Below are 57,538 nucleotides of genomic sequence, written 5' to 3'. Positions count from 1 at the left end.
CCGTCGCGCCACTTCGCTCATCTGGCCATTGTAGTGTTCTATGGCGAGCTTGATCATCTCCAGCTCGACCGCCGCCAGGGAACGGACGTTGCCGCGTTCGTCCAGCGCCCGCAGGGTTCCCCGTACGTCAAAGGGCTCCTGCCTTCGCCGGTCTGTCGTCGCTGGTTTGTCCAGGCCGAAAGCCTGATTCTGTTGCGGGTCGGGTGCGGCATCCGCCGCGCCGAGATCGACGATGCCTTCGACCTGCGCGCGGATCTGCGGGAACTCATTTTCGGTCAGTATATCGCCATCGCACAGGACAGACGCCCGGTAGACCGCGTTTTCCAGCTGACGGATGTTGCCGGGCCAGTCATAGGCCTGCAGCATGGCAAGCGCACCGGCCGACATGCCGCGCAGCCGGCGGCGCGGTTCCGCAGCCGCCAACTTTGCCATGAAGTGCCTGACCAGATGCGGTATATCGTCCCGCCGTTCCCGCAGCGGCGGCACGTAGATCGGGTAAACATTCAGGCGGTAGAACAAATCCTCGCGGAACTTGCCGTCCTTCACCTGCTGAAGCAGATCGCGGTGGGTCGCCGAAATCAGGCGTATGTCCACCCGCACGGGAGCGCGCCCGCCGACGGGATCGACCTCGCCGTCCTGAACGGCGCGCAATAGCTTGACCTGGACGTCGAGCGGCAGGTCGCCGATCTCGTCCAGGAAAAGCGTGCCGGTGTGGGCCTCGACGAACTTGCCCGCGTGCTTTTCCGTCGCGCCGGTGAACGAGCCTTTTTCGTGGCCGAACAGGATGGATTCGACCAGATTATCGGGGATCGCGCCACAATTCACCGTCACGAACGGTCTCGACCGGCGATCGCCGCTGCCTTGGATGGACCGCGCAACGATCTCCTTGCCGACGCCGGATTCGCCTTCGATCAGAACCGGTATGTTGGATGCGGCTGCTTTCTGACCAAGCCGGATGACCTTCTCCATGGCCGGGCTGCCGGTGGTCAGATCCTTCAACGTCAACGTGCCGCCGCCGCGCGGCGCCGCGCGCCTGACCTCGTTGCCGATCGCCTCGGTCTTCAGCGCATTGGCGATGGCGGTCTGCAGCCGCTCCGGCGAAGCAGGTTTGACGACGAAATCGAAGGCGCCGTGGCGCATCGCCGACACCACTGTCTCGATGCCGCCTTGCGCGGTCTGGACGATGACGGGAATGTCGATGCCGCGCTCGCGCATCGCCTTGAGCACCCCGATGCCATCGAGGCCCGGCATGGCCAGGTCGAGGATGATGACCGACACGTCGCTCGCCGCCGGACCGTCGATATGCCGAAGGCCGGCCTCACCGCCATCGGCTACGATCGCGTCATAGCCGAATTTGGTTATCGCCGATTCGAGCAGCCGACGCTGCACCGGGTCGTCATCGACTATGAGTATGGAACCTGTCATGAGTGTTTCGAATTTGTTGCCGTAGAATGCCTGCCCTATGGATCATCTTGGCACAGGGTTCTAAATAAGCTTTCAAAAAAGCCGGTGAACGAAATCCTTAGGATTTGATCGGCATCAGGATCAGGCAAGCTTTTCCGGAAGGTGTTTGCATGGACGTGAAGTCTTCCCGGCTGTTCGCCGCGCCGGCCTCTTCCCAGAGCGCTGCCGATTTCGGCGATCCGCCGGAATGGAACCTCGCCGATCTCTATTCCGGCATGGAAGCGCCGGAATTGAAGCGCGATATGGAGAAGGCGGCGGCCGACACCTTGCGCTTCGAAGCCCGCTGGAAGGGCACGCTGGCCGTGGAAGCGGCGCGCGGCGCCGAAGGCCGGCTGGGCGACGCGCTGAAGGAATACGAAGCGCTGGAAGAGCTGATGGGCCGCATCGGCTCCTATGCGGGCCTGGTCTATGCCGAAGACACGTCCGACCCCCAGCGCGCCAAGCTCTATGGCGACGTGCAGGAGAAGATGACCGACGCCAGCGCGCATCTGCTTTTCTTCGCGCTGGAACTGAACCTCGTCGACGATGCGCTGATCGAAAGCGCGCTCGCCGCCGATCCGGCCTTCGGCCACTACCGCCCCTGGGTGCTCGATCTGAGGATGGACAAGCCCTACCAGCTCGAGGACCGCATCGAGCAGCTTTTCCATGAAAAATCGATCACCGGGCGCGGCGCCTTCAACCGCCTGTTCGACGAGACGATGACCGACCTGCGTTTCGAGGTCGATGGCGAGAAGCTGGCCCTCGAGCCGACCTTGAACAAGCTGCAGGACGCCGACGGCGAGGTGCGCCGCGCGGCGGCCGAGGCCCTGGCCGCGACTTTCCGCAAGAATTTGCGGACTTTCACGCTGATCACCAACACCTTGTCCAAGGACAAGGAGATTTCCGATCGCTGGCGCGGCTTCCAGGATATCGCCGACTCCCGACATCTCGCCAACCGGGTCGAACGCAATGTCGTCGATGCGCTGGCCGCCGCCGTGCGTGAAGCCTATCCGCGCCTGTCACACCGCTACTATGCGATGAAGGCGCGCTGGCTCGGCATGGACGCCATGAACCACTGGGACCGCAACGCGCCGCTGCCCGAAACGCCGAAGGCGACGATCCCGTGGGACCAAGCGAAGGACACCGTTCTTTCCGCCTACAACCGCTTCTCGCCGGAGATGGCGGATATCGCACGCTCCTTCTTCGACCGCCGCTGGATCGACGCGCCGGTGCGTCCGGGCAAGTCGCCGGGCGCCTTCGCCCACCCGACCGTGCCGTCCGTTCATCCCTATGTGCTGCTGAACTATATGGGCAAGCCGCGCGACGTCATGACGCTCGCGCACGAACTCGGCCACGGCGTCCACCAGGTGCTGGCCGGCGGCCAGGGCGCGCTGATGGCCTCGACGCCGCTCACCCTTGCCGAGACTGCCTCGGTGTTCGGCGAGATGCTGACCTTCCGCTCGCTGCTCGACAACACCAAGGACCGCCGCGAGCGCAAGGCCATGCTGGCGCAGAAGGTCGAGGACATGATCAACACGGTCGTGCGCCAGATCGCCTTCTACGAATTCGAGCGCCGGGTGCATTCGGAACGCCGCAACGGCGAACTGACCTCGGACAGGCTCGGCGAATTCTGGTTGCAGGTGCAGGCGGAAAGTCTAGGCCCGGCGATCAGGCTGCGCGACGGCTACGAGACCTTCTGGACCTACATCCCGCATTTCATCCACTCGCCCTTCTACGTCTACGCTTACGCGTTTGGGGATTGCCTGGTGAACTCGCTCTACGCCGTCTACCAGAACGCGGAACGCGGCTTTCAGGAGAAATATTTCGACATGCTGCGCGCCGGCGGCACCAAGCATCATTCGGAACTGCTGAAGCCATTCGGGCTGGATGCCTCCGACCCCGCCTTCTGGCAGATCGGCCTCGGCGTCATCAGCGGGCTGATCGACGAGCTGGAAGCGCTGGATTGAGGCGCCTTACCCTCCCCCTTGTGGGGAGGGTCGATCCGTTGTGCGGATCGGGGTGGGGGTACTAAGAACGTGGCACCAACTTCTTCACCCCCACCCCGTCTCGTGGACGTTGCCGAGCAACGCCCACTCGCCGATCCTCCCCACAAGGGGGAGGGTAAAACCGCCGCCTCCTCCTTCGCCCTCTTCCGCGACGATCTTGCCGGACGCGAGGTCCTGTTCGAACGGCCTTCCGAAATCATCGCGCCGACGATCGCCGACGATTTCGAAACCGCGTTCGCGCATATCCAGGCAGCCCACGACGCCGGCAAATGGCTGGCCGGCTATTTCTCCTACGAGGCTGGGTATCTGCTCGAGCCGAAGCTTGCGCCGCTGTTGCCGCCCAGGCGCCGCGTGCCACTGTTTTGCCTCGGCGTGTTCGACCGACCCTCGGAACATGGGCTGGCCGCAGCGCCGGCGCCGACCAACGGACCCATTTTCGATGCCCGCGCAGGATGGTCCTTCCAGGAATACGAGAAACGCTTCGACCGGCTGCATGGCCATATCCGCAAGGGCGATTGCTATCAGGGCAACCTCACCTTCCCGGTCGATGCGCAATGGTCCGGCGATCCGCTCGCCGCCTTCAATGCGCTGACCGCGCGCCAGCCGGTGAAATACGGCGCGCTGATTTCACTTGGCGGCCCGACGATCCTGTCGCGCTCGCCGGAACTGTTTTTCAAAATCGATGCCCAAGGCTGGATCGAGACCCATCCGATGAAGGGCACCGCGCCACGCGGCGCTACGCCCGCCGAAGACCGGCGGCTCAAAACATTTCTGCGCAACGACGAGAAGAACCAGGCCGAAAACCGCATGATCGTCGACCTGCTGCGCAACGACATTTCCCTCATCAGCGAGGTCGGAACGCTCGACGTGCCGGAGCTTTTCCGCATCGAGACCTATCCGACCGTCCACCAGATGGTGAGCACGGTGCGGGCGAACCTTCTGCCCGGCCTGTCGATACGGCAGATTTTCGCGGCGCTCTTCCCCTGCGGCTCGATCACCGGCGCGCCGAAGATCCGCGCCATGGAAATCCTGCGCGAACTGGAGGACACTGCGCGCGGCGTCTATTGCGGCGCCATCGGCTGGATCGCTCCCAATGGCACGATGCGGTTCTCGGTGGCGATCCGAACGATCTCGCTCTTTGCAGACGGCGAGGCGGTCTACAATGTCGGCGGCGGCGTCGTGTTCGATTCCAGCGCGCGGGAGGAGTACGACGAGTGTCTGTTGAAAACACGCTTCGCGATGACGACACCGGCTTCGACCTGATCGAGACCCTGCGCTGGGAGCCCGGCGCGGGCTTTATCCGTCTCGAACGGCATCTGGCGCGTCTCTATGGCTCGGCGGCGGAACTCGGATTCGCCTGTGCGCCGGAAGCAATCGGCCAGGCGTTGCAAAGCGCTGTCGGGCAATCCGGCGCGGCTCTGCGTGTGCGTCTCGTGCTTGCACGGACCGGCGATGTCTCAGCCGCCGCCCAGCCCTACGAGCCTCTTTCCCCCGGCAAGGTCTGGCGGCTGCGGCTTGCCCGCACGCGTCTCGATTCGAGCGATATCCTTTTGCGGCACAAGACGACGCGGCGGGCGATCTATGTCCATGCGCGCTCGGAATATCTGGCGCAGCAGGCGGACGAGGTGCTCCTCGCCAATGAACGCGGCGAGCTGTGCGAAGGGACGATCACCAACATCTTCGCCGATTTCGGCGATGGCATCCTGGCCACGCCGCGCCTCGATTGCGGCTTGCTGCCCGGCGTCCTGCGCGCTGAACTGCTCGATGGGCACAAGGCCGAAGAGACGGTTTTTTCCTTTGCCGATCTCCGCTCGGCCAAGTCGATTTTGGTCGGCAATTCGCTGCGCGGACTGATCCCGGCCACATTGGACTGACCCCGGCGCCATTCGCAAAAATCCGGCTCCTGCCGCACGGTAACCGCCGGCCCGATTGGCGGTTTGTGCTGGTTTGTGACAATGATCTATGGTTTAGCGCCCTGACTGATGCCCTGAAAAGTCGTAGATTTTGAAACAATTTCGAGGAGTTGGCTAAAAAATGGCGAATGAATCCTGGCCCGTCCATGGAGAAATCACCGGTCCCGTCGTGATGATCGGTTTCGGTTCGATAGGCCGCGGCACGCTGCCGCTCATCGAGCGCCATTTCAAGTTCGACAAGTCGCGCATGACCGTCATCGATCCTCGCGACATCGACCGCAAATTGCTCGATGACCGCGGCATCACCTTCATGCAGGAAGCGGTGACCAGGAAGAACTACAAGAAGCTGCTGACCCCGCTTCTCACCGAAGGCGGCGGCCAGGGCTTCTGCGTCAATCTTTCGGTCGATACCTCGTCGCTGGAGCTGATGAAGCTCTGCCGCAAGCTCGGCGTGCTCTACATCGATACGGTGATCGAGCCGTGGCTCGGTTTCTATTTCGACGACAAGGCCGACAACGCCTCGCGCACCAACTATGCGTTGCGCCAGACTGTTCGCGAAGAGGTCGAAAAGAACCCGGGCGGCACGACCGCGCTTTCGTGCTGCGGTGCCAATCCAGGCATGGTTTCGTGGTTCGTCAAGCAGGCGCTGGTCAATCTCGCCACCGATCTCGGCCTGGAGTTCTCCGAGCCCGCGACCGGCGACCGCGAAGGCTGGGCCAGGCTCATGCAGCAGGCCGGCGTCAAGGGCATCCACATCGCCGAGCGCGATACCCAGCGCGCCAAGAAGCCGAAACCGATGAACGTGTTCTGGAACACCTGGTCGGTGGAAGGCTTCATTTCCGAGGGCCTGCAGCCGGCGGAACTCGGCTGGGGCACCCACGAGGACTGGATGCCCAAGAACGCCAGGCAGTACAAGCATGGTCCGCAGTCCGCCATCTATCTCGAGCAGCCCGGCGCCAACACCCGCGTCCGCACCTGGTGCCCGACGCCGGGGCCGCAATACGGCTTCCTCGTCACCCATAACGAGGCGATCTCCGTCGCCGATTTCTTCACGGTGCGCGGCAAGAAGGGCAAGGTCCACTACCGCCCGACCTGTCACTATGCCTACCACCCCTGCAACGATGCCCTGCTCTCGCTCGACGAGATGTTCGGCGCAGCCGGCAAGGCGCAGCCGGTGCAGCACGTTCTCGACGAGAACGAGCTGGTCGACGGCGTCGACGAGCTCGGCGTGCTGCTCTACGGCCACGCCAGGAACGCCTACTGGTTCGGCTCGCAGCTTTCATTGCAGGAAGCCCGCAAGCTTGCTCCCTACCAGAACGCCACCGGCATGCAGGTCACGTCGGCGGTTCTCGCCGGCATGGTCTGGGCGCTCGAAAACCCGGAGGCCGGCATCGTCGAGGCCGACGAGATGGACTACCGGCGCTGCCTCGAAATCCAGATGCCGTATCTGGGGCCGGTCAAGGGCTACTACACCGACTGGACGCCTCTCGAGGGAAGGCCGGGGCTTTTCCACGAGGACATCGACAAGAAAGACCCGTGGCAGTTCCGCAACATCCTGGTCAGATAGCGCCAGCCCCCCTCCCTTTCGACGCCTTGCAATCGCCCGGAAATCGGGCGATTGAAATGGAGCGGATCGAGGAGAGGACTTCATTGATGAATACAGCGCGCAAAATGCTTCCGGCTGGTTGCGCAGCCGCCTTGGCGGTCATGCTTGCCGCCTGCACCACCAGCGGCCCGCCCGAGCCGTCCATGGGCCAGCAGGCGCCGAGCGGCGTCGAAGGCTCGTGGATCGACGCCAAGGGCACCGGCCTGTCGACACTGGCGGGCGGACGCTTCCAGACCGTTGCCACCGACACAGGCCAGAAACTGTCCGACGGCAGCTATACGATGACGGGCGCAGCCTCCGTTGAAATCAACGGCACATCGCTGATCCGCCAGTCGGGCATCAGCTTCAACTGCCTGCTTGTTTCGACCAACCAGATGAACTGCACCAGCGCCTCCGGCCAGAATTTCGTTCTGACGCGGCGCGTCTGAGACCACGGGCATTTCAATCCAGGGCAGCGGCTCGCCGCTGCCCTTTTGTTTGCGTCAACCGGCTGCATCTATCCGTAAAGGCATTTCCGCCAGGCGCCGGATGCCTGCCCCGACTTCGCCGGCAAACCGAGCCGCGATTCCGCTTGCATCCATAAAACCGGGGTGTGAACATGGCTGCCAGAAAAGCCGTTACACGCCAGTCAAACAAGGCGGTTAAACGCCTGAAGCGATCCATCGGGAGAATGCAATGAAGAAACTCGCCGCCATCGCCGCTCTGTCGGCATCGACGCTCGGTATGGGCACGGGCGCGTCCTTTGCCGACTACACGTTGAACATTCTCCACATCAACGACTGGCACAGCCGCATCGAAAGCAACAACAAGTATGAATCGACCTGCTCTGCCGAGGAGGAGACCAAGGGCGAGTGCATCGGCGGCGCGGCAAGGCTGCTGACCGCCATCGCGCAGGAGCGCAAGAAACTCGACGGCCAGAACGTGCTGCTGCTCAATGGCGGCGACAATTTCCAGGGCTCGCTTTTCTACACCACCTACAAGGGCAAGGTGGAAGCGGAATTCCTCAATGAGATGAAGTTCGACGCCATGACCGTCGGCAACCACGAGTTCGACGACGGCGAAGACGCGCTGGCGCCGTTCCTGGATGTCATCAAGTTCCCGGTTCTGTCGGCCAATGTGAAGGCCAGCGCCGCCGCCAAAATCGGCGACCGCATCAAGCCCTCCGTCGTGCTCGATGTCGGCGGCCAGAAGATCGGCATCGTCGGCGCGGTGACCACGGAAACGCCGGACATCGCATCGCCGGGTCCCAACATCACCATCGAGGACGACGTCAAGACCATCACCGCCGAAGTCGAGAAGCTGAAGGGCGAAGGCGTCAACAAGATCATCGCGCTGACCCATGTCGGCTATCCGCGCGATAAGGAGATGATCGCCAGGATCCCCGGCGTCGACATCGTTGTCGGCGGCCACACCCATTCATTGCTGTCGAACACCGACGCCAAGGCCGAAGGCCCGTATCCGACGATGATCGACAATCCCGACGGCTACAAGGTGCCGGTCACCCAGGCCGCGTCCTATTCGAAATATCTCGGCGAGTTCAAGGTCGTCTTCGACGACAATGGCGTCGTCAAGGAAGCCAGCGGCGACCCGATCTATCTCGACAAGTCGATCACGCCGGACGCCGCCGCGCTCACCCGCATCAAGGAACTGGGCGCGCCGATCGAGGAGCTGAAAAACAAGGAAGTCGGCGAGACCTCCGGTCCGGTCGACGGCAGCCGCGAAACCTGCCGGGCGCGCGAATGCGAGATGGGCAACCTCGTCTCCGACGCCATTCTCGACCGCGTCAAGGATCAGGGCGTCTCCATCGTCGTCTCCAACGGCGGCGGCCTGCGCGCCTCCATCGACCAGGGCAAGGTGACGATGGGCGAAGTTCTGACCGTGCTGCCCTTCCAGAACACCGTCGCCACCTTCCAGATCGCCGGCAAGGATCTCGTCGCCGGGCTGGAGAGCGGCGTCAGCCAGCTCGAGGACGGCGCCGGCCGCTTCCCGCAGGTCGCCGGGCTGAAATATTCGTTCGACAAGTCGGTCGCGCCGAACCAGGGCCGCGTCAAGGATGTCCAGGTGATGGATGGCGGCGAATGGAAGCCGATCGATCCCGAGAAGGACTATCTGGTCGCCACCAACAACTACGTGCGCCAGGGCGGCGACGGCTACAAGGTCTTCGCCGACAAGGCCAAGAACGCCTATGACTACGGTCCGGGCCTGGAACAGGTCGTGGCCGACTACATCAGCGCCCACAGCCCGTACCAGCCGAAGGTTGAGGGCCGCATCACCGAGGTAGCGGCTGCCACCACGGCACAACCGGCCAAGCCTGCCGAAGCAGAACCAGCCAAGCCGGCTGACGCCAAGCCGGCTGACGCGGCACAGGCCCCTGCTCCCGTTCCGGCGGCTCCAGCGCCTGCCGCCCCGGCACCAACCGAAGCAACTCCCGCGGCTCCTGCTCCTGCTCCAGCAACTCCAGCGACGGCAGCCCCTGCACCGGCGCCAGCACAGCCCGCTCCGGCTGCGACCGAGGCTGCGCCCGCGCCGAAACTGCCCGACCTGCCGGCCGGCTCCGCCGACATCGCCAAGACGCCGCCGACCGCTCCTGCCAAAGCCCCCGCGTCGGCCGCTCCGGCACCGGTCGCGAACCAGCCCGGCAATGCGGCACCGCCAGCCCAGCCAGCAACGGACGCGGCAGCGCCTGCCTCCGGAGCGGAGACAACGCACGCGATCGTCAAGGGCGATACCTATTGGGACATCGCCGAGCAGGCCTATGGCGACGGCGCGAAATGGAAACGCATCTCGGAAGCCAATCCGGAATATCAGCCGCGCCACCTGCCGGTCGGCGTCGACCTGAAGATTCCGGCTGCGAACTGAGGCCGCTTTTCAACGAAATGGCACCCGCCCACACAGACCGGGAGGGTGTTTTCGTTCCACGCTTCTCTTCCGGGTGCGGCTACAGGTGGCATTGAAATGCCTCCGCGGATCGCTAGTTTCCGGCCATGCCCAACGGAACAGCAGATAGAACCCAGGTGAAGCCCGCACGCTCTCCCGCATCCCGGTCGAAGGTCCCCGCCGAGCTGCCGGCCGCTCACCCGCCGGTGAAAACCGGCAAGGTCGGCGTCATGCTGCTCAATCTCGGCACGCCGGACGGCACCGATTTCACGCCGATGTGGCGTTACCTGCGTGAATTCCTGTCCGATCCGCGCGTCATCGAGCTCAACAAGGCGATCTGGTATCCGATCCTCTACGGCCTGGTGCTGACGACCCGGCCCAAGAAATCAGGCGCCAACTATGACCGGATATGGAACCGCGAGCGCGACGAGTCGCCGCTGCGAACCTTCACGCGCAGCCAGGCCGAGAAGCTTTCCGCTGCCTTGGCCGATATGCCGGATGTCGTCGTCGACTGGGCCATGCGCTACGGCAACCCGTCAACCGCGAGCGTTGCCGAGAAGCTGCGCGCGCAAGGCTGCGAGCGCATCCTGTCCTTCCCGCTCTATCCGCAATATTCGGCCACCACGACAGCCACTGCCAACGACCAGCTTTTCCGCGCGCTGATGACGATGCGCCGGGCGCCGGCCGTGCGCACCGTCCCGCCCTACTATGACGAGCCAGCCTATATCGACGCGCTGGCCAATTCGATAAAGGCGCATCTGGCCACGCTGGCGTTCGAACCGGAAGTGGTCATCGCCTCCTATCACGGCATCCCCAAGCCCTATTTCGAGAAGGGTGACCCCTACTACTGCCACTGCCAGAAAACGACGCGGCTGTTGCGTGAGAAGCTCGGCTGGAGCGAGCAGAAACTGATCGCCACTTTCCAGTCGCGCTTCGGCGCGCAGGAGTGGCTGCAGCCTTATACGGACAAGACTGTCGAGAAGCTGGCCAGGGAAGGCGTCAAATCCATAGCCATCGTCAATCCCGGCTTTTCGGTCGACTGCATCGAGACGCTGGACGAGATCGGCCGCGAAGTACGCGACGAATTCCTGCACGCAGGCGGCGAGAACTTCGCTCATATCCCCTGCCTCAACGACAGCGCCGGGGGCATGGCGGTGATCGAAGCCCTGGTGCGGCGGGAGCTTTCCGGCTGGGCCTAGGGCGAGCGCTCGGAACCGAAGGTTCCAACACACGTTGACGAGGGCCTTTGCGAGGACCTCGATGAAACGAAAACTTGACCTCAGGACCGGCCGCCCGGTCTGGTTCGCATACCGTGCGGCAACCGTGCCCACAGAAAAGCTGACGCGCGACATCAAGACCGACGTTTTGGTGGTCGGCATGGGCGTGAGCGGCGCCATGATCGCCGAAGCGCTGACGGCGCGCGGCCATGCGGTGGTCTGCATTGATCGCCGCGGGCCTCTCAAGGGTTCGACTTCTGCCACGACCGCGCTCGTGCAGTTCGAGATCGACCAGCCCCTCACAACGCTTTCCAGCATGATCGGCAAGGAAAAGGCCATGCAGGCGTGGCGGCGTTCGCGCCTCGCGGTCTCGAATCTCCAGGGCCGCATTGCCGAGCTGGGCATCGACTGCCGCCTTGTGGCCCGGCCATCGCTCTATCTGGCCGGCGATGTCATGGGCTCCAGCGAGTTGGAAACCGAGGCCAGAGCGCGGCGGCAGGCCGGCATTGGCGCATTCTATCTCCCCCGCAAAGCCCTCGAAGACCGCTTCGGCATCAAACGACCGGGCGCTGTCCTCAGCCGTGACAATCTCGCGCTCGAACCGCGCATGCTGACCGCCGGCCTGCTGTTGAAAACGCTGGAACGCGGCGCGCGGTTTTACGCCCCCGTCGAAGCCGCCGCCCTCGAGGATGACCGCGACGGCGTGACGGTGGCGACGAAGTCCGGACCGACGATCCGGGCCAGGCATCTGGTGTTGGCGACCGGCTATGAACTGATGGACATGGTGCCGCGCGCCAAGCACCAGATCATCTCCACCTGGGCCATTGCCACGCGACCGCAGAAGCAGGCGGTCTGGCCGGAAGAGGCGTTCATCTGGGAGGCGTCCGACCCCTATCTCTACATGCGCACGACCGCGGACGGCCGTGTCATCTGCGGCGGCGAGGACGAGGATTTTTCCGACGAAGAGGAACGGGACAGACTGATCCCGGCAAAGAGCGCCCGCATCGCAGCCAAGCTTTCCAGGCTCTTTCCGGGGCTGGACACCGAACCGGAATTTTCCTGGGCCGGCGCGTTCGGCACCACGACCACCGGTCTGCCCTATATCGGCGCCATACCGCGCCATCCGCGCATCCACGCCGTCATGGGCTATGGCGGCAACGGCATCACCTTTTCACAGATCGCATCGGAAGTCCTCGCTTCGGCGCTCGATGGCGTCGAGGATGCCGACGCCGCGCTCTTCGGCTTCAACCGCTGAGACCCATCCAACAAACCGCCTGGTCCCCGATTGTAACGCCCCGGAAACATCCTTAAGTGTTTTTGGACGCGAAGATGGGCTTGGCGCTGCGATCGAGGGAGAAGCAGATGGATTTCACCGGTTACGATGTCGTCATTCCGGTTCTTGTCGTTCTTGTCCTGCTTATCCTCTTCACCGGCGTCAAGACGGTGCCGCAAGGCTACAACTATACCGTCGAGCGTTTCGGCCGCTACACCAAGACGCTGGAGCCCGGCCTCAACCTGATCGTCCCCTTCATCGACCGCATCGGCGCCAAGATGAACATGATGGAGCAGGTGCTCGACGTTCCCACGCAGGAGATCATCACCCGCGACAACGCCATCGTCGCCGTCGACGGTGTCGCTTTCTACCAGGTGCTCAACGCGCCGCAGGCGGCCTACCAGGTCGCCGGGCTGCAGAACGCCATCCTCAACCTCACCATGACCAACATCCGCACGGTCATGGGTTCGATGGATCTGGACGAACTGCTCTCCAACCGCGACGCCATCAACGAGCGCCTGCTGCGCGTCGTCGACGAGGCTGCGCATCCCTGGGGCATCAAGATAACCCGCGTCGAAATCAAGGACATCAATCCGCCGGCAAATCTGGTGGAATCCATGGGCCGCCAGATGATGGCGGAACGCAACAAGCGCGCGCAGATCCTCGAAGCGGAAGGTCTCAAGCAGTCGCAGATTCTCGAGGCCGAGGGCCGCAAGGAAGCCGCCTTCCGCGACGCCGAAGCCCGCGAACGGTCGGCGGAAGCCGAAGCCCGCGCCACACAGGTCGTCTCGGAGGCGATTTCGAAGGGTGACGTGCAGGCTTTGAACTACTTCGTCGCCCAGAAATACACAGAGGCTCTGACCCGCATCGGTTCGGCCAGCAATTCCAAGCTTGTGCTGATGCCGATAGAGGCCTCGTCGCTGATCGGTACGCTTGGCGGCATCGGCGAAATTGCCCGTGAAGTGTTCAAGGGCGACGGGCAAGGCAGCGGCCAGAGAGCGGCGGGCCGTCCACCCGTCGTTCGCTCCGGCGAAAGCTGACAGGCCGGGGCTGCACCATGCTGGAGCGTCTGTTCACCGAACTCGGTCCCTGGAACTGGATGGTCCTGGGCCTTATCCTGCTGATCCTGGAAATCGTCGTTCCCGGCGTTTTCCTGCTGTGGATCGGTATAGCCGCCTTGCTGATCGGCGCCGTTTCGATGCTGATCTGGGACACCGCTTTCTGGGCCTGGCAGGTGCAGGTCGTCGCCTTCCTGCTGCTGTCCCTCATATCGGCCTATGTCGGCAAGAAGATCATCCGCGGGCGCGGAGACGTTTCCGACCAGCCTCTCCTCAATCGCCGCGGCGAACAGATGATCGGCAGGACGGCGACGCTTGCGGAGCCCATCCGTGAGGGCCGTGGCCGTATCCAGCTTGGCGATACGCTGTGGCGGGTTTCTGGTCCCGACCTGCCTGCCGGCGCCCGCGTGCGAGTCACCGGGGCTGCCGAAACCGATCTAGAGTTGACGGTGGAAGCGATTTCCTAACCGGCGTTACGACTGGCTTCGAAGCCGTCAGGCCGCCCCGATCCGCAGCAGGTCGTGCAGATGGACGAGGCCCACTGGCCGCCCCTCCTCGACGACGATCAGCGTTGTTATCGATGATGCATTGATCGTTTGCAGCGCTGTCGCCACCAGTGTTTCAGGCCCGATGGCCTTGGGCTTCCGGGTCATGATCTCGTCCACGGACATGTTGAGCAGATCACGCCCGATCTGCCGCCTGATGTCGCCGTCGGTGACGATGCCGGCCAGCGAGCCGTCGGTGGCCGTCACCGCAACGCAGCCGAAGCCTTTTCGCGAAAGCTCTTCAATCGCCGCGCGCACGCCGGTGCCCAAAGTGACCAGCGGCACCTCATCGCCTGTATGCATCACCTCACGGACCTGAGTGAGGTTCGCGCCCAACTGGCCGCCGGGGTGGAAGGTGCGGAAGTGGTCCGGCGTGAAGCCGCGCGCCTCCAGCAGCGCGATGGCCAGCGCGTCGCCCATGACAAGTTGTAGCAGCGTCGAGGTCGTCGGCGCCAGTCCGTGCGGACAGGCTTCCGGCGCGCGCGGCAGGGCCAGCACGACATCGGCCGCGCGCGCCAGCGCCGATTTCGTGCCCGCCGTGAGTGCGATCAGCGGAATCGAGAAGCGCCGCGAATAGGCTATGATGCCTTTCAGTTCGGCGCTCTCGCCCGACCATGACAGCGCGATGATGGCATCGTCATTCGCGATCATGCCGAGATCGCCATGGTTGGCTTCCGCCGGATGGACGAAGAAGGCCGGCGTGCCAGTCGAGGCCAGCGTCGCCGCGATCTTGGAACCGATGTGCCCGCTCTTGCCGACGCCGGTGACGATAACGCGTCCGTCGATGCCGGCGAGGATTTCAACAGCTTGCGCGAATGGCTCGGCCAATCCCGTTTCCAGGGCGGTCACCAGCGCATCCAGCCCGGTGCGTTCGATCGACACCGTCCTCAGGCCCGACTCGATCGAGGCGCGGCCATCCGGCTTTTTCTTCTTCAGCGATCCAGCATGCATGGTTTGCGCTTACCGCCTCAGCCGCTTTCTGTCCAACTCTATCGCCCCGCCGCCACGACCGGCAACAGCTTTCAACGCTCCGTTAACCATCGCCGTTTACGGTTCGGTAAGTATGGCGCGTGCGCCGAAGCAGTGGTGAACATGTCGCGGGCCCAGCCTGAACACAAAAGCGGTCGAAACGGCTCGGCGCCCTGCGTGCTGTTGCTGGCAGCGGGCGCTTTTGCGCTCGCGCAGCCTTCGCTGCTTTATGCTCAGGACAGCGGCCTGCGCGGCGCGATGACCGACCCCCTGCGGCTCTACGGCAGGCAGCCGACCGGAACACAGGCCGCGCCGGTCGATCCGCTGCCGGCGTTGCCCGGCACGATGGCAGCGCCGGCCTATCAGCCAAGCAGCCCCGGCGCGACGCCCGACACAACCGGCGATCCAGCAACGGCGGCAGCGCCCGAAGACCCGCTGGCGGCGTTCGAGGATGCCGGCGCTGCCGCACCCATTCCCCAACGCCGCCCCGGTTCTGCCGCGCGCGCCAGCAATTCGACGACTGCGGTTGACGAAGCGGACACGACGGCCAGCACCGCCGACACGACCGTCGATGCCAATACCGCCTCCGCTGCGGCGGAGGAAAAAGAAAACGAAAACGGCAATCTGCGCGCCGCAACGGTGGATTCCGAATTGCGCGAGCCGCTCGATCCGGGCGCCGAACGCACCGGTTCGATCGATGGCAGGGCGGCGAAGCGCGACGAGGAGCCGTTCGCGCCCGTCGGCATCAGGTTCGGCAGCTTCATCCTGAAACCGACGCTGGAAGAAGGCATCACCGTCAGCTCCAACGCCAATTCCAGCTATGGCGGCAAGCCGGGCGTTCTTTCGGAATCCACCCTGCGCTTCGAGGCCGCATCCGACTGGGAGCGGAATTCCGCGCTCATCAGCGGTTACGGCACATATCGCAAGTCGCTTTCTGGCGAGGAGATCGAGGAAACGAAAGGCCGCATCGACGGCACGTTGAACATCGATCTCGACAAGGAGCTCCGCGCCATCGCCAAGCTCGGTTACGAGCGCGCGCCGGAATCCGCCTCGTCGCCGGTGATCATTTCAGGCACGGCCTCGCAGCCGCTGCGGCAGACCTTCGACGGCAGCCTCGGGCTGGAAAAAAATGTCGGCAAAGCGCGCTTCGGCATCACCGGCGCGGTCGAGCATGAGGACTATGGCGACGCCGAGCTTTCAATGGGCGGAACGCTTTCCCAGAAAGAACGAAACTTCACGCTCTATTCGACCCGGCTGCGCGGCGGATACGAGATTTCCCCGGCCATCACGCCATTCGCCGAACTGGAGCTGGGTCGCCGCGTCTACGACATGCGCACCGACCTCAACGGTTACGAACGCTCGGCCACCCGTGTCGGCGGCCGCGCCGGCATCGAGCTCGACATGGGTGAAAAGCTCGGCGGCGAATTCTCCGCCGGCTGGCTCCGGGAAACGCTGGATGACGACAGGCTCGATCCAGTCGCCGGAGCAACCCTCAACGCCGATCTGCGCTGGTCGCCGCAACGCGGCACCACGGTCGGCCTGAACGGCACCACCACGGTCGAGGGCACCACCAGCGCCGGCGAGAGCGGTTCGATCCTCTATTCCAGCCGCCTTTCCGTGGAACGCGAGATTCGCGCCAACCTGACGGGAACCGCCATTCTCGGCGCCGACTGGCGCGACTATGTCGGCACCAACGGCCATGATCTGACGCTGAGCGCCGAGGCCGGGCTGACCTGGTGGATCAACCGCTATGTCGGGCTGACGACGCGGGCGCGGCATGAGCGGCTCAAGAGCAATTTGCCGGACCGCGACGCCACCACCAACAGCATCTTCGTCGGCATGAAGCTGCAGCGCTAGCAGCCGCTGCTCACTCCGCCGCGGACTTGCGCCCTTCCGGTTTCAGCTCGCTCAGCAGCGTGCGGATGACGTCCGCCATGCTATGGTTCATGTCGCTGCGCGACAGCGCGAAGGCGACATTGGCTTCGACGAAGCCTTCCGGCGACCCGCAGTCGAAGGTCCTGCCCTGATAGTGGTAGCCGTAGAAGCCCTGCTGCTGGTGCAGCTTGAGCATCGCATCGGTAAGCTGGATCTCGTTGCCGGCGCCCTTCTCCTGGCTTTCGAGAATGGAGAAAATCTCCGGCTGCAGGATATAGCGTCCGTTGATGTAGAGATTGGACGGCGCCGTGCCCTTCGCCGGCTTCTCCACCATCTTGGTGATGCTGAAGCCCGTATGGGCATCCTCGCCACGCCCGACGATGCCGTATTTGTGGGTCTCGGACGGATCGCACTCCTCGACCGCGATGATGCTGCCGCCGGTCTTGTCGTAAAGATCGACCATATCCTTCATGCAGCCATGATCGGGCAACGTAATCATGTCCGGCAACAAAAGCGCGAACGGTTCGTTGCCGACCAGTTCGCGCGCGCACCATACGGCATGGCCGAGGCCGAGAGGCTCTTGCTGACGGGTGAAGCTGGTCTGGCCCGCCATCGGTTGCAACCCCTGCAGCTTCGCCAATTGGTCGGTCTTGCCGCGCTGCGACAGCGTATGGTTGAGCTCGAACTGGATGTCGAAATGATCCTCGATGACCGCCTTGTTGCGGCCGGTGACGAAGATGAAATGCTCGATGCCCGCTTCCCGCGCCTCGTCGACGACATACTGGATGACGGGCCGGTCCACGACGGTCAGCATCTCCTTCGGAATGGCCTTGGTGGCGGGTAGGAACCGCGTTCCCAGGCCTGCGACGGGAAAAACTGCCTTGCGAACTTTTTTCATGAGCCAATTATCCGTTTGATATTGTTATGGGGCAACCCGAATTCGGGGACATTATCACGCCGAAATTGAGGAATAGCGAATGCACAATGGATATCTTGCAGGCGACAAAAGCGTGAGCGCGCTTTTTGTTCCGGGGAACACCATGGTAAACCAATTGCTAACCGGCATAGGCGATGAATGATCTTCCTGCGATGAAGAAGGAGGAAAAAATGTCCGCTCGCACCGCCGCTCAGCGCCTGACCGGCATTCTAGTCGCCGCCGGTCTGTCGCTCGCTTTCGTCCTGCCGAGCGGCGTCGCCCGGGCCGACGCCGGCTTCCGCAACTGGATCGCCAGCTTCCGTTCGACCGCCATGCAGAGCGGCGTCTCCGGCGCGATCTACGACCGCGCCTTCCGCGGCATCAGCGATGTCGATCCCGAAGTACTCGAAAAGGCGCGCTACCAGCCCGAATTCAAGGCGGAGGCCTGGGACTATTTCGACAATCGCGTGCATGAGGATTCGATCGCCAACGGCCGCGCCATGGCGCGAAAGTGGAAGCCATGGCTTGACCGGATCGAGCAGCGTTTCGGCGTCGACCGCTATGTCCTGCTCGCCATCTGGTCGATGGAATCGAATTACGGCGAAATCCTTAAGCGCGACGACGTGATGCGCAACGTCGTGCGCTCGCTCGCGACCCTCGGCTATGCGGACAAGAAGCGGGCAAAGTTCGCGCGCACGCAGTTGATCGCAGCCCTGAAAATCCTCCAGAGTGGCGATATAGACGAAAGCCATCTCAGCGGCTCATGGGCAGGGGCCATGGGACACACCCAGTTCATTCCGACGAGCTATCAGGCCTATGCGGTCGATATGGATGGCAACGGCAAGCGCGACATCTGGAACTCGGTGCCCGATGCGCTGGCCACCGCCGCCAACCTTCTGCGCAAGAATGGCTGGCAGGCCGGCAAGACATGGGGCTACGAGGTCAAGCTTCCGGAAGGAAGGAAATTCCCGTCCGGCTCGATGTCGGTGGCCAAATGGCAGGCCTTGGGATTGACCCGAGTCAGCGGCAAGGCTTTTCCGCACTCGTCCGACCGCGCCGAGCTGAAACTCCCCGGCGGCAGAAGTGGTCCGGCCTTCCTCGTCATCAAGAATTTCTCGGTCATCAAGCGCTACAACAACGCCGATAAATATGCCTTTGCCGTCGGCCTTCTTGCCGACGAGATCGCCGGTTACGGTGGACTGGTCAATGACTGGAGCCGGCCTTTCACCAAGCTGACCTTCGTCGAAAAGCAGGAATTGCAGCAGCGTCTTTCCGACCATGGTTATTACACCGGCAAGTTCGACGGCAAGATCGGCGAAGGGTCGAAAGCCGCCATCATGTCCTTCCAGGCGCAGGCGGGCTTGACCCAGGATGGGCATCCGAGCATGGAAGTGCTCAAGTGGCTGCGGAAAAAATAGCCACGGCTGAGGGAGGAACTGTTTGAGATCGGCGCGTATCCGAAAAATCGCATTTCGCGTGCCGATCCTGCTGTTCGCCACTGCCGTTCTGGTGGCAGCCGCCTTCACTGCTTTCGACAGTTCTGCATTCGCCCAGGAACGTGACTATTACCGTCCCTGGTCGTTGCGCGACCTCCTCTTCAGGAACCGAAACGAATTTCCGGAACCGCCACCCCCTTACAGGCCGAAAGCCAAGGCCAAGGTCCGCAAGGCAGCGCCGGTCGAACCGAAAATTCCCGTGGTGGAAAAGGCGGCGGACGCCCGCACAGTGCTCGTCGTCGGCGACTTCATGGCCAGCGGTCTTGCCGAGGGGCTCGACGCCGTTTTCGCCGACAATCCCGCTATCCGGATAGTGGACGAGGGCAAAGGCTCGTCCGGCCTGGTGCGGCTGGATGTCTATGACTGGCCGGGCGGCGTCAAGGCGCTGATCGAGGCCGAGAAGCCGGCCGTCGTCCTCGTCATGGTCGGCTCGAACGACCGCCAGCAGATGAAGGTCGGCGATGCGCGCGAGCCGGCGCGCAGCGAGCGCTGGACCAAGGAATACGAAACGCGCGCGGCAGCGCTGGGCGAGGCGATTGCCTCGACCAAGGTTCCCTATCTGTGGGTCGGCATGCCGGCCTTTAGGGTCGGCACCATGACATCCGACATGCTGGCCTTCAACGATATCTACCGTTCCGCCGCCGAAGGCGCCGGCGGCGAGTTCGTCGATGTCTGGGATGGCTTCGTCGACGAGGACGGCGTCTTCGTCAGCACCGGTCCCGACGTCAACGGCCAGCCGGTGCGGCTGCGTTCCGACGACGGCATCAACATGACCCGCGCCGGCAAGCGCAAGCTGGCCTTCTACGCCGAAAAACCGTTGATGAAACTGTTGGGAATTGCGGCGCCGGCTGGCGCGGCAACAGCGCTTCCGGAAATTTCTCCGACCGGCAAACCTGCCGAGCCATTCGTGCCCGCGGCGGTTGATCGCACGCCGCCGATTTCCCTGAACGATCCGGCGCTGGACGGCGGCGCCGAACTGCTTGGCGCAGAACCCGCCGGCAAGACCGAACAGCCTACGCCGGCGAAAAAGCTGGCCGAAAACCCCTCGCCCGGACGCGCCGACGATTTTTCCTGGCCGCCCAGGCAAGCGCCTGCGAAGACGGCGGCCACTTCAGGCGACAAGACGACGGCGATCAAGCGCTAGAGGAATCAGCTGCTGCTGCTCAGCGCGGCAGGACCGATGCCCCCATCAGCGCCTCGTCGATGGAGCGAGCCGCCTGCCGGCCTTCGCGGATTGCCCAGACCACGAGCGACTGACCGCGCCGCACATCTCCGGCGGCGTAGAGCTTTTCGACGTTGGTCTTGTAGTCGAGGTCGTTGGCGCCGACATTCTTCGACCGGCGGCTGTCCGTGGCGACCTCCAGCGAGCCTTCCAGTTCCGACAGGATACCCTTGCCCAGCGGCCCGGCAAAGCCGATGGCGATGAAGGCGAGGTCGGCGCGGATGACGAATTCGGTGCCGGCGACCGGCTTGCGCTTGTCGTCGACTTCGCAGCAGCGGACGCCGGTCAGTTCACCGTCCTCGCCGATGAATTCCAGCGTCGCAACCTGGAACTCGCGCTCCGCGCCCTCGGCCTGGCTGGACGAGGTGCGCATCTTGGTCGCCCAATAGGGCCACACGGCGAGCTTGTCTTCCTTTTCCGGCGGCTGCGGGCGGATGTCCAGCTGGGTGACGCGCACCGCGCCCTGGCGGAACGCCGTGCCGACGCAATCGGAAGCGGTATCGCCGCCGCCGACCACGACGACATGCTTGCCACCGGCGACGATCGGCTTCGACGGCCATGCGACGGACTGGATATCCTCGCCGCCGACGCGCTTGTTCTGCTGCACCAGATAGGGCATCGCATCGTAAACGCCTTGCAGGTTGTCGCCCGGAATGCCGGCCATACGCGGCGTTTCGGAACCGCCGCAATAGAGCACGGCGTCGTAGTCCGAGAGCAATTCCGCCACCGGCTTGTCGACCCCGACATTGACGCCGCAGAAGAAGGTGACCCCCTCGCCGCTCATCTGCTCGACGCGCCGGTCGATATAGTGCTTTTCAATCTTGAAGTCGGGAATGCCGTAACGCATCAGCCCGCCCGGCCGGCTTTCGCGCTCGTAGACATGAACCTCGTGGCCCGCGCGCCCCAATTGTTGCGCCGCGGCCATGCCAGCCGGACCGGAGCCGATGACGGCGACGCGTTTGCCGGTCTTCTTCTCCGGTGGATAGGGCCGGATGTGGCCGGTCTCGTAGGCCTTGTCGGCAATCGCCTGCTCGACCGTCTTGATGGCGACCGGAATGTCCTCGAGGTTCAGCGTGCAGGCCTCTTCGCAAGGCGCGGGGCAGATGCGGCCGGTGAATTCGGGAAAATTGTTGGTCGAATGCAGATTGCGGATCGCCGCGTCCCAGTCGCCGCTGTAGACGAGGTCGTTCCAGTCGGGGATCTGGTTGTGAATCGGACAGCCGGTCGGCCCGTGGCAGAACGGAATGCCGCAATCCATGCAGCGCGCGGCCTGTTTCTCGACCTCTTTATCCGACATCGGCAACGTGAATTCGCGAAAATGGCGAATGCGGTCTGAGGCCGGCTGGTACTTGTGAACCTGCCGGTCGATCTCGAGAAAACCTGTAACCTTGCCCATAGTCAGTTCCTGCAATCCTGGGGCGGGCCTTGCCGCCGCACCCGTTATCTCCATAAGGCCGCTGTTGCAACCTTGCCGGTCGGGCGCTGGAAGTGTTGTCGGTAAGAACGCTGCCGCAAGCCCTGGCTTGCGGCGGCGTCGAGCTATTCGGCCGCCACGTTCATGCGCGAGCGTTCCATCTCCTGCAGCGCGCGGCGATATTCGACCGGCATGATCTTGCGGAATTTCGGCCGGTAGGTGGCCCAGTTTTCGAGGATTTCCTTGCCCCGCGTCGAGCCCGTGTAGTGAACATGGTTCGAGATCAGCTGGTACAGGCGCTCCTCGTCATGGCTGGTCATGTCGCCGGAAACGTCGACACGGCCCTTGTGATCGAGATCGCCGCCATGGTGCAGCAGCTTCTCCATCAGGTCGTCTTCTTCCGGCACCGGCTCGAGCTCCACCATGGCCATGTTGCAGCGTTCGGCGAAATCGCCCGCCTCGTCCAGCACATAGGCGACGCCGCCCGACATGCCGGCGGCGAAGTTGCGGCCGGTCTGGCCGATGACGACGACGATACCGCCGGTCATGTACTCGCAGCCATGGTCGCCGACGCCCTCGACGACGGCGGCGGCGCCCGAATTGCGCACGGCGAAGCGCTCGCCGGCGACGCCGCGGAAGTAGCACTCGCCCTCGATCGCGCCGTAGAGCACCGTATTGCCGACGATGATCGATTCCTCGGCCAGGATTTTGGATTCTTCGGGCGGGCGAATGACGATGCGGCCGCCCGAAAGGCCCTTGCCGACATAATCGTTGCCGGCGCCGACGAGTTCGAACGAGATTCCGCGCGCCAGGAAGGCGCCGAACGATTGGCCGGCCGTGCCGGTCAGCTTCACCGAAATCGTGTCCTGCCGCAGCCCCTTGTGCTTGTAACGCTTGGCGACCTCGCCCGACAGCATTGCCCCGGTGGAGCGGTCGACATTGCGGATCGGCATTTCGATCTCAACCGGCTGACGCGTCTCCAGCGCCGGCATGGCCAGATCGATCAGCTTGCGGTCCAGAACGTCGTCGATCGGATGCTTCTGGCGCTCCGTCCAGCGGGTCGCCTCGGGTGGCGCGTCCGGCTTGTGGAACATTTTCGAGAAGTCGAGCCCCTTGGCTTTCCAGTGGCTGATGACGTCCCGCTTCTCCAGAAGGTCGCTGTCGCCGATGATCTGGTCGAGATGCGTAAAGCCCATTTCGGCCAGCAGTTCCCGCACTTCTTCGGCGACATAGAAGAAGAAATTGATGACGTGTTCGGGCGTGCCCTTGAAGCGCTTGCGCAAAACCGGGTCCTGCGTCGCGACGCCGACCGGGCAGGTGTTGAGATGGCACTTGCGCATCATGATGCAGCCGGCCGCGATCAGCGGCGCGGTCGAGAAGCCGAATTCGTCAGCCCCGAGCAGCGCGCCGATGATGACGTCGCGTCCAGTGCGCAAGCCGCCATCGACCTGCAGCGCCACGCGCGAGCGCAGGCCATTGAGAACAAGCGTCTGATGCGTTTCGGCAAGCCCCATCTCCCAGGGGCTGCCCGCGTGCTTGAGCGAGGTCAGCGGCGACGCGCCGGTGCCGCCGTCATAGCCGGAAATGGTGATGTGGTCGGCGCGCGCCTTGGCCACGCCGGCCGCCACCGTGCCCACTCCGACTTCGGAAACCAGCTTCACCGAGACATCGGCGGCCGGGTTGACGTTCTTCAGGTCGAAGATCAGCTGCGCCAGATCCTCGATCGAATAGATGTCATGATGCGGCGGCGGCGAGATCAGGCCGACCCCGGGCGTCGAATGCCGCACCTTGGCGATGGTCGCATCCACCTTGTGGCCGGGCAACTGCCCGCCCTCGCCGGGCTTCGCGCCCTGCGCCACCTTGATCTGCATCATGTCCGAATTGACGAGATATTCGGCGCTGACGCCGAAACGTCCCGACGCGATCTGCTTGATCGCCGAGCGTTCGGGATTGGCGCCGCCGCCGGGCAGCGGCAGGTAGCGGTCCGGCTCCTCGCCGCCCTCGCCCGTGTTGGACTTGCCGCCGATCCGGTTCATGGCGATGGCCAGCGTCGTATGCGCCTCGCGGCTGATCGACCCGAACGACATGGCGCCGGTGGAGAAGCGCTTGACGATGTCGGCCGCCGGCATCACCTCGTCGAGTGCAACCTTCTTGCGGCCAGTCTCACCAGCGGTCTTGATCCTGAACAGGCCGCGGATCGCCTGCGCCCGCGCGGTCTCGCTGTCGATCTGCTGCGAATACTCCTTGAAGGTGCTCCACGATCCTTGGCGGACCGCATGCTGCAGCGAGGCTACGGCATCGGGAGACCACATATGCGCTTCGCCACGCATGCGGAACATGTACTCGCCGCCGACTTCCAGCCCGTTGCGCAGGACGGGATCGTCGCCGAATCCGGAAGCGTGACGCTGCACGGTCTCCTCAGCGACCCCTTCCAGCCCGACGCCTTCGATCAGCGTCGCCGTGCCGGTGAAGTACTTGCCGACGAAATCCGACCGCAGCCCGACGGCGTCGAAAATCTGCGCGCCGCAATAGGACTGGTAGGTCGAGATGCCCATCTTGGACATCACCTTCAGCATGCCCTTGCCGAGCGACTTGATGTAGCGCGACACCACTTCCGAGACATCGACTTCCTTCGGCATCTCGCCGCGCTTGTGCATGTCCAGCAGCGTATCGAAGGCGAGATAGGGATTGATCGCCTCGGCGCCGTAGCCGGCGAGGCAGCAGAAATGATGGACCTCGCGCGGCTCGCCCGATTCCACGACGAGGCCGACCGACGTGCGCAGGCCCTTGCGGATCAAGTGGTGGTGAACCGCCGCGGTCGCCAGCAGCGCCGGAATGGCGATGCGGTCCGGGCCGATCTGCCGATCGGACAGGATGACGATGTTGTAGCCGCCCGCGACCGCTGCTTCGGCGCGTTCGCACAGCCGGTCGATGGCGCCCTGCATGCCGCCGGCGCCCTCGGTGGAGCTGTAGGTGATGTCGATGGTCTTGGTGTCGAAACGGTCTTCGGTGTGGCCGATGGAGCGGATCTTCTCGAGATCGCCATTGGTCAGGATCGGCTGGCGCACCTCCAGCCGCTTGCGGCGCGAGGAGCCGATCAGGTCGAAAATGTTCGGGCGCGGGCCGATGAAGGAGACCAGGCTCATCACCAGCTCCTCGCGGATCGGATCGATCGGCGGGTTGGTGACCTGGGCGAAGTTCTGCTTGAAATAGGTGTAGAGCAGCTTCGACTTGTCCGACATGGCAGAGATCGGCGTATCGGTGCCCATCGAGCCGACCGCTTCCTGTCCCGTCGTCGCCATCGGCGACATCAGGAGCTTCACGTCTTCCTGCGTGTACCCGAAGGCCTGTTGCCGGTCGAGCAGCGACACGTCGCGGCGCAGCTCGCGCGGTGCAACGGCGTTGAGGTCCTCGAGAATGAGCTGCGTGTTGGACAGCCACTTCCTGTAGGGATGCTTGGTGGCGATCTCCGACTTGATCTCCTCGTCGGAAACGATGCGGCCCTTTTCCAGGTCGATCAGCAGCATGCGGCCCGGCTGCAGCCGCCACTTCTTGACGATCTTCTCTTCCGGCACCGGCAGCACGCCGGCCTCGGAAGCCATGATGACGCGGTCGTCGTCGGTGACGATGTAGCGCGCCGGCCGCAGACCGTTGCGGTCCAGCGTCGCGCCGATCTGCCGTCCGTCGGTAAAGGCGACCGCGGCCGGCCCGTCCCACGGCTCCATCAGCGCCGCGTGATACTCGTAGAAAGCCTTGCGGTCGTTATCCATGAGCTTGTTGCCAGCCCAGGCCTCCGGGATCAGCATCATCATCGCATGGGCGAGGCCGTAGCCGCCCTGTGTCAGGAATTCGAGCGCATTGTCGAAGCAGGCGGTGTCCGACTGACCTTCATAGGAGATCGGCCACAGCTTGGAGATGTCGTTGCCGAACAGTTCGGAATCGACCGACGCCTGCCGCGCCGCCATCCAGTTGACGTTGCCGCGCAGCGTATTGATCTCGCCATTGTGCGCGACCATGCGATAGGGGTGCGCCAGCTTCCATGACGGAAAGGTGTTGGTCGAGAAGCGCTGATGCACCAGGATCAGCGCCGTTTCGAAGCGCGGGTCCTTCAGATCCTTGTAGTAGGCGCCGACCTGGTAGGCCAGGAACATGCCCTTGTAGACCACGGTGCGCGACGACATCGACACGCAGTAGGAACCGATGTCGCGCTTGTCGTGCTCATCGTAGATGCGGCCGGAAATGACCTTGCGCAGAATGTAGAGCCGCCGCTCATACTCGTCGTCATTGTCGATCTCGGGCGGGCGGCCGAAGAAGACCTGCTGATGGAATGGCTCGGATGCGGCGATATCGGGCGCCTTGGACAGCGACGAATTGTCGACCGGCACGTCGCGGAAGCCGATGACCGGCATGCCTTCCGACTGGGCCGCCTCGTGGATGATTGTTTCGACATGAGCACGCACGTCGGCGTCATGCGGCATGAACCAGTGACCGACGGCATAGTGGCCGGCCTTCGGCAACTCGACGCCCTGGGCGGCCATTTCCTCGCGGAAGAACCGGTCCGGTATCTGCACCAGAACGCCAGCGCCGTCGCCCATCAAGGGATCCGCGCCGACCGCGCCGCGGTGCGTGAGGTTCTCGAGCACGAACAGCCCGTCCTCGACGATGCTGTGCGACTTCACGCCCTTCATGTTGGCGATGAAGCCGACGCCGCAGGCGTCGTGCTCGTTGCGGGGATCGTAGAGACCCTGCGCCGCAAAGCCGTTTTCGGTTCGCAGGATACGTTTGACGGCCGTCGCTTTCGTCTGCGCGGCCGGCACAAGATCCGTCGTCACAGATGGCGTCGCTTCCGTCATCGTCCTGTCCTCCGTTCCGCGCCATTCAGGCGCTTGCATTCAATGGGAAACGAATGCTTCCCACGTCCTGTCATGCACGTTCTGCTGAATCACTGCCCAGACTGCCGGGCCGGGCGTCGCGCCGCTCCCGAGCAGCGATCTTCGGTCCATATAGCACTCACGGCAAAGCCGGACAGGTGTCGTACACCATCCCGGCGCGATCCAGCACGCTAAATAAGACAGCATTGCTGTCCTAAATTCATATTGCAGAATTCACCCTTTGCTACAAGACCGATTCACAAAAATCACGCCCCTCTCACGACATAAAATGTCCCAAAAATTGGACTCTCGATATTTTTCATGCGCCACCAGCATGCTGTTCGCTTTTTGGGATTTATGGGCAGTGCCGCGCTGTTTTCGGGCTCTCGTTCTCGCCATGTGCCGCCCTTGCTAAATGTGCCGGAAGCTGGTCAACCTCGCCGATCTTTGCAACAGATCGATGATCCATGTTCTTCGCTTCCGACAACTGGGCCGGCGTTCATCCAGCCATAGCGGATGCCCTGTCCGCCAATTCAAACGGCTTCTCAGCGGCTTATGGCAATGGCGAGCTGGACAAGGCAGTGGCCGAGCGGTTCAACGAAATCTTCGAGCGCGAGGTCGCCGTCTTCTTCGTCGCCACCGGCACGGCGGCCAATGTGCTCTCGCTGGCGGCCTACAACAGGCCGGGCGGGATTGTCTTCTGCCACCGCGAAGCGCATGCCATCGAAGATGAGTGCGGCGCGCTGGAATATCTCGGCAGCGCCCGCCTGCAACCCGTCGATGGAAACCTCGGCCGTATCGACCCCGGCAATCTGGAGCGGGCGCTGCGCCGCTATGAGCCGGAATCCGTTCATGCCGGCAGGCCGATGGCCGTCACCGTCACCCAGTCGACGGAGGCCGGCACGGTCTACGCGCTCGACGACATCCAAGCGATCTCCGCATTGGCAAAGGCGCACCGCCTGCCGCTGCATATGGATGGCGCGCGCTTGGCCAACGCGCTGGCGGCGCTTGGCGCCACCCCGGCCGAGATGACCTGGAGGCGCGGCGTCGATATCCTCTCCTTTGGCGGCACCAAGAACGGTTGCTGGTGCGCCGAGGCAATCGTCCTGTTTGACACCGGCCTCGCGCGTGAGATGGCCTTCCTGCGCAAGCGGGCCGGCCAGCTTTTCTCCAAATCGCGTTTCGTCGCCGCCCAGTTCGACGCCTATCTGAAAGACGGCCTCTGGCTGGAAACGGCCAATCATTCGAATGCCATGGCCGCCAGGCTCGCGGAGGTCCTTGAACAATCGCCGGTATCGCGGCTGGCGTGGCGGCCGCAGTCGAACGAGGTGTTTGCGATCATCAGGACCGGCGCAGCCGGGAAACTGAAGGCGGCGGGCGCCGCTTTCTACGACTGGCAGAAGCCGCAAGGTTTTGATGGCAACATCGCCGAGGACGAAGCGCTCTATCGCTTCGTCACCTCCTTCGCCACGAAACCGCAGGACGTTGCCCAATTCGCCGCCATACTGGGTTCGGAACGTGCGGCGTAAGCCATGCCCCGGTCAGTTCGCCACGACAGCGAAGCAGCATACCGGCGCCTGCAAATCACTGCGGAGAGGCCCATGAAGGCCCGGGACGCCTTCATCAGCCACCGCCACCGGTTTTCCCTGGGCAGCAACGACGAGACCGGCCAGTTCTACCTGTCGATACCGGTCGGCAACCGCCTTGCGGACTATGAGGAATATTACGCGCTCACGCCGGAAGAATTTGAACGCTTCCTGCATGACGAAGAGGCGGCCGCCTCCTTTGCCGACCGCTGCCGCACCCGACAGCTCGACCATCTGCTCGTCGTTCCGCCCGGAAGCGATCGCGGGCAGGGATAGCGGCGGACAAAAGAAAACGGCGCCTTGCGGCGCCGCTTCCGTCTCGGGAGGGAGACCAGTTCAGTTCGCGGTTTTCGCCTCGATCTGCTTGGCCTTCGCGGAGGTCGCGGCAATCGCGATCTTGCGGGGCTTCAGCTCTTCGGGGATGTTGCGCTTCAGATCGATGTGAAGCAGGCCGTTCTTCAGCGCCGCGCCGACGACGTCGACATGATCGGCAAGCTGGAAGCGGCGGTCGAAGGCGCGCGCGGCAATGCCGCGGTAAAGCACTTCGCTGCCTTCACCGTTCGTCTCGTCCTTGCGGTCGCCCTTGATCGTCAGCACGTTGCGGTGCGCCTCGATCGAGATGTCGTCTTCGGCAAAGCCGGCAACAGCCATCGAGATCCGGTACGAATCCTCGCCCGTGCGTTCGATGTTGTAGGGCGGATAGCTCTGGCCGCCTTCCGGCTGCGCGAGCGAGTCGAGCATGGTGAAAAGACGGTCGAAACCAACGGTGGATCGATAAAGCGGGGAAAAATCGACATGACGCATGATGTGTTCTCCTGTGAGCAACAAGGTTTGCGTTTGGCCCCGACGGAATCCTGACGGCATCCCGGACAGACCAGCGGCCCCGACATCGGCGGCCGCATCCGACATTTGGGTCCGGCTCGCCGTCGTTTCAAGACTTTTTGTGCGTCTGGACCCACCCTGCTCGATGAACGGGAGATGAACCGACGCTTCGGCCCCCATTCAGGCGCGTCCGCCTATCCTGCGGCCAACATGGACAAAGCAGCGTCCAGTGCGCTGCAGAAGCGAACCGGGTGTAACGTCCCTTCCTCCCGGATCGACAGAGGCCGGAAGTGCGCATCGGGCGGCTTCCGGCTTTCCTGTTTTCCGTACGGTCTTTGCATTTGGCGCGTTTGCTTCTATCACCGGATAAAGCCATCGAAGCGCCAATGACGGACCTTTTCCACCACACGCCGGGCAATCCCGAACCGGAACACGCGACCGGCGGCTTCCTGACGGCCGCGGATGGCAGGAAGATCCGCTACGCCTGTTTTGCCGCCACCGCCAGGCCGCTCAAGGGAACGATCATCCTTCTGCCGGGGCGCAACGAATGCATCGAGAAATATTTCGAGACCATCCGCGACCTCACGGCGCGCGGCTTCGGTGTCGCCACGCTCGACTGGCGCGGCCAGGGCGCATCCGGGCGTTTCCTTAAAGATGGCCAGCGCGGCTACGTGAAAAGCTTTGGCGATTATGTCGCCGATCTCGAACTTCTTTTCGAACAGATCGTGCTGCCTGACTGCCGCGGCCCGTACCATGTGCTGGCGCACTCGGCTGGCGCGACCGTTGCGCTTCTGGCGGCGCCCCTGCTCGCCAACCGCATCCGGCGGATGGTGCTGATCGCGCCCTTCCTGGAACTGCCCGGCCAACCCGTTTCGATACGGACGGTCCGCTGGGTCACCGCCGTCCTGTGCTTCCTGGGCTTTGGACGCCGCTACGCCGCCTGGGGACCGAGACCAAAACAGACGGCGCCCTTCGACACCAACAAGCTGACCACCGATCCGGAACGCTACAGGCGCAACACGCTGATCTACGAATCCTTCCCGCAGCTCGCGCTGGGCGGCCCGACCGTTCAGTGGCTTCACGCTGGCGCGGTCGCCTCGCAAACCGTCCGGAAGCCTGAATTCATCGCCAAAATCGCCATCCCGACGCTCATCGTCGCGGCCGGCGCCGACGAGGTCGTGTCGACCAAGGCGGTGGCCGAATACGCCGAACGCATGCGGCTCGGCTCTCTGGTGCTCATCCCCGGCGCCCGCCATGAACTCCTGCAGGAGGCCGACATCTATCGCGAGCAGTTCCTCGCCGCCTTCTTCGCCTTCGTTCCCGGAACCGAAGAGACTTCCTAGCCGCGCAACGCAGCCATGGCGGCCGCATGAAGCTCGGGCGTCGCGGCCGCGATGACATCGCCGCCCGCCTCCGCCGGCCCGCCCTCGAACGTGGTGATCACGCCACCGGCCTTTTCAATGATCGGGATCAGAGCCACGATGTCATAGGGTTTGAGCCCCGGCTCGACAACGATATCGACATGGCCCGCCGCCAGCATGGCGAAGGCGTAGCAGTCCGTTCCGTAACGGACGAGCTGGACCTGCTTTTCGAAACGATCATAGCGGCCGCGCATCTCGCCGGTGAACAAAGCCGGCGTGGTGGTGAACAGTGTAGCGTCCTCAACGCGTGTCGTTTGGCGCACCGCGAGCCGGCGGGATCCGCTGGGACCTTCATAGTGGGAACCCGAGCCATTGGCGTAGAAAAGCTCGCCGGTGAAGGGTTGCGACATCATTCCGGCCACGGCCTCGCCATCTTCCGTCAGCCCGACCAGCGTGCCCCACACCGGTATGCCCGAAATGAAGGCGCGGGTGCCGTCGATGGGATCGATGACCCACACGTGGCGGCTTGAAATATTGTGGTTGCCATGTTCCTCGCCGAGTATCCCGTGGTCAGGAAATTCTGCGCCGATCACCGAACGGATTGCGCTTTCAGCCTCGCGATCAGCTTCCGTCACGGGATCGAAGCCCGCCGAAAGCTTGTTCGACACGGTGCCCTGGTTGCGGAAGCGCGGCAGCGTCTCGGCCGCCGCGACCTGCGCAAGCCTGCGCATGAATTCTGCCGAAATCTCCAAGATCATTCTCCCGATGGTCGCCGGTTTGGGAGTCGGCTGGCGCATCCATATTAAAATGTGTTCGGAATGTCACCGCCGACGAATGACCAAACGCAGCTTATGCGATACAGCCAAAATTTCGCTGCCCGTGAAGGTAAAGCGTCTTAACCGATATACTGTTCCGGACAGTCGCTTATTCCTGACCGTCGCCTTGTCCAACGGTCCCGCAAGATCCCGGCAAGAAAACCCAAAATAGAAAAAATAATCGGAGGTGCAATCGCATTCCCGATATTCATACCGCGCATCTCATCAGTGGCGGTCGCCCACTCGTAGTATGGTTGACCAAGACCAGAGGCAGCTTGAAAAGCTGACAGAACGACGCCCACAAGAAGGCCTCGAAATAGCCAAACCCATTTCCTCCTCACAAAATCACCTTTAAGATCATTAGTTTGGGGCATCTAATTTAGATTTATGGTCGAATTCGTTGTCCGCCAAGCGTCGCTGAATCATCTCCAATTGCATGGCAATGCGGTCGAGAGCGGCAACGGAGCCTCGCTGGACACGAACCAGCTTCATAACGAAATATCCAAATATCCACAGCATCAGGATGACGGGTATCCAGGCGACGATATAGCCGAGGACAGCATTTTCCATCGCACAACTCCAAATCCCGAATACAAGCAGGGAGGACATTCGGGTCAAGTTAGTAAACTGTGATGGGAATGTCACGGGAGCTTCAGGAAGACGGCCCGGCCATCGCCATGTTTGAAAACATCGGCAGTCGGCTTGACATTTGTGCAGCGCACAATAGGCTGATTGTCGGACAGGTTCTCCTGTCCATGCCCTCCTTGGGCGTTTCCTCCCTAGACTCCGACCGCGTCGTGCAAACGATGCGGTCTTTTTTTAAGCCGTGAGTTCGGGCGGAAATTTTACGGCTATGCCGGAAGGCGCGTTACTCGGCCGCGAGCGGCAAATCGACCAGATGATGATCGGGAATCGCCATCAGATCGGCGCAGAAATGCGTCAAATCGTCGGCCAGCGCATCGAAACCCGAGGATTTCTGGAACGTGTGTTCGTTCATATAGAGCCCGCGGTTGACCTCGATCTGCAGCGCATGGAGATGCCGCGCGGGGCGTCCGTAGTGCTCGGTGATAAAGCCGCCCGCATAAGGCTTGTTGTGCGCTACACAATAGCCCATTGCCGACAGCAGACTGATCGCCGTTTCAGTGAGCGCCGGGGAAGCCGAGGTGCCGAAACGGTCCCCGACAATGAAATCCGGCCTGAAGCCGGAATCCCCTACGCGGATGCTTGCCGGCATCGAATGGCAGTCGATAAGCGCGGCAAAGCCAAACACCGCATGGGTGCGCGTCAGAAGCCGCTTCAGCGTTCCATGGTACGGCTTGTAGATCGTCTCGATCCGCGTCACCGCCTCCGCCAGGGGCAAGCGGCCCGAATAGATTTCCAGCCCCTCGCCCACCAGCTTGGGCACGGTGCCCAGGCCGCCGGCGACCCTTGCCGAGCGAATGTTGCAGTAGGAGGGAACCGGTTCGGCGAACATGCGCGGATCGAGTTCCCACGGCTCCCGGTTCACATCGAGATAGGCGCGCGGAAAATTGGCCGCCAGCATCGGTGCTCCAAGCGCCACGGCGCCGCCGAACAGTTCGTCGACATAGCAATCTTCCGAGCGGCGTATGGCCTTGCTGTCCAGCTTCGCCATCGCCAGGAAGCGTTCGGGATAAAACCGGCCGCTGTGCGGAGAATTGAAGATGAAGGGAACGCGCTGCTCTGCGCCTGAGCGAATCTCGAAAGGCGGGACGGCCGAAAAATCCTCCGTTGCCGGTTTCAACGTGAACGCATCCGCACAAGCCACTTTTCCATGTTAGAAGGGTGCCACCACGGCCTGCCGATGTCCAGCGTTTCACAGGCGTTGAAGACGTTGCATGCCCAACAGATCGTACGAAGCGTTCACTTGATGTTTACCGTCCTCTATTCATATACAGGATGGTTAACGGGGCTGCTTGTTGGCAGCCTTGAGGCCTGATTCGGACGGGACAAAATGGCACGCATTCTTCTGGCGGAAGACGACGACGACATGCGCCGCTTCCTCGTCAAGGCGCTTGAGCGCGCCGGTTACCAGGTCAGCGATTTCGACAATGGCGCCAGTGCCTATGAGCGGCTGCGCGAGGAGCCTTTCTCGCTGCTGCTGACGGACATCGTCATGCCGGAGATGGACGGCATAGAACTCGCCCGCCGCGCCACCGAGATCGATCCCGACCTCAAGGTCATGTTCATCACCGGTTTTGCCGCCGTGGCCCTCAACCCTGATTCCAAGGCGCCGAAGGACGCCAAGGTGCTGTCCAAGCCTTTCCACCTGCGCGATCTCGTCAACGAGGTCGAGAAGATGCTGCAGGCGGCCTGACGGCGATTTCGCGGAAGATTTTTCCAGCTTCTGTTTGCTGCTTCCGCTATTGACGCGCTAGGTCAAAAATGGTGTATGCGCGGCTTCGGATGGGCGTGTAGCTCAGCGGGAGAGCACTGCATTGACATTGCAGGGGTCACAGGTTCAATCCCTGTCACGCCCACCATCCAACTCCTTGAAATCGCAGAAAAGATCCCGTCACCTCGCGAGAGGTACGATCCTTTGCAGGTCTGGTCCGCCAGCGTCGAATTGCGCGCCCACCTCCTGTACAGTTGCGACGGGCTCGACCTGCTTTGCAGTGCGCAGGCGCGCGAGGCACGTCAACTTCCTGAAGAACGCTAGCCCGGACCAGAGCTGCGTCGCCAATCTAACCGGTTGATACAATTAAATTTGTTGCGGCTCTGGAAGAAAAGTCTTCACGTCCTGCCCATTAAATGTCTCGTACAGTGTACTGACGACGCGCAAGATGGAGGGAAATCATGCGGAAATTGCTTTTTGCATTGGCCATCGGGGCCAGTTTTGCCATTGCCGGCCAGGCCCTGGCCCAAACCGCGGCAGATACCGACGCCGCTCTTGATGGAATCTTCGGATCTCACGAACCCTATCGCCACTTTCTTGAAACGTTGCAAAAGGCAGTCGCGGCCGACGACAGGAAAGCCGTTGCCGCGATGATCGATTATCCATTTCAGGCGCGGATCAACGACAAGGCTACCAAGCTCAGGGACGCTGCCCATTTCATCGCGGACTACGAAAAGATCATGACGCCGAAGGTGAAGCATGCGGTCGCGAACCAGACCTATGCGACGCTCTTCGCCAACTGGCAGGGCGTGATGATTGGCGACGGCGAGGTTTGGTTTTCCGGCATTGGCGAAACCGGGAAGATCAAAGTCACCGCGATCAACGACTGAATGAACTTGGGGGTAGGCCTATGTTTAGATACCTGATCACGTTGGCGCTCGCCATGAGCGCGCCGACATTCGTGCAGCCGGCCAAGGCACAGTCGACGGTCGAGTGTCATTCACGGCACTATCAATACGACGAGTGCTTTGCCGGCCCGCTCGTCAAACCGCAGCTGATCCATCAAATGTCGGGCAGTCCCTGCATTTTGAACCGGACATGGGGATACAACCCTAAAAGCAGGTATATCTGGGTCGCCCAGGGTTGCGCTGGGGTTTTTGCAGACGTCGGCGGCTACCACCATGGTCGTGGTGACGACTTCGACAAGAACGCCAGGATGTATGACCATCATGGACATGATCTCGGAAACGTTGTCGCCGGAGCCGTTCTAGGCGCCATCATCGAGGGGATGGCGGACGACAAGAAGCACGGCCATCGCCATACGACGAGCAATTACCGCGCTGACGACAAATACAACGGATGTCATGGCATCGGCTGCAAAGTCGACAATCCGGATGAAATCGACGACAGGCCGCAGTTCGACAGGAACGGCGAGCCCAATTTCGATACCCACGGCAACTACCAAGGGTGCCACGGCGCCGGCTGCCTCGTCGACAATCCCGACGCAAACTGACGCGGCGACCGAAGATCGCCGAGGAATTTGATCGAAGACCGTTCTGGAGCGCTTCAGGGTTGGATTGAAGCGCTCCAGTTTCGCCCTGCGGACCTATCGCTTCGCCGCCATTGCTTCCCGTTCATGCAAAAGAAAGACCGGCCCTGAAAGGTCAGGGCCGGTCCTGGTCTGCTTCGTTTGATCGCGCGATTATGCTGTCTGCGGCACCACGATCGAAACGTCGTCACCACGCAGCTTGTGGATCATATCGTCTTCGTTCACGTCGTTGACGAGTTCGCAACCGGCATACCAATAAAGGTTGGCAAGCTCGCGAATGACGAAATTGCGTTCGATCTGCGGATCGTTTTCAACAGCCTGATCGGCGATTTCACGGACCGTACGCACGCCATCCACAAGCGGAACGATCTTTTCGACAACCGCCGAACTGGATGAGACACCGCGTGGATTGAGCCTGGTGTTCATCACAAATCCGCGTCGCAGAAAATCGCCCTTTACCAGCAGGCGTTCCTCGCTCGTGACATCCGGACCCATGACCAGCACCGCGTCGAGGAAGGCATGCCGTTCGTCGATGACGTTGCTTTCCTTGAGAATACGGCTGGCCGCTCCCTGGAGCTCATGGTCGTCGATGACGGCGATGCGGGCGCGAAGGCTTTTCTCGAAGTCCTTCAGGTCTTCCGACATCTGGTCCGGCAGATCGAGCCGGGTCAGCGGGTTGACTTCGAAGCCGCGGCGCTCGCGGCCGGAAATCAGCCGGGCGAAGGCAGAGCGTGCGGAGACGCGATCCGGAAGCTTCTGAATGCGGCGCGCATTCCAGAAGATCGAATTGCGCGGCGCGGAAGCCCCGCTGTACATGGCCATGCAGATCTGCCGCAGATCCTCGTACTCTGCCCGATATTCGCTTTCATAGAGGTTGAATGCCTCCTCTTCCGTGCAATCGCCGCGGAAGACAGAGTTGATACAGGCATTGAGGATCTCGGCATGCTGCATGCCGAGGAACACGCCTGTCGAGAACAGTGGATCGATGAAGCAAGCCGCATCGCCGAGCAGCGCAAAGCCCGGACCCCAGAAGTGCTCGCTCTTGTAGGACCAGTCGCGGAGGGTATAGGGCCCCCTGGTCATCGTGGCGCCTTCGACCAGCTCCTTGACCTTGTGGGTCTTTTCGATCTTGGCCATCAGGGCCTCGGTCCAGTCGCCATCCTTGAGGCGCTTGTACTCGTCGAGATCGAGGACCGCGCCGACGCTGAGCAGGCCGACATGCAGCGGGATAGCCCAGAACCAGCCATCCTCGAAGCCTTCGACCAGCGTATTGCTGGAATCGATGCCCGGCAGACGTCCGGCATTCTCGAAATAGCCATAGACGGCCATATTGCGGATCTGCGGATCCCATTCGCGGCCGCCGAACTTCTCGCCCAGCACGCGCCACTGGCCGCTTGCATCGATGACGAAACGCCCGTGGGCTTCAAACGTGTTGCCTGTCTTCCGGCAACGGACGTTGACCCCTACGATACGGTCGCCATCCATGATCGGCTCCAGAGCCTCGTGCTCGCGATACACGCGGGCGCCGTTCTCTGCGGAGAGATTGAGCAACAGGTCGTCGAACTCGGGACGATAGAGCTGGTAGGAGTAGCCCGCGCTTGGATTTCCCTCGACGAAATAAACCGTCCAGGGTTCGGCATTGTCGCCCCACACGAACGTCGTGCCGCGTTTGCGGTTGTATCCACGCTTGTCGAGTTCCTTTTTGATGCCAAGGCGCTCCAGGACCGGAATCGCGCTGGGAATAAGGCCTTCGCCAATATGTTCACGTGGGAACGTTTCACGTTCAAGCTGGATCACGGAGCGTCCTGCTTTCGTCAGCAGGATCGACAAGGCGCTTCCGGCGGGCCCGCCGCCAATGACTACAACGTCGGCTTGCTCACGCATATTCGATGTCATTTGCTCACCTTTTTTACTTGCAGTGCCGACCAGTACGCCGACCAATCAAGTCAGCTTAACGGCGTTCCTGAGACGTGTCCATATTTTTAGATTTGAATGGAAACTGCCGTTTTTGGAACGCTGACAGTCTTAGTGGGCCGGTCACTCGAGCGACAATTCCACTGCGGCGCGGCTTTCATGCCAGCCTAGCAAGCGCTTCTCCGCGATCGCAAGCAGCAGATAGAGCAGATAGCCGATAAGTGACAAAAGAATGACCGACACCAGAACGATACCGACGTCGGCGGTTTCCTGGCCGAGATTGAGAAGGTAGCCGAGACCGGCGCGCGCGCCCATCAGTTCGCCGATGACCGCGGCGGTCACGGCCAGCGTCACGCCAACCTTCATGCCGGTGAAAAGAAGCGGCAGGGACTGCGGCAGCTCTATGCGCAGCAGCCGCTTGAGCGGATTCATGTGCAGGATCTTGGCCAGCGCCAGGAGGTTGGGATCGATCGACCGCAATGAACTCAACATGTTTGAAAGCACGGGAAAGAAAGTGACGATTGCGACCAGCACGACCTTTGGCGTGGCGCCGAGACCGAGCCAGAGCAGCAGAAGCGGTGCGATCGCGATTTTAGGCGCGGTCTGGATGAAGATGATGACCGGGTTCATCACGATCTCGATGACCGGAACGCGCACGAAAAGAACCGCCGTCAGCACGCCGATCACCGTGCCGATCACGAAGCCGAGAACGATTTCATAGAGCGTCACAGGAATGTGCCCGAGAAGCCCGGCCTTGGTCGTCAGGAACCAGGCCTTCTGGGCAAGCGTCCAGGGGTCCGGCACCAGGTAGGAAGGGACTTGGAACAACGCAACCAGCGCCCACCAGAGGCAGACGAAGATCCCTATCGACAGGACAGCACGAAACATGAATTTGCCTACTGCTTTTTTCTGGGGTCCGCCCGCCTGAGGAGGGCGCTGTTGCGTTCAGTTGAGACTAAAGCACGTCGCGTCAAATGGGTTCAGACGACGCACTTTAGTCGTTGTTTTATGCATGTCGTTTTCCCAAAAGCGCTGCGCACTTCCGGGCGACCTGCACTAGAGATCGGCCGGCTTTTCGACGACCATATCCTTGGCATCGAAGGTCGTCGGAATGACCTTGTACTGTACGGCGATGTCGATGTTCTTCTGCCAGTCAGCGAGGTTGCCGTAGCCGAAGCCGTTCTTTTCAGTGTCCGGGCTCTGCCAGAGAGTCTTGATGAAGACCTCTTTGATGATCTCGGTGACCAGCTTCTCCTGGCCGGCAAATGTCGGCGTGTAGTCCTTGATGACCATCGCCACTTCCTTCGCCGGATCGCCGTCGATGATGTGCTTCAGCGCCTTGTCGAGCGCGGTGATGAAGCCTTTCACCTGGGCCTTGTTCGAAGCCAGATAGGCATCGGAAGTCACCAGCACGTTGCCGTGGCTCGGCATGAAATCGTCCGAAGCGATCATGCCGACATCGACGCCGTCGTTCTTGAGCGCGTAGTAACGCAGGGCCGAGAAGGTGACCGCGTCAACCTGGTCCGACTTCAGGGCGTCGATGATGGCGCCGGTGCCGACGATCTGGACGTTGATGTCCTCGATCTTCTTGCCGATCTGGCTCATCATGACCTGCAGCTGGATGTAGTTCGGGCTGCCGTAGCTGGTGACGGCGACCTTCTTGCCGACGAGATCGGCAGGTGTCTTGATGCCGCTGGAGTTCTTGAACAGGGTGGCGCCGATGCCGCGCTGGTAGGTCGAGTGGACGACCTTGACAGGCAGGCCATTGGCGCGCGCCGAGATGACGGAATCGCCGTTCGGGAAGCCGAACTGCACGTTGCCGGCGGCAATGTTGTTCAGAATGTCGGACGCATTGGCGTAGAGGAATTCAACCTCAAGCCCCTGCTCCTTGAAGTATCCGTATTTGTCGGCGACGAAGAGCGGCAGGTAATAAGGGACCGCCGCCCCGTCGATCTGGATCGTCACTTTTTCAGCGCGGGCAGCGGTTGCCGCCACTGCCATGATGGCTACGAGCGCCAGCGCTTTCACCGCGCTGGTTATTCCCCTCATTATTCTCATTTTGCTACTCCTGGTTTCTGGTTGGTATTGTTGCCGCAATTCATGAGCAAGCGGCGGCTGCGGCTTCGGCACCGATGCGCAGCACGTCGCGTTGCGTTGTTTCGTAATCCTCCAGCCAGCCGTCGCTTCGACGGTGGGCATGCACGGCCAGCACCGCGCCCGCCCGCACGCCCAGCGCACGGCCGACCGCCAGGATGACTTCCGCTTCCATCTCGACGGTGTCCGCGCCGCGTGCCGCGAACCGGTCGAGGAGCGTCGGCTCACCGGAACCGCCCGGGCTGGATGGCCTGCCCTGTGCCCGATAATAGCCGTCTGCCGTGATGCACTTGCCGACACGGCCCGGCAGTTGCCGCGCCAGTCGCGCCGCCTCGAGCGCCGCCACGACGCCCTTGTCGGCGCACGCCCGCTCGGCCGGACCGGTATAGAATTTCGCCGCACCGCTGTTGGGAATGGCTTCGTCGATCACCAGGAAATCGCCCAGGTTCAAATCCTCGGCCAACGCACCGCAGCCACCCGTGCGAATGGCGACCTCGACGCCGAGAGCGGCAAGCTCGACCATGGCGATTTCGGTCGAAGCCCCGCCTATGCCTGTCGAACAGACGCCGATCAACTTGTCGCCATACTGTCCATATCCCATACGGAATTCACGGTTCTGGCCGACGATGCGGAAATCGTCGAGCACAGCGGCGGCAAAATCGACCCGCGCCGGATCTCCCGGCAACAGAAAAGCCTTCGGCACGACGTCCGGCAACGGCACATGCGGCGGAATGTTGCCGCGCCATGGCCAAATCGCGCTGCGTTCGATCACCGCCATGACAGCAGCCATCTTTCAGTGGTCGCCAGCGATTGATAGATGAAAATGCCGAGCAGCGAGGTGATGAGCACCATCGCGAACAGCAGCGGCGTCTTGTAGGTCGTTCCGGCAAACACCATCAGGTATCCGAGACCGGTGCCGCCCGAAAGCCACTCCGCCAGGATTGCGCCGATCGTCGCCTGCACGGCGGCGACCTTCAGGCCGGCGAAGATTTCCGGCACCGCCGAGGGCAGTTCCACCCGCACCAGCTTGCTCGTCCCGCCAAGCTTCAGGATCGCGCAAAGCGAATGAAGATTGGCCGGCACAGAACGCAGGCCGATCACCGTGCCGACCATGACCGGAAAGAACACCAGCGAGACGGTCAGCACGATCTTGGAGGTCAGGCCGAGACCGAACCAGAGGATGAACAGCGGCGCCAGCGCGATTTTCGGCGCCGTCTGGAAGAAGAAGAGATAGGGACCGATGGCGCGCTCCACGCGCGGCGACTTGCCGAGCAGAACACCCAGCAGGAAGCCGGTGACCGAGCCGATCAGAAGCCCGGCGACGATGACGCCGACCGTATGCCCCAGATGCGGCCATATGGTCCCGTCGACGAAAAGCCTGACGACTTCGGCAAGCACCGCATCGGGCGGCGGCAGGACGAACGGGGGAACCTTGAAGGCTACCACATAGCCCCACCACGCACCCAGAAGGACCAGCGGCGTGGCAAGCCCGAAAACGACTCGAAGCTGCTGCTCGCTCATTTCAGTTCTTTCCTGAGCGTGGCAAGCCAGCGGTGGAATTCCGGATCGTCCTTGAGCGCTTCCGAACGCTTGCGGTTCAAGCCCAGTTCGTGAACGGTGCGGATACGGCCCGGCCTCGCCGACATGACGGCGACGCGGTCCGACAGATAGGCGGCTTCCTCAATGGAGTGGGTGACGAACACGATCGTCGATCCGGTTTCGGCATGGATGCCGAGCAATTCGTCGTTCAGCCGGTCGCGCGTCAGAAGGTCGAGCGCGCCGAACGGCTCATCCATCAGCACGATGCGCGGCTTGTAGACCAGGGCACGCGCGATCGCGGCGCGCTGGCGCATGCCACCGGACAATTCCTTCGGCAGCGCCTTGTTGAAATCCGCCAGGCCGACAAGCGACAGCATGGCCTTCGACCGTTCCGTGCTTTCCTGCTTACCGACACCGAGGACGTCGAGCGGAAAGCGCACATTGTCGAGGATGGTGAGCCATGGCAACAGCACCGGCTCCTGGAACACGAAGCCGATATCGGAGCCGCTGGACGGCGCCCCGTCGCGCCATTCGAGACTGCCCGCGGTCGGCGTTTCCAGACCTGCGAGAATACGAAGGAAAGTTGACTTGCCACAGCCCGAGGGGCCGATGAGGCTCAAAAATTCACCTTCTGCAATATCGATTGTCGTCGGGGTAAGGGCTTCAACCGTCTCGCCATTGCGCGAGCGGAAAATCTTGGTGACCCCGTTGGCTTTGACCAAAGCGGTCCTTTGAGGTGTTACCGATACGTGTTCCAATTTTTCGACAAATCCCCATTCTCGTCTAATTAATGCGAAAAATTCGCAGGTATAATCGTTTAAGTCAAACACAAACTGATTGTCCATCACCCAGCATATGAACAATCGGTTTTCCCAACAGGAGAGTAGCATTTTTCGCTACTTGAGGCTTGGAAATTGTGTTTTGCCGGACCTGAAACGGCGGTGCTGTCGGCAGTTTCAGGCCCGGGAAACCGATCCACCGAAAATTGCGGTTAAAGGCTGGCTACGCGGCGTCAAAGTTGATAGCGAGGAGCCTCCGTCAACAATCAGGGGGACCCCATGTTCACCAACACCTTTCCCGAGCGCGCGGTGATCTCCGAAACCGTGGCCAAAATGCTGCTCGAGATCAACGCGGTCCATTTTCGCGCCGATCAGCCTTACACATTCACGTCGGGGCTAACGAGCCCGGTCTACATCGACTGCCGCAAGCTCATTTCCTATCCCCGCATCCGGTCCGCGATGATGGACTTCGCTGCCTCCATCATCTTCCGCAATGTCGGCTTCGAGCAGTTTGACGCCGTCGCGGGCGGCGAGACCGCGGGCATCCCGTTCGCTGCCTGGCTTGCCGACCGCATGGGCCTGCCCATGCAGTATGTCCGCAAGAAACCGAAGGGCTTCGGCCGCGACGCACAGATCGAGGGAACGCTCGCCGAAGGCGCCCGCGTTCTGCTCGTCGAGGATCTGACGACGGACGGCGGCAGCAAGATCAAGTTCGCCGAGGCCGTCGCCAAGACAGGCGCGCGCGTCACCGACACCTTCGCTGTTTTCTACTACGGCATCTTTCCTGACACGCCGGCCAAGCTTGAAGCCGCCGGGATGAGGCTGCACTATCTGGCAACGTGGAGGGATATCCTTAAGGTCTGCAAGGAACAGAACCGCTTTTCCCCGGAGATCCTCGTTGAAGTGGAGTCATTTCTAAACGAACCCGTGAAATGGTCGGCCAACCATGGCGGCGTTTCCAGCTTGCCCAGCTGAAGTGGAAAGGACAGGAACGATGTTTGACACACTTCTCAAGAACCTGGACGAGCAAGGCCGCGGTGTGCGCGCCTACGATGCATGCGCACGCACGGCGCGAAACAACACTGTTGCCCATCCCGACAAGGCAGCAGCATTCCTGCTGATCGCGATCGCCGCGCAACGGTTCGTCGATGCTTATGACGACCAGCCGCTGACCGTCGAAAAAGCCGGCGAGGAATTCGATCAGATCGGTTCCTTGATCACGCTGCTTGGGGACGCGTACGCCACCGGCTCCGCCGAACAACGGATCGCCGCCCTGAATACCGTGGCAGCACGCCTGGCGGCAACGCCGAAGGCCTGACGACTTCGGCGTTGTTCCGCATTCAGGCAGTCCGCGGCCCGGCTGCCTGAATGGCTTCCCACACTCTCAGCGGGGTCGCCGGCATGGCAATGTCGGTGACCCCAACGGGGGCCAAGGCGTCGAGAACGGCGTTGATGACTGTCGGTGTGGCGGCGACAGTGCCGCCCTCCCCGACGCCCTTGACGCCGAGCAGATTGGTCGAGCTTGGCACAAGGCTGAAATCGACGCCGATATCCGGCATGATATCGGCGCGCGGCACCGCATAGTCCATGAGCGACCCGGTGACGAACTGGCCGGACTCGTCATAGACGATGTCCTCCATCAATGCCTGGCCCACGCCCTGCACGATGCCGCCATGAATCTGCCCCGCCGAGGTGAGCGGATTGATGATGAAGCCGATATCGTCGACAACCGTATAGCGGTCGAGCGCAACGACGCCGGTTTCGGGATCGATCTCGACTTCGCAGATATGACAGCCATTGGGGAAGCTTGGAACATCCGCCGAGAAGGTTCCCGAGCCGTGCAGGCCGACGCCCAGTTCGTTCGGCAGGCCAAAGGGCATGTACGATCTCTGCGCCACCTGAACGATGGACATCGTCTTGTCGGTGCCGGCGACACTGAACTGGCCTTCCTCGAAGACGATATCGCCCGCGCTCGCTTCCATGAAATGGGCGACGAACTTCTTGCCACGCTCGATGACGTCTTCCGCCGCCACCTTCAGCGCGCTGCCGCCGACGATCATGCTGCGGGAGCCGTAAGTGCCGCGGCCGACGAGCACTTCGTCCGTATCGGCCTGCACCAGGCGCACGCTTTCGAGCGGCACGTTGAGCCATTCCGAAACCATCTGCGCAAACGCGGTCTCATGCCCCTGTCCGTGCGAGACGAGGCCGGAAACCACCGACAGCGTCCCGCTGGGATCGAACTTGATCTCCATGCGGTCGTTGAACATGCCGGTATTGTCGATGTAGTAGGTCAGGCCCCGGCCGCGCAGCTTGCCCACCCCCTGTGATTTGGCGCGTCGGGCCTCGTAGCCATCCCAGTCTGCATTCTTCTGGCACTTTTCCAGCGCGGTGATGAAATCGCCGCTGTCATAGGTCCAGCCCGTCTTGCTGGAATAAGGCATCGCCGACTTGGTGATGAGGTTTTTGGCGCGCAACTCGACCGGGTCCATACCCATCTCGCGCGCTGCCTGCTCGACGATCCGCTCGATCGTATAGACGGCTTCCGGACGGCCCGCCCCCCGGTAGGGAACGGTCGGCGCCGTGTTGGTGAAGACGGCGGATGTCGAGACCGACACGGCGGGAATGTCGTAGACGGTCTGGCCGAGTTTCAGCGCCATGATCAGCGGCACCACCCCGGCGCCTTCGATATAGGCGCCGACATTGTTCAGCGCCGACCAGCGCAGCCCCAGGAACTTGCCATCCGCCGCCAGCGCCAGCTCGGCGGTGACCGTCTGGTCGCGGCCGTGATTGTCGCCCATCAGCGCTTCTGATCGCGTCGCCACCCATTTCACCGGGCGGCCGAGCTTGCGTGCGGCCCAAACGACCGCCGCGTCTTCGGGATAGACCTGCGTCTTCATGCCGAAGCCGCCGCCGACATCGCGCGCCACGACGCGGATCTTGCCCTGCGGCACCCGCAGGATGCGCATGCTCAGCGTCTGCCGCAGGCCGTGCACGTTCTGGGTGCTGGTGTAGAGCGTATAGCGGCCGTTGCCCTCGTCATAATCGCCGATGCAACCCCGCGGCTCCATGGCAAACGCGTTGACGCGGTTGTTGAAGAGTTCCAGCCTTGTGATGTGATGCGCCGCGGCGAACGCCTTCTCGATCTCCCCGCTATTGCCCATCATCAGCCTGAAGGACGTGTTGCCGGGCGCGCCCTCGTAGAGCTGGGGCGCATCGGCCTTCACCGCGTCGGCGGCGCTGATGACCGCCGGCAGGATATCGTAATTCACCTCGATCAGTTCCGCCGCGTCCCTTGCGACGGCTTCAGTGGTGGCGATGACCACCGCCACCCTTTCGCCGACATAGCGGACGCGGTCGAAGGCGAGCGGCCACCGCCTCGTGCGGTACCCTTTCGGCCCGCCCATATCTTCCGGCATGGTTTCCGGTTCGATGGCGCCCAGCCCGTCGGCCTGCCAGTCGGCTCCGGTCAGCACGTCGATCACGCCAGGCAGATCGCGAGCCGCGGACACGTCGACCGACTTGATGTCGGCATGGGCGTGCGGCGAATAGACGAAGGCCGCATAGGCTTGCCGCCCGAGTGTGATGTCGGCGACATATTTGCCGCGTCCGGTCATGAACCGGGGGTCTTCAACGCGTTGAACCGGCTGGCCGATGCCAAATTTGCTAGCGTCAAGGTTCATGATGAAATCCCGTTGCACAAAGACATATCGAGCACGAAACCGTGCCATTGAAAAGCGACCTGACATGGTCCGGGCAGCCAAAATACCCGCGTCCGGGCGCTGCCCGCTTTCACCCCGTCCGCTCCGACTGAAGACCGCCTTCTCGCGCCCGCGCCTTGGTATCGGTCCAGAACAGGGCGATGGCGCACAGCGCCACCAGGCTGCCCCACAGGAGATAGGACGCCGACGCCGTCCTGATCGGCAGGATCGACGGTGACAGATAGATGAAGAGACCGACGACGCTGATAAGCGACTGGATGTGCGTGCGCACCCGGCCCACCACCTCCCCGGCGCAAATCTCCAGGACTCGCCCGTCGCAGACGACCTTGGTGATCGAGAACAGGCAGCCGAGGAAGAAATAGGCGATCATCAGGGATGCCGGCCGCTCCACCGACCAGACGAGCGCCGTCACCAGCCCGAGCAGGATCGCCGACCAGTATTCCACGTTCGACAGCCTGTGCAGGCCGATGAAGCGCGCAAGCAGCAGCGGCGAAAGCACGCCGCCGACGGACCACAAGGCATCGACGATACCGAACAGGCGGCTGTCGCCGCCAAGCTCGTCCTTGACGAAGTTCGGCAAAAGCACGTTGGAAAGCTGGCCGACCGAAAAGCCGATCGCGGTCAGAAGGCCGATGCGCAGCACCGCCGGCATGGCGTTGAGCTCGCGCAGGCCGATGATAACTTCGGTGAAGACAGTGCCCCTGCGCGCCGCATTCACCCGCGCATCGGGCAGGAAATAGATCAGCCCGGCGGCGATGACGCAAAAAAGCGAGCAGAACAGATAGGCCGCGGCCGGCGAGAAATAGTGGATGCCCAGTCCGGCAATGCCCGAACCCGCGATCATGAAGCCCTGGCGGATGCTGCCGGCCATGGCGCTGATGCGCGGCTGGTCCTTGCGTTCGCCCACCGCCTGCTGGATCGCATCCAGCGCGCCGGACATCACCACATAGCCCAATGACGCGCCGGCGGCGACGAACATCAGCGCCCACAGGCTCAAAGGCCAGCCGGCCGAAACCCACAACCACGGGATAAGCGTCGCACAGCCGATCAACAGCTGACCGATGATCGCCAGGTGCCGCCGGCTGTAGCGGTCGATCATCACGCCGACGAACGGACCGCACAGGATGATGACGGCGTGGCTGACGACAAAAATCTGTCCGACCGCGGCAAGTCCGGCCCCGGTCATGGCTGCCGACCACGCCTGGGCGACGATGCAGGCGCCGCGCGTTACATTGGTGAGGGCAAGGGCCGCATAGTAGAAACCGAGTTGGTTAGGTCGCATCGCGGTCAGGCGCTTGCCAGGAACAGCGAGCGGATGTCCGGCACGGCTGTCGTAAACACACGGCGGCGGTGTTCGTACTCGGCAATGGTCTGGCGATCGTGCACCACCTCGCGGGCATACTCCTCCTCGATCATTCTCAGGGCTTCCTCGGGCGTGTAGCTAAGCGGCGCCCTTTCCCGAAGCATGATCGCGTCGGCGCGGTAGATGCGGTCGATGATATCGCAGCCGGCCAGGATGGAATCGCGCTTCGCCTCGTCGGTAAGCCGCTCCGAATTCAGCCAGGTCATCACCTCTCTCACAAGCCCCTGGAAGCGCTCCGGCAGGCGCTTGTAATTCTGGAAAAGCCATTTCGTGCGACCGTTGGTCATGCCGTGCAGATGACACAGGGCCGCCAGCTCGAACCGCATCGTCTCGCGCATGATGTGGAGGCTGGTGTCGTAGTCGCCCGATCCCCACGCGCCCATGATGTCCTTGAACTCGGGATAGCCGCCCTTCCTGTTGCTGTAGAAGATAAAAGCAAGCTTGTTCCAGAAGTCCTCATCGAAGAACGCGGCATATTCGTCGGCGTTCTGGACGCAGCGCCCGACCCTGAGCTTGTGCAGGCCATCGCCCACTCCGTCCGAAAGATGTTGGCGCAGGATCTTGGTGCTGGCCCGGGCACGCTCATAGAGCGAAAGAACCTCGTCCTTCCAGCCTTCCACTTCCGCGCGCGTCAGGTACTCGACGTCGAAACCGAAACCTCCCGCGGAAAGATAGTCGTAATAGGCGCGGACCCTGCCGCCGTCATGAGCGATATAAGACCGCGGCCCCACACGCTGCGCATCGGGAAGCTCATCGCCGATGACGTAAAGATCGATGTCCGAGTGCTTGTTGCCGATCCCCTCGACCAGAGTGCCGGAAAGCACAACCATGTCACCCGGCAGCGCGCAGGCCCGCTCGAATATCTCCTGCTCCGACACCACGAGCTGGCCGCCAAGAAACTCGTATATCCGGCCACCTGTCGAATCGAGCTTTGCTTTCGCGGCCTCGCTCATCTTTCAGGTCCTCCAATACTGCGCATGGCGTCGTTTCCGCCATGCGTCTCTCAGGTCAGTCCCAGCAGCCGGTCCGCATTGCCATGTGCGATTTTGGCGACGTCGGCAGGCGCCAGCGCGATCTTGTCCAGAAAATGCCGGCCTTCTTCGTTGCTGCTGAAGGGGTAATCTATGGAAAACATCACCCGGTCGATGCCGAACGTATCGATGGCGACCTTGAGGGCCGGCTGGCTGAAAACCCCGCTGGTCGTCAGATGGACCTGTTCGAGCATCGTCTGCCGGAGCGGCCGCTCGATGCCGACGAAATCCGGCACGAAGAGTTCGTCGCAGCGATCGAGCATCATCGGCAGCATTTCACCCATATGACCGATGATGAGCTGCAGCGAGGGGTGACGATCCAGGCAGCCGGCAGCGATCAGCCGCAAGACGTGGATCGCAGTCTCGGCGTGCCAGCCGAAACCGGCCATCGCCAGCAGCATGTTCACCGGCGGCTTCAAACCGCTGAAATAGGCGTCGCGCACTGCCTTGGGCGGAATGCCGGGATGGATGTAAAGCGGCACCTTGAGCTGTTCGGCGCGCGCGAGGATGGGCTCGAAGGACTCGTGATCCAGGAACAGATCGTCGGTCAGGCCGCTTATCAGGGCGCCGACGAAGCCGAACTCGTTGACGGTGCGCGCCAGTTCGTCGGCCGACGCCTGCGGGCTCGTCATCGGCAGATGCGCGAACGCCGCGAAACGGCCCGGATGGGCCTTCATTTTCTCGGCGACGGTGTCGTTGTATTCGCGGGCCATCGCAATGCCCGCCTCGCCCTCGACCAGGTCGGCCGCGGGACCCAGAACGGAAAGCACCTGCACGGTGATGCCGCTCTCGTCCATCAGCCTGATGCGCTCGTCGTCCATGTCGTTGAGCTGGCGAACCCAGTTTTCTATGCCGGGCTGGCGCGCCTGCTTGGAATACCCTCTTTTTTCCTTCGCAGCCGGATCGATCCGGTCGGTAAAGGACGAAAAGCGAACGTGTTCTTCGAGAGAGACTATGCGCATGGATGCTTCCTGGGATTCGTCACGGTCCAGGCTACAGCCTTACCCGCCACGAAGGCCGGCGAAAACAGCCGATCCCGAAAATGAAAACCCTTGCCGGCCAACTTAAGGACAACGGCAAGGTTCAAGAATTCACCAAATCTGCCGCAAGCAAGCCGCGATATCCGGTCAGCCATCTGGGATGCTCCCACCGAAAATCGGCGGAAGCATCCCAGAAAAGAGAACCGGTTGGGATCGGAAGCCTCAGAGAGGCTTCTTCTCCGGCAGCACGTGGCGCCACTTGTCCATTTCACCACCAGGTGAAGTGATAAGGTTCGCTTCACCTGCCGTGTCGATGATGACCTCGGCGGCAGGCGGAATGTTCAGGAATTCCATGTGCTGGGTGGCGCAGTAACACCCCACGTCCATGACAAGCACAAAATCCTCCGGACCGACGGTGCTCGGCGCGGTATATTCGCCCGGCAGAACGTAGTCGTGGCGCAGGATGCCGCGCCCACGGATGGCGACATCGATCGCATCCTTGTCGGCGGGAATTTCCTTCATGTTCTTGTCGAGGAACTTCACATTGTGGTGACGTTCCTTGTACTGAGCCGAAGGAATGAGCACACGCGAACCGTTGGTCAGGACCTGGTAGTTGCCCGGGTTCTTGATCGGCTCACGCTTGATGCTCAGCAACAGCGCGGCGCAATCGCCGAGAAGGTCGCGGGCCGGCTCGAACCAGAACTTCACGTGCTCGCCAACGCCGTAATTCTTGGCGATTTCGCGCAGGCGAACGAAATATTCGTCCCACTCGAAGTGCTTCTTTTCCTCTTCGAGCTCTTCGTAGCTGAAGGCATAGCCGCCAGCGAAGTTGATCGCCGAGGCCTCCGGGAAGTAGGTCTTGTGGATCATGAAGACCTGCTCGAGGATGCCGACCATGCCGCCAAGCGAATTGCCGCTGCCGCAATAGAGTTCGAAGCAGTCGAGCTTGCGGTTGCTCTTGTCGAGCAGCGCACGCAGTTCGCTGAGCTGGCTGTACTTGATGCCGGGCTTGCCGGAACCAAGGCTGTCCAGGCGAACGTTGATCGAGGCCTTCGGATGGTTCTTGATCAGGTAGGAAATCTCGTCGAGGCTCGACAGGAACATCGGGTCGCCGGTCGGCGCCCAGAAGTCGATGTCGGCATTGGAGACGTGGCCGGGCGAGATGATGAATTTGTCGAAGCCATGCTGCTTCTTGAGCAGCTTGTATTCTGCCGGAAGCTGAAGCAGGACGCCGACATTGAGCTGCTGGAACGGCTTGATGACATGCGGGTTGGAATTCGGGAAGAACGGAACGAAAAGCTCCACCCTTTTGTCGATTCCGGCCGCGAGGGCGGCGTGCTTGATGCGCCTGACATTCTTGATCAGATGGGCTTCGCTGTAGACGAAAGCCGGCGTGCCGACAGTGTCGGCCACGGTCTTAAGATTATGGCTCTCGAGCCATGTGTTCGACAACCTATCGGCGCTTGGCGCCTTACTAACTTCCGCCATTTTGTCGTTCATTAAGCAACCCTCTTCATAAAGATGTCATGCCTCTGTCAAATTTGAGAACTTTCTTCCTTGATAAGCAAGCTCTTTTTTGATCTCGGCTCCTTTTTTTGATCCGCTGGACCCCAATCTCTCTTTTTTGATCCGCTAGATTGACCGAGTTGAAGCGTTCCGATACTTTTTTTAACATTGAAACTCAGACACATTGGTCCGCGCGCGGCTTCGGCCGCCTTACCCCATAACCGCGTCATGCAAATTTTCGCATGACGTCATCCAACCGCTATGAGGCACCCCTTTCATGTTGACGCAGGTTTACGAAGCAGCCACGCCCGATGACGCCCGCCGCATGTGCGAGATCGGCCTCGATCACGTCGGACTGATCATCGGATCCGGCGAGTATCCGCGCGAACTTCCGTTCGATCAGGCCAGGGAAATTGCGGCGGAAATCAAGGGGCCTTCGAAATTCCTGGCTCTTTTCATGAGCAGCAATGTCGATTTCATCGCCGACTGGGTTGCTCGTCTGAAGGCGCCTGTCCTTCACCTGGGCGCGCATGCCGACAAGATCACGCCGGCCGATGTCGCCTCGCTCAAGCGCCAGTTGCCCAACACCAAGCTGATGCGCAGCATTCCCATGACCGGCGAGGAAAGCATCGAAATCGCCAGGAGCTATGAAAACATCGCCGACTTCCTGCTTCTCGACAGCATCGCCGCCAACGGCCAGTTCGGCGCCCTCGGCGTCACCCACGACTGGAATGTCAGCCGCAAGATCGTCGAACAGGTGAAGACCCCTGTAATCCTGGCCGGCGGCCTGCACCCCGGCAACGTTGCCGAGGCCATACGCAAGGTCAGGCCTTTCGGCGTCGACTCCTTCTCCAAGACGAACCGCAATGACGGTTCGTTCCGCAAGGATTTTGACCTGGTTCGACGCTTCCATGAAGAAGCCCGGGCGGCGTTGGGATAATTCCCGTCACACCAGCCGCGGCAGGCCGCATTTCTGCCGCTGGCTGTTATTAATCGGTTTAGTTCAAACACCCGGCCATGCGCTTTATCGCAGCGGCCGGGTTTCTTTTAAATGCTTTCCTGGACCCGCTTCACCGAAGTGATCGTGTCCTCGAGACTGGCTTCCTTCCAGATCGGATCGCCGGTCCAGCGCTCGGTCAGCGCCCGGTACATCGCGGTCATCGGCGGGATCAGCTGCGGCGGCGCCTTTTCCATCTTCGGCCAGCTGTCGCGCGGCACCTTCGTCGCCGCCCAATGGCGCACCTGGCCGCCGAGATCGATACGGGCGTAATAGTCGCGCAGGATTTGCTTGCCGACGTGGAAATCGCCGAGCAGGAAGCGGTTCTCGTCGGCGGTGCCCGCCGTATCGACAAGAATGATCTCCCCGTCGGCGGCGATGCCGAACTCGAATTTCCCGTCGCTGTGGTCGAGGCCGACTTTGGACGCGTGCTTTGTCAGCACATCGTCGATCTGGATGGTCAGCTGCTTGACCCGATCCATCTGCGCGTCCGAAAGAAGCGCGACATCCTTCGCCTCGTCCTCGGTGATGAACCGGTCGATCTCTTCCAGCTTGGTGGTGAACTCGATCACCGGGCGCGGCAACCGGTCGGCCGGCTTCGGCATCTTGGTCAGGCCGAGCGACTCCAGCGAGATTTCTCCGCTGTCGAGGCGGCGGAAAGCCGACGATCCGGGCGGCAGCGAATTGCGGAAGATCACCTGCAACGGGATCAGGCAGTTGCGGGCGTTGCGGTAGAGTGCGCCATCGGCCGGATCGAGCACCCGCAGCAGTTGGAACTCTATACGGTTCGGCGGCAGGAACCGCAGGAAATGCGTCCGGATGCCATGCTCTTTCAGAAGAGCGAAATTGGCGACCGCCATGCGGCAAAGCGCTTCGCCCTTGCCGGGAATCTTGTCCGGCATCTTGCCGTAATGAAAAATCGAATAATCGTCGGTGAAATCGAAAATGCCGATACCCTCGGCATTATCGGTCGGCGCCTGCACGACGGTTAAATTCTTGGTGGACCACTTTTTTGGCATGGCCGGATATGCAACTCGTTACTGGCGCCGGAATATGGCGCGATTGACTGTTACTTGGACGCAAAAGCCCAGTCTGGAACACGCTCCACAGACGCCGCCGTATTGGTGGCGCGCGTGAACCAGTAGTCGCTGACGGTGCCTTCCTGCTTCATTTCCTTCAGCCATCCCACCGCCTTCGATGGGTTGCGCGTGAAGCTGAAGCAGCCCGGACCCATGCTGCTCATGCCGATCGCGTCGATGCCGTTCTTGCGCGACTCGTTGAGAACCTTGTGGACCTTCGGGTTCTGGATTCCGATCTGCTTCTGCTTGAAGTAGGTGTCGAAGGTGATGCGGTTGAAGGCGATGCAGAACGCCTCGTAGTCGCCTTCCACCACGGCGGGCGCCAACCCCATGAACACGGCATGCGCGGTCTTGCGCGCCTCCACCAGCGGGATCGGCAGTTCCTTGCGGAAGAAGTCGGCTTCCGGCTGGCCATGGATATGCTCGCCGGCCGGCATGATCATCAGGATCGGCCAGTTCGGAAACGCCGTGGAAACCAGAACAGGCGGCTTGCGGCCGGCGCGCGCGAAGCGGCTGGGGACCAGATACTTCTTCGGATCGTCGGAAAAATCGTTGGTCACCCGGTGGCCGCCGTCGCAGATGAAGCCGCCGCGGTCCGTCAGGTTGACGCTGCCGCCGGAGGTGCCGGCGCGGCCGGCATAGATGGCGATCTCCTCGGTCGTCATGTTGCGCTCGTTGAGCGCGGCGTAGGCCTTGCCGATGCTGAGCAGCGCCGTGGTCTTGGAACCGAAGCCGCTGTGGCGGGGCAAGCCGGCCTCGACGACGATCTTGGCCGGATCGCCCTTGATGCCCCGGCGCAGACGCTGCAGGTAATCCTCGAAGATTTCCTTGTAGTCCGACGCGTTGTCGTCAGTGACCACACTCATCTTCTTGGAAGGCGTGGCCAGAACGCGGAAACTCGGCGCGGCGACGGCCAGCGAAGCCATGCCGTTCTTGCGGCCCATTTCACCATTCAGATCGATCAGCGTGAAGCTGAGGCGTGCTGCAGACGTGACACGAACCGACCATCCCTCATCGCCCGACCGCAATTCAGAAAAACTGGGTGCTGGTCCGGCTGAAAGCGTCGAAGCGTCTGGTCCTGCCCGCATTACGATATCCACACCCGTTTCTGAGCCTGTCGCATTATTGCGATTTTTCGCAGATTAGGAACACGGCTAATCACTGTCAACGACCAAACCGGGACGCGGCGGGATTTGTCGGGCGGCAGCAGGCGCCGCCCGCCGGTCAGAGTTTTTTGCGTGGCGTGGGGTCGAGATTGAAGATCCGCGCCGCGTTCAACCCAAGGATGTTGCGCTTGGCCTGCTCGGACAGGAACGGCAGGTCGTAGATGGTCGAGGGCAGGTCGAAGTCGAAATGCGGCCAGTCCGAAGCGAACAGCAGCTGCGTCTCGGCATTGATCATGTCGAGCGTCACCTTCAGCGCATCAGGATGCGTCGTCTCCATCGGCTGCGTCGTATACCAGCAGTTCTGCCGCATATATTCGCTCGGCAACTTCTTGAGCTGGGGCGCTTCGGACTGGCGCATCAGGTACTGATCGTCCAGTCGCTGCATCAGGAAGGGAACCCAGGCCAGACCGCTCTCCACCCATATGGACTTCAGCCTGGGGAAGCGCTCCGGAATGCCGTTCAGGATCCAGTTCGTCATGTGGACCATATTGCACCAGACGAAGCCCAGCGCGTGCATGCCGAGGAACCGGTTGACGGTCATCAGCGACGGGTCCTGCCAGTGGTAGCCGGAGTGGAACGCGATCGGTTTGTCGAATTCCTGCATCACCGAATAGAGTTCCATATAGTCGTTGTGATGCACCGGCTTGTACCGCGTGCTGGTGACGCAGAAGCCGATGACGCTGTCGTGGTGGCCAACCTCCCTGACCGTTCGCACCGCCTCTTCCGGTGTGTTGAACGGGATATAGGCCAGCGTCTTGATGCGGTCGTCCGCCGCCAGGATGCGCTCGATCATGAAGCGGTTGTAGGCGCGGCCCAGCCACACCTCCATCTCGGGCTGCGGATGCATGCCAAGGAACAACATCGGCGTCGGGAACACGACCATATAGTCGATGCCGAGCGAATTCATCGCCCTTTGCGTCAGCACGACGTCGCGATGCACATCCGTCTCGCTGACGGTCTCGCGCCGGTCGTCGCTCATCGGTATGCGGCCGCCGACAGACTGGTAGCGAAGGCCGAAATCGCCGTTCAGCCCATAGGGCGGCGCACCCATGCGCTGCTTGTAGTAGCGGATGGCGTTGTCCTTCACGACCGGATCTTCAATGTACTGGATGATCTCGTGCCAGGATATTGACTCGATATGGTGGGCGTCGATGTCGCAGATCAGCCAATCCTCGAAGCCGCGCTTCTTGGCGTCCTTGCGGGCATGGTCGAGGATGTCGCGCGTATCGGTGTGGATGCCGATGGTTTGAACCGGCATGGGTTCCCCAGGGCGGGAAAGCGGGGTCGCATCGTTCATCGTCTTCTACCTTCAGCCTTGCTCATCGTCGCGATAGGTGTCCTCGTCCGGACGCCTGCGATACCAGAGCGCGAGTTCCATGGGTCCCAGTTTCAGGGCCCGCAAAAGTTCGGCCACAGCCGTCAGCACTTCGGTCGCGGTCAGTTCCTCGTCGCCGCGCCCTGCAACCGGCTTGAACGTTCTCTCCTCGCCGTCGGACTTGGCGTAGTAGAGCCGCACCGCGGCCGTCATCAACTGCGCGACTGCCTCGTCGGAAATGCGGGAAGCCTCGCCCTTTCCGACCAGATCCCGACTTGAAGCAAGCAGTTTTGCCGCTGCTTCGTCGACCCAGGCGTATTCGTCATTCCGCCGCGGATCGTTCGGGTTCAACATAAACTTCTCCATTGCGGACTACCAGGTCGGCCTTGCGCAGCTTGATCCCCGAATGTCCGGGATGCGCGCCGGTCCTGATATCGTATTCATATCCATGCCACGGACAGACAACGTGGGTATCATGCTCATGATATTGCAACGTGCGCACCTTGCCGTCCGTTCCAAACGGCTCAAGCACCCGCTTCATGATCACGCCCTGGCATACGGGTCCGCCCCGATGGGCGCATTCATTGTGCCAGGCGTAGAGTTCGCCATCGAGCTTGAAGATGCCGATTTCGTCCTCGCCGCACTGGATCAGCTTGCGTCCGCCCTCTTCGATATCATCGATATTGCCAACGTGATATTCAGTCATTCTTTGTCTCAGAATAGATACGAATTTCTAATCTCATAATGGACACCTTGGCGCGCGGGGGCAAGGTGCTGATGCATCACAAACTGCCGTGCCGGCAAAATCGGCCCAGGCTTCCGTTCAATGGCGAAACAGCCTCATGCCGGTGAACACCATGGCGATGCCATGCTCGTCGGCGGCCTTGATCACCTCCTCGTCGCGAACCGAGCTGCCCTGCTGGATGATCGCCGTAGCGCCGGCTTCCACAGCGACAAGCAGGCTGTCCGCAAAGGGAAGAAAAGCATCGGAAGCCATCACCGATCCCTTGACCAGCGAACCGGACGCTTGCGCGGTCTTCGCCGCGTCCTCGGCTTTGAGCACGCCTATGCGGGCAGAATCGACGCGGCTGGTCTGGCCGGCGCCTATCCCCACCGTCGCGCCATCGCGTGCATAGAGAACGGCGTTCGACTTGACGTGCTTGACCACCCGAAAGGCAAAGCGCAGGTCGTCGAGTTCCTTTTCGGTCGGCTGGCGTTTCGTCACCACCTTGAAGTCCATGTCTTCCACCACCGCATTGTCGCGGGATTGGACGAGCATGCCGCCCGCTACCGACTTGAACGTGATGCCGGCGCCGCGCGGATCGGGAAGATCGCCAGCCAGCAGCAGCCGCAGGTTCTTCTTGGCGCCGATGATGGCGATCGCTTCCTTGCTGGCGTCGGGCGCGATGATGACTTCGGTGAATATCTCGGTGATCGCGCGCGCCGTCTCCGCGTCGATCGCCCGGTTCATCGCCACCACGCCGCCGAAGGCTGAGGTCGGATCGGTCGCCAGCGCCTTCCGGTATGCGCCGAGCAAGCTTTCGTCCTCCGCCACGCCACAGGGATTGGCATGTTTGACGATGACGCAGGCAGCTGTGCGCGCCGGATCGAACTCCGCCGCGCATTGATAGGCGGCGTCGGCATCGACGATGTTGTTGTAGGAAAGCTGCTTGCCCTGCACCTGCCGCGCCGTGGCGACGCCGGGGCGCTTTTCGGCGGTGTGATAGAAGGCGGCGCTCTGATGCGGGTTCTCGCCGTAGCGCAAGGTCTCGGCCAGCGTGCCGCCGACGGTCAACCAGTCCTGCGTTTTTTCATCGACCTGATCGGCGAACCAGCCGGCAATCGCCGCATCGTAGGCGGCGGTCCGCGCAAACGCCTTGGCCGCCAGGCGGCGGCGAAGCTTTAGCGTTGTATCGCCATCATTGTCGCTGAGATCGTCGAGCACGGCGGCATAATCAGCCGGGTCGACGACGACAACGACATCGGCATGGTTCTTGGCAGCCGCCCGGACCATGGCAACGCCGCCTATGTCGACATTTTCGACGCAATCCTCGAAGGAGGCGCCGGACCGCGCCGTCTCCTCGAACGGATAGAAATTGGAGACCAGAAGGTCGATCTGCGGAATCCCGTGCTGGCGCATCGCTGCCTGATGCTGGTGATCGTCCCGCTTGGCCAGCAGGCCGCCATGCACCTTGGGATGCAGCGCCTTGACGCGCCCGTCCATGATCTCGGGGAAGCCGGTCAATTCGGCGATGTCCAGTACGGTCAGGCCGGCATTCGTCAAAGCCTTGCGCGTGCCGCCGGTGGACACCAGCTGAATGCCCCTGCCCGACAACGCGCGGGCGAACTCGACGATGCCGGTCTTGTCCGAGACCGAAAGCAGGGCACGGCCAACCACGCGCTTGTGCGACGCCGCGACGGATGATTTTCGATGCGATAAAGTCAAGGCAACCTCTTTTGTTTCCCGGCGCAGTGCGCGATTGCGTCGATGATCTGGGTGTATCCGGTGCATCGGCACACATTGGCGCCCATCCACTCGATGATGTCCTGCCGGCTCGGGTCGGGCTTCGCGTCAAGAAGCGCTGTCGCCAGCATAATCATGCCGCTGGAGCAGAACCCGCACTGGAAAACCGACTCGTCCAGGAACGCCTGCTGCAGCGGATGCAGCCGGCCATCGGCATCCGCCAGCCCTTCGATGGTCGAAATCGCGCCGCCATCGGCCTCGAAGGCAAGCGTCGCGCAGGCCGCCACCGGCAGGCCGTCCAGCAGCACCGTGCACGCTCCGCACGCGGCATGGTCGCAGGCGACGCGCGTGCCTGTCAGCTGATGCTCACGGCGCAGGAAATCGACAAGCACGCGGCTTTCCTCG

Annotated in this window: 49 protein-coding genes and 1 tRNA gene (2 of these 50 running past the window's edge); 23 read left to right on the top strand and 27 right to left on the bottom strand. The window is 62.1% G+C overall.

Annotated elements, in window-relative coordinates; all coding sequences use genetic code 11:
- Positions 1-1,425, bottom strand: partial view of a sigma-54 dependent transcriptional regulator gene (locus tag J2X35_RS16765; protein WP_310187932.1) — the 5' portion only. 90 nt of this gene lie to the left of the window's left edge; only the first 1,425 of its 1,515 coding nucleotides appear in the window; its start codon is at positions 1,423-1,425; its stop codon lies off the left edge, out of view.
- Positions 1,426-1,574: 149 nt separating this feature from the next.
- Between J2X35_RS16765 and J2X35_RS16760 the strand changes: the two genes are divergently transcribed.
- The 10 genes from J2X35_RS16760 to J2X35_RS16715 all read left to right on the top strand — a co-directional run bounded on the left by J2X35_RS16760 (position 1,575) and on the right by J2X35_RS16715 (position 13,860).
- Positions 1,575-3,410 carry a M3 family oligoendopeptidase gene (locus J2X35_RS16760; protein ID WP_310187929.1) on the top strand — a complete coding sequence of 612 codons (1,836 nt, stop codon included), beginning with the start codon at positions 1,575-1,577 and terminating at the stop codon, positions 3,408-3,410.
- 213 nt (positions 3,411-3,623) lie between these two features.
- Positions 3,624-4,712 carry an aminodeoxychorismate synthase component I gene (locus J2X35_RS16755; RefSeq protein ID WP_310188717.1) on the top strand — a complete coding sequence of 363 codons (1,089 nt, stop codon included), beginning with the start codon at positions 3,624-3,626 and terminating at the stop codon, positions 4,710-4,712.
- Positions 4,664-5,323 carry an aminotransferase class IV family protein gene (locus tag J2X35_RS16750; RefSeq protein WP_310187927.1) on the top strand — a complete coding sequence of 220 codons (660 nt, stop codon included), beginning with the start codon at positions 4,664-4,666 and terminating at the stop codon, positions 5,321-5,323. Before J2X35_RS16755 ends, J2X35_RS16750 begins: the two co-directional genes overlap by 49 nt.
- Positions 5,324-5,483: 160 nt before the next feature.
- On the top strand, positions 5,484-6,929 hold the full coding sequence (locus J2X35_RS16745; protein WP_056111376.1) for a homospermidine synthase: 1,446 nt from the start codon (positions 5,484-5,486) through the stop codon (positions 6,927-6,929).
- Positions 6,930-7,015: 86 nt separating this feature from the next.
- Complete coding sequence (locus tag J2X35_RS16740) at positions 7,016-7,396, top strand: hypothetical protein (RefSeq protein WP_310187924.1); 381 nt, start codon at positions 7,016-7,018, stop codon at positions 7,394-7,396.
- Between the two features lie 247 nt (positions 7,397-7,643).
- Positions 7,644-9,827: a 5'-nucleotidase C-terminal domain-containing protein gene (locus J2X35_RS16735; RefSeq protein WP_310187921.1), complete on the top strand. Its 2,184-nt coding sequence runs from the start codon at positions 7,644-7,646 to the stop codon at positions 9,825-9,827.
- A 155-nt stretch (positions 9,828-9,982) separates the two neighbouring features.
- Positions 9,983-11,044: a ferrochelatase gene (gene hemH, locus J2X35_RS16730; RefSeq protein ID WP_405023233.1), complete on the top strand. Its 1,062-nt coding sequence runs from the start codon at positions 9,983-9,985 to the stop codon at positions 11,042-11,044.
- A 61-nt stretch (positions 11,045-11,105) separates the two neighbouring features.
- Positions 11,106-12,317 (top strand): FAD-binding oxidoreductase, encoded by a 1,212-nt coding sequence (locus J2X35_RS16725; RefSeq protein WP_310187920.1) that lies wholly within the window; start codon positions 11,106-11,108, stop codon positions 12,315-12,317.
- Positions 12,318-12,424: 107 nt separating this feature from the next.
- On the top strand, positions 12,425-13,375 hold the full coding sequence (locus J2X35_RS16720) for an SPFH domain-containing protein (RefSeq protein WP_056115889.1): 951 nt from the start codon (positions 12,425-12,427) through the stop codon (positions 13,373-13,375).
- Between the two features lie 17 nt (positions 13,376-13,392).
- Positions 13,393-13,860 (top strand): NfeD family protein, encoded by a 468-nt coding sequence (locus tag J2X35_RS16715; protein ID WP_056111386.1) that lies wholly within the window; start codon positions 13,393-13,395, stop codon positions 13,858-13,860.
- Positions 13,861-13,887: 27 nt separating this feature from the next.
- Here J2X35_RS16715 and J2X35_RS16710 read toward each other — a convergent pair whose 3' ends face one another.
- Positions 13,888-14,889 carry a KpsF/GutQ family sugar-phosphate isomerase gene (locus J2X35_RS16710; RefSeq protein ID WP_310187918.1) on the bottom strand — a complete coding sequence of 334 codons (1,002 nt, stop codon included), beginning with the start codon at positions 14,887-14,889 and terminating at the stop codon, positions 13,888-13,890.
- Between the two features lie 141 nt (positions 14,890-15,030).
- Between J2X35_RS16710 and J2X35_RS16705 the strand changes: the two genes are divergently transcribed.
- A complete protein-coding gene (locus J2X35_RS16705; RefSeq protein ID WP_310187916.1) occupies positions 15,031-16,764 on the top strand; it encodes an outer membrane beta-barrel protein in 1,734 nt (577 codons plus the stop codon).
- A 10-nt stretch (positions 16,765-16,774) separates the two neighbouring features.
- On the opposite strand, the gene galU is transcribed toward J2X35_RS16705, so the two are convergent.
- Positions 16,775-17,680: a UTP--glucose-1-phosphate uridylyltransferase GalU gene (galU, locus tag J2X35_RS16700; protein ID WP_056111392.1), complete on the bottom strand. Its 906-nt coding sequence runs from the start codon at positions 17,678-17,680 to the stop codon at positions 16,775-16,777.
- 209 nt (positions 17,681-17,889) lie between these two features.
- On the opposite strand from galU, the gene J2X35_RS16695 reads away from it, so the two are divergent.
- Together J2X35_RS16695 and J2X35_RS16690 are read left to right on the top strand one after the other, a co-directional pair.
- Positions 17,890-19,116 (top strand): lytic murein transglycosylase, encoded by a 1,227-nt coding sequence (locus tag J2X35_RS16695; RefSeq protein WP_310187912.1) that lies wholly within the window; start codon positions 17,890-17,892, stop codon positions 19,114-19,116.
- A gap of 22 nt (positions 19,117-19,138) precedes the next feature.
- Positions 19,139-20,338 (top strand): DUF459 domain-containing protein, encoded by a 1,200-nt coding sequence (locus J2X35_RS16690; protein WP_310187909.1) that lies wholly within the window; start codon positions 19,139-19,141, stop codon positions 20,336-20,338.
- Between the two features lie 19 nt (positions 20,339-20,357).
- On the opposite strand, the gene J2X35_RS16685 is transcribed toward J2X35_RS16690, so the two are convergent.
- Both J2X35_RS16685 and gltB read right to left on the bottom strand, forming a co-directional pair.
- Positions 20,358-21,812, bottom strand: a complete 1,455-nt coding sequence (locus J2X35_RS16685; RefSeq protein WP_310187907.1) for a glutamate synthase subunit beta — start codon at positions 21,810-21,812, stop codon at positions 20,358-20,360.
- Between the two features lie 143 nt (positions 21,813-21,955).
- Positions 21,956-26,683: a glutamate synthase large subunit gene (gene gltB, locus J2X35_RS16680; RefSeq protein WP_310187905.1), complete on the bottom strand. Its 4,728-nt coding sequence runs from the start codon at positions 26,681-26,683 to the stop codon at positions 21,956-21,958.
- 485 nt (positions 26,684-27,168) lie between these two features.
- Between gltB and J2X35_RS16675 the strand changes: the two genes are divergently transcribed.
- Positions 27,169-28,230: a low specificity L-threonine aldolase gene (locus J2X35_RS16675; protein ID WP_310187902.1), complete on the top strand. Its 1,062-nt coding sequence runs from the start codon at positions 27,169-27,171 to the stop codon at positions 28,228-28,230.
- Between the two features lie 72 nt (positions 28,231-28,302).
- Positions 28,303-28,563, top strand: a complete 261-nt coding sequence (locus J2X35_RS16670) for a hypothetical protein (RefSeq protein WP_310187901.1) — start codon at positions 28,303-28,305, stop codon at positions 28,561-28,563.
- A 60-nt stretch (positions 28,564-28,623) separates the two neighbouring features.
- Here J2X35_RS16670 and J2X35_RS16665 read toward each other — a convergent pair whose 3' ends face one another.
- Complete coding sequence (locus J2X35_RS16665; RefSeq protein ID WP_056115902.1) at positions 28,624-29,091, bottom strand: Hsp20 family protein; 468 nt, start codon at positions 29,089-29,091, stop codon at positions 28,624-28,626.
- 404 nt (positions 29,092-29,495) lie between these two features.
- Between J2X35_RS16665 and J2X35_RS16660 the strand changes: the two genes are divergently transcribed.
- A complete protein-coding gene (locus tag J2X35_RS16660) occupies positions 29,496-30,452 on the top strand; it encodes an alpha/beta hydrolase (RefSeq protein ID WP_310187898.1) in 957 nt (318 codons plus the stop codon).
- Here the strand turns inward: J2X35_RS16660 and hisN are convergent.
- The 3 genes from hisN to J2X35_RS16645 all read right to left on the bottom strand — a co-directional run bounded on the left by hisN (position 30,449) and on the right by J2X35_RS16645 (position 33,047).
- The gene (gene hisN, locus J2X35_RS16655; protein WP_310187896.1) at positions 30,449-31,222 is read right to left on the bottom strand and encodes a histidinol-phosphatase; all 774 of its coding nucleotides are present in this window, start codon (positions 31,220-31,222) and stop codon (positions 30,449-30,451) included. The two genes, J2X35_RS16660 and hisN, sit on opposite strands and share 4 nt — an antisense overlap.
- Positions 31,223-31,645: 423 nt before the next feature.
- Positions 31,646-31,855 (bottom strand): hypothetical protein, encoded by a 210-nt coding sequence (locus J2X35_RS16650; RefSeq protein WP_310187895.1) that lies wholly within the window; start codon positions 31,853-31,855, stop codon positions 31,646-31,648.
- Between the two features lie 298 nt (positions 31,856-32,153).
- The gene (locus J2X35_RS16645) at positions 32,154-33,047 is read right to left on the bottom strand and encodes an N-formylglutamate amidohydrolase (RefSeq protein ID WP_310187892.1); all 894 of its coding nucleotides are present in this window, start codon (positions 33,045-33,047) and stop codon (positions 32,154-32,156) included.
- 210 nt (positions 33,048-33,257) lie between these two features.
- Here J2X35_RS16645 and cpdR point away from each other — a divergent pair, with 210 nt between their 5' ends.
- The 4 genes from cpdR (at position 33,258) to J2X35_RS16625 (ending at position 35,151) form a co-directional block, all read left to right on the top strand.
- Positions 33,258-33,620 (top strand): cell cycle two-component system response regulator CpdR, encoded by a 363-nt coding sequence (cpdR, locus tag J2X35_RS16640; RefSeq protein WP_006199474.1) that lies wholly within the window; start codon positions 33,258-33,260, stop codon positions 33,618-33,620.
- A gap of 91 nt (positions 33,621-33,711) precedes the next feature.
- Positions 33,712-33,786, top strand: a tRNA-Val gene (locus tag J2X35_RS16635).
- Positions 33,787-34,099: 313 nt separating this feature from the next.
- Positions 34,100-34,528 carry a hypothetical protein gene (locus tag J2X35_RS16630; protein WP_310187474.1) on the top strand — a complete coding sequence of 143 codons (429 nt, stop codon included), beginning with the start codon at positions 34,100-34,102 and terminating at the stop codon, positions 34,526-34,528.
- A 20-nt stretch (positions 34,529-34,548) separates the two neighbouring features.
- Positions 34,549-35,151 (top strand): DUF3011 domain-containing protein, encoded by a 603-nt coding sequence (locus J2X35_RS16625; RefSeq protein WP_056111423.1) that lies wholly within the window; start codon positions 34,549-34,551, stop codon positions 35,149-35,151.
- A 189-nt stretch (positions 35,152-35,340) separates the two neighbouring features.
- On the opposite strand, the gene J2X35_RS16620 is transcribed toward J2X35_RS16625, so the two are convergent.
- From J2X35_RS16620 to J2X35_RS16595, 6 genes are all read right to left on the bottom strand, one after another.
- Complete coding sequence (locus J2X35_RS16620) at positions 35,341-37,083, bottom strand: NAD(P)/FAD-dependent oxidoreductase (RefSeq protein ID WP_310187472.1); 1,743 nt, start codon at positions 37,081-37,083, stop codon at positions 35,341-35,343.
- Positions 37,084-37,224: 141 nt separating this feature from the next.
- Positions 37,225-37,989: an ABC transporter permease gene (locus J2X35_RS16615; RefSeq protein WP_056111428.1), complete on the bottom strand. Its 765-nt coding sequence runs from the start codon at positions 37,987-37,989 to the stop codon at positions 37,225-37,227.
- Between the two features lie 168 nt (positions 37,990-38,157).
- Positions 38,158-39,159 carry an ABC transporter substrate-binding protein gene (locus J2X35_RS16610; protein WP_082542439.1) on the bottom strand — a complete coding sequence of 334 codons (1,002 nt, stop codon included), beginning with the start codon at positions 39,157-39,159 and terminating at the stop codon, positions 38,158-38,160.
- A 40-nt stretch (positions 39,160-39,199) separates the two neighbouring features.
- Positions 39,200-39,985, bottom strand: coding sequence for a nucleoside phosphorylase (locus tag J2X35_RS16605; protein WP_200946413.1), 786 nt, complete (start codon positions 39,983-39,985; stop codon positions 39,200-39,202).
- The gene (locus J2X35_RS16600; protein WP_310187468.1) at positions 39,964-40,716 is read right to left on the bottom strand and encodes an ABC transporter permease; all 753 of its coding nucleotides are present in this window, start codon (positions 40,714-40,716) and stop codon (positions 39,964-39,966) included. The genes J2X35_RS16605 and J2X35_RS16600 overlap by 22 nt, the downstream gene beginning before the upstream one ends.
- On the bottom strand, positions 40,713-41,456 hold the full coding sequence (locus J2X35_RS16595; protein WP_244478754.1) for an ABC transporter ATP-binding protein: 744 nt from the start codon (positions 41,454-41,456) through the stop codon (positions 40,713-40,715). Before J2X35_RS16595 ends, J2X35_RS16600 begins: the two co-directional genes overlap by 4 nt.
- A 336-nt stretch (positions 41,457-41,792) precedes the next feature.
- Between J2X35_RS16595 and J2X35_RS16590 the strand changes: the two genes are divergently transcribed.
- On the top strand, positions 41,793-42,488 hold the full coding sequence (locus tag J2X35_RS16590) for an orotate phosphoribosyltransferase (protein ID WP_056111439.1): 696 nt from the start codon (positions 41,793-41,795) through the stop codon (positions 42,486-42,488).
- Positions 42,489-42,507: 19 nt separating this feature from the next.
- Positions 42,508-42,831 (top strand): hypothetical protein, encoded by a 324-nt coding sequence (locus J2X35_RS16585; protein ID WP_056111443.1) that lies wholly within the window; start codon positions 42,508-42,510, stop codon positions 42,829-42,831.
- A gap of 22 nt (positions 42,832-42,853) precedes the next feature.
- Here the strand turns inward: J2X35_RS16585 and J2X35_RS16580 are convergent, their stop codons facing one another.
- The 5 genes from J2X35_RS16580 to J2X35_RS16560 form a co-directional block, all read right to left on the bottom strand.
- Entirely contained in the window at positions 42,854-45,193 is a 2,340-nt protein-coding gene (locus J2X35_RS16580; protein ID WP_310187464.1) for a xanthine dehydrogenase family protein molybdopterin-binding subunit, read from the bottom strand.
- A 109-nt stretch (positions 45,194-45,302) separates the two neighbouring features.
- Positions 45,303-46,514, bottom strand: coding sequence for an MFS transporter (locus tag J2X35_RS16575; protein WP_310187462.1), 1,212 nt, complete (start codon positions 46,512-46,514; stop codon positions 45,303-45,305).
- 5 nt (positions 46,515-46,519) lie between these two features.
- The gene (locus J2X35_RS16570) at positions 46,520-47,548 is read right to left on the bottom strand and encodes a hypothetical protein (RefSeq protein ID WP_310187461.1); all 1,029 of its coding nucleotides are present in this window, start codon (positions 47,546-47,548) and stop codon (positions 46,520-46,522) included.
- 50 nt (positions 47,549-47,598) lie between these two features.
- Entirely contained in the window at positions 47,599-48,588 is a 990-nt protein-coding gene (locus J2X35_RS16565; protein WP_056111458.1) for an amidohydrolase family protein, read from the bottom strand.
- A 240-nt stretch (positions 48,589-48,828) separates the two neighbouring features.
- Positions 48,829-50,106 (bottom strand): hypothetical protein, encoded by a 1,278-nt coding sequence (locus J2X35_RS16560; RefSeq protein WP_056111461.1) that lies wholly within the window; start codon positions 50,104-50,106, stop codon positions 48,829-48,831.
- 283 nt (positions 50,107-50,389) lie between these two features.
- Here J2X35_RS16560 and J2X35_RS16555 point away from each other — a divergent pair, with 283 nt between their 5' ends.
- Positions 50,390-51,052, top strand: coding sequence for a phosphoribosylanthranilate isomerase (locus tag J2X35_RS16555; protein ID WP_056111464.1), 663 nt, complete (start codon positions 50,390-50,392; stop codon positions 51,050-51,052).
- A gap of 107 nt (positions 51,053-51,159) precedes the next feature.
- On the opposite strand, the gene J2X35_RS16550 is transcribed toward J2X35_RS16555, so the two are convergent.
- The 7 genes from J2X35_RS16550 to J2X35_RS16520 all read right to left on the bottom strand — a co-directional run.
- Positions 51,160-52,128, bottom strand: a complete 969-nt coding sequence (locus J2X35_RS16550) for a phosphoribosylaminoimidazolesuccinocarboxamide synthase (RefSeq protein ID WP_310187458.1) — start codon at positions 52,126-52,128, stop codon at positions 51,160-51,162.
- 50 nt (positions 52,129-52,178) lie between these two features.
- Positions 52,179-53,276: a beta-ribofuranosylaminobenzene 5'-phosphate synthase family protein gene (locus tag J2X35_RS16545; protein ID WP_082542441.1), complete on the bottom strand. Its 1,098-nt coding sequence runs from the start codon at positions 53,274-53,276 to the stop codon at positions 52,179-52,181.
- Between the two features lie 136 nt (positions 53,277-53,412).
- Positions 53,413-54,612, bottom strand: a complete 1,200-nt coding sequence (locus tag J2X35_RS16540) for an amidohydrolase family protein (RefSeq protein WP_310187457.1) — start codon at positions 54,610-54,612, stop codon at positions 53,413-53,415.
- 51 nt (positions 54,613-54,663) lie between these two features.
- Entirely contained in the window at positions 54,664-55,023 is a 360-nt protein-coding gene (locus J2X35_RS16535; protein ID WP_056111478.1) for a hypothetical protein, read from the bottom strand.
- Positions 54,992-55,375 carry a Rieske 2Fe-2S domain-containing protein gene (locus J2X35_RS16530; RefSeq protein ID WP_310187455.1) on the bottom strand — a complete coding sequence of 128 codons (384 nt, stop codon included), beginning with the start codon at positions 55,373-55,375 and terminating at the stop codon, positions 54,992-54,994. Before J2X35_RS16530 ends, J2X35_RS16535 begins: the two co-directional genes overlap by 32 nt.
- Before the next feature lie 117 nt (positions 55,376-55,492).
- The gene (gene purH / locus J2X35_RS16525; protein ID WP_310187453.1) at positions 55,493-57,181 is read right to left on the bottom strand and encodes a bifunctional phosphoribosylaminoimidazolecarboxamide formyltransferase/IMP cyclohydrolase; all 1,689 of its coding nucleotides are present in this window, start codon (positions 57,179-57,181) and stop codon (positions 55,493-55,495) included.
- Positions 57,112-57,538, bottom strand: partial view of a 2Fe-2S iron-sulfur cluster-binding protein gene (locus tag J2X35_RS16520; protein WP_310187451.1) — the 3' portion only. It continues 50 nt past the right edge of the window; the window shows 427 of its 477 coding nt (coding positions 51-477); its start codon lies beyond the right edge, outside the window — the gene reads right to left on this strand; its stop codon occupies positions 57,112-57,114. The genes purH and J2X35_RS16520 overlap by 70 nt, the downstream gene beginning before the upstream one ends.

This window comes from Mesorhizobium sp. BE184 (genome assembly GCF_031457045.1).
Classification (GTDB): Bacteria; Pseudomonadota; Alphaproteobacteria; order Rhizobiales; family Rhizobiaceae; genus Mesorhizobium.
Note: the sequence above shows the minus strand (reverse complement) of the source record. Positions and strands in the feature narration are given on the sequence as shown.

Excerpts from the sequence above, each read along its gene's own strand:
- J2X35_RS16530 (WP_310187455.1), bottom strand. The coding sequence starts at position 55,375 with ATGACTGAATATCACGTTGGCAATATCGATGATATCGAAGAGGGCGGA.
- J2X35_RS16695 (WP_310187912.1), top strand. The coding sequence starts at position 17,890 with ATGTCCGCTCGCACCGCCGCTCAGCGCCTGACCGGCATTCTAGTCGCC.
- galU (WP_056111392.1), bottom strand. The coding sequence starts at position 17,680 with ATGAAAAAAGTTCGCAAGGCAGTTTTTCCCGTCGCAGGCCTGGGAACG.
- J2X35_RS16605 (WP_200946413.1), bottom strand. The coding sequence starts at position 39,985 with ATGGCTGCTGTCATGGCGGTGATCGAACGCAGCGCGATTTGGCCATGG.
- J2X35_RS16715 (WP_056111386.1), top strand. The coding sequence starts at position 13,393 with ATGCTGGAGCGTCTGTTCACCGAACTCGGTCCCTGGAACTGGATGGTC.
- J2X35_RS16550 (WP_310187458.1), bottom strand. The coding sequence starts at position 52,128 with ATGCCAAAAAAGTGGTCCACCAAGAATTTAACCGTCGTGCAGGCGCCG.
- J2X35_RS16720 (WP_056115889.1), top strand. The coding sequence starts at position 12,425 with ATGGATTTCACCGGTTACGATGTCGTCATTCCGGTTCTTGTCGTTCTT.
- gltB (WP_310187905.1), bottom strand. The coding sequence starts at position 26,683 with ATGACGGAAGCGACGCCATCTGTGACGACGGATCTTGTGCCGGCCGCG.
- J2X35_RS16545 (WP_082542441.1), bottom strand. The coding sequence starts at position 53,276 with ATGCGGGCAGGACCAGACGCTTCGACGCTTTCAGCCGGACCAGCACCC.
- J2X35_RS16600 (WP_310187468.1), bottom strand. The coding sequence starts at position 40,716 with ATGAGCGAGCAGCAGCTTCGAGTCGTTTTCGGGCTTGCCACGCCGCTG.
- J2X35_RS16585 (WP_056111443.1), top strand. The coding sequence starts at position 42,508 with ATGTTTGACACACTTCTCAAGAACCTGGACGAGCAAGGCCGCGGTGTG.
- J2X35_RS16620 (WP_310187472.1), bottom strand. The coding sequence starts at position 37,083 with ATGACATCGAATATGCGTGAGCAAGCCGACGTTGTAGTCATTGGCGGC.
- J2X35_RS16650 (WP_310187895.1), bottom strand. The coding sequence starts at position 31,855 with ATGGAAAATGCTGTCCTCGGCTATATCGTCGCCTGGATACCCGTCATC.
- J2X35_RS16565 (WP_056111458.1), bottom strand. The coding sequence starts at position 48,588 with ATGCGCATAGTCTCTCTCGAAGAACACGTTCGCTTTTCGTCCTTTACC.
- J2X35_RS16745 (WP_056111376.1), top strand. The coding sequence starts at position 5,484 with ATGGCGAATGAATCCTGGCCCGTCCATGGAGAAATCACCGGTCCCGTC.
- J2X35_RS16725 (WP_310187920.1), top strand. The coding sequence starts at position 11,106 with ATGAAACGAAAACTTGACCTCAGGACCGGCCGCCCGGTCTGGTTCGCA.
- J2X35_RS16760 (WP_310187929.1), top strand. The coding sequence starts at position 1,575 with ATGGACGTGAAGTCTTCCCGGCTGTTCGCCGCGCCGGCCTCTTCCCAG.
- cpdR (WP_006199474.1), top strand. The coding sequence starts at position 33,258 with ATGGCACGCATTCTTCTGGCGGAAGACGACGACGACATGCGCCGCTTC.
- J2X35_RS16590 (WP_056111439.1), top strand. The coding sequence starts at position 41,793 with ATGTTCACCAACACCTTTCCCGAGCGCGCGGTGATCTCCGAAACCGTG.
- J2X35_RS16610 (WP_082542439.1), bottom strand. The coding sequence starts at position 39,159 with ATGAGAATAATGAGGGGAATAACCAGCGCGGTGAAAGCGCTGGCGCTC.
- J2X35_RS16685 (WP_310187907.1), bottom strand. The coding sequence starts at position 21,812 with ATGGGCAAGGTTACAGGTTTTCTCGAGATCGACCGGCAGGTTCACAAG.
- J2X35_RS16580 (WP_310187464.1), bottom strand. The coding sequence starts at position 45,193 with ATGAACCTTGACGCTAGCAAATTTGGCATCGGCCAGCCGGTTCAACGC.
- J2X35_RS16705 (WP_310187916.1), top strand. The coding sequence starts at position 15,031 with ATGTCGCGGGCCCAGCCTGAACACAAAAGCGGTCGAAACGGCTCGGCG.
- J2X35_RS16675 (WP_310187902.1), top strand. The coding sequence starts at position 27,169 with ATGTTCTTCGCTTCCGACAACTGGGCCGGCGTTCATCCAGCCATAGCG.
- J2X35_RS16735 (WP_310187921.1), top strand. The coding sequence starts at position 7,644 with ATGAAGAAACTCGCCGCCATCGCCGCTCTGTCGGCATCGACGCTCGGT.
- J2X35_RS16710 (WP_310187918.1), bottom strand. The coding sequence starts at position 14,889 with ATGCATGCTGGATCGCTGAAGAAGAAAAAGCCGGATGGCCGCGCCTCG.
- J2X35_RS16615 (WP_056111428.1), bottom strand. The coding sequence starts at position 37,989 with ATGTTTCGTGCTGTCCTGTCGATAGGGATCTTCGTCTGCCTCTGGTGG.
- J2X35_RS16660 (WP_310187898.1), top strand. The coding sequence starts at position 29,496 with ATGACGGACCTTTTCCACCACACGCCGGGCAATCCCGAACCGGAACAC.
- purH (WP_310187453.1), bottom strand. The coding sequence starts at position 57,181 with ATGCACCGGATACACCCAGATCATCGACGCAATCGCGCACTGCGCCGG.
- J2X35_RS16575 (WP_310187462.1), bottom strand. The coding sequence starts at position 46,514 with ATGCGACCTAACCAACTCGGTTTCTACTATGCGGCCCTTGCCCTCACC.
- J2X35_RS16560 (WP_056111461.1), bottom strand. The coding sequence starts at position 50,106 with ATGAACGACAAAATGGCGGAAGTTAGTAAGGCGCCAAGCGCCGATAGG.
- J2X35_RS16665 (WP_056115902.1), bottom strand. The coding sequence starts at position 29,091 with ATGCGTCATGTCGATTTTTCCCCGCTTTATCGATCCACCGTTGGTTTC.
- J2X35_RS16670 (WP_310187901.1), top strand. The coding sequence starts at position 28,303 with ATGAAGGCCCGGGACGCCTTCATCAGCCACCGCCACCGGTTTTCCCTG.
- J2X35_RS16740 (WP_310187924.1), top strand. The coding sequence starts at position 7,016 with ATGAATACAGCGCGCAAAATGCTTCCGGCTGGTTGCGCAGCCGCCTTG.
- J2X35_RS16625 (WP_056111423.1), top strand. The coding sequence starts at position 34,549 with ATGTTTAGATACCTGATCACGTTGGCGCTCGCCATGAGCGCGCCGACA.
- J2X35_RS16555 (WP_056111464.1), top strand. The coding sequence starts at position 50,390 with ATGTTGACGCAGGTTTACGAAGCAGCCACGCCCGATGACGCCCGCCGC.
- J2X35_RS16570 (WP_310187461.1), bottom strand. The coding sequence starts at position 47,548 with ATGAGCGAGGCCGCGAAAGCAAAGCTCGATTCGACAGGTGGCCGGATA.
- J2X35_RS16535 (WP_056111478.1), bottom strand. The coding sequence starts at position 55,023 with ATGTTGAACCCGAACGATCCGCGGCGGAATGACGAATACGCCTGGGTC.
- J2X35_RS16630 (WP_310187474.1), top strand. The coding sequence starts at position 34,100 with ATGCGGAAATTGCTTTTTGCATTGGCCATCGGGGCCAGTTTTGCCATT.
- J2X35_RS16540 (WP_310187457.1), bottom strand. The coding sequence starts at position 54,612 with ATGCCGGTTCAAACCATCGGCATCCACACCGATACGCGCGACATCCTC.